Source organism: Salinisphaera sp. SWV1 (genome assembly GCF_052044155.1).
Classification (GTDB): domain Bacteria; phylum Pseudomonadota; class Gammaproteobacteria; order Nevskiales; family Salinisphaeraceae; genus Salinisphaera.
In genome coordinates this window covers 55794-111285 of the sequence record NZ_JBQDYE010000008.1, presented here as the reverse complement: position 1 = coordinate 111285, position 55492 = coordinate 55794, and the positions used below count along the sequence as shown (strand labels likewise).

Here is a 55492-nt window from a genome sequence, read left to right as displayed (position 1 = left end):
CTGGCCTTATGGAGCTGGTGGGCGGTATGGCGTGACCTGGCGCCGCTGGATCGTCACGCGGCGCATACCGGGCAGGCCGCGCCGGCGCCGGGGCTGACGTTGTCGCTGGTGATCGCCGCGTACGCGCTGGATGCGGCCGGATTCGTGCCGCACACCCTGTTCTGGGTCGATTACATCGCCCATGAACTCGGGCGCGGGATCGCCGTCGGCGGACGCTACTGGATCGTGTTCGGTGCGGGCGCGATCTGCGGGCCGTTCGTGGCCGGCGCGCTGGCGCGCCGGCTCGGATTCCGTACCGCGCTGGCGGCCATACTTGGCGTCAAGACAGCGGCCGTAGCGCTACCGCTGGCCTCCAGCGCGCCGGTGGCGCTTGGCGTGTCGTCGTTCGTGGTCGGCATGCTGGTGCCGGCCAGTGTCACGTTGACCTCCGGTTCGTTGGCCGAGCTCGCGCCGCCGCAGCGCCAGCAGCAGGTCTGGGGCTGGGCGACGCTCGCCTTTGCCGTGCTGCAGGCGGTGGCGGCCTACGGCATGTCCTGGGTGTACGACGATTGGGGCAGCTATCGGCCGTTGTTCGCGCTGGCGGCGGCGGCGCTCGCCGCGGGCACGATATCGGCCGCGCTGGCGGCGGCTCGGCGCGACGGCTGAACGGCCTCAGCGATCTTTTGGCTGCCGGATGGCGGGCCGGAAGCCCGCCGGTTTGTCGGCGATCCAGGCCACGAACTGGGCGATCCCGGGATGGGCCAGCAGATCGGCTCGGGTGTTGTACACCTCGGCGAGTGCCTTTTCGTCCAGCACGGCGTGGATGTGGCTGTGGCAGGGGCGGCAGAGGTGCAGGATGCGGCCGAGACGATCGTCGCGATCGAAGCGTTTGCGGATGCGTTTGAGTCGATGCGTGCGGCGCGGAATCAGATGGTGTCTGGTGGTGCGCACGCCGTGTCGCCCGCACAGCCGGCATGCGCCGGTCATGCCGGCGTCTCGCCCGGGCGCGGGCGGGCGTTCACGAGGTCGCGGGCAGGCCGGCCGTCTGTTCCAGTTCGTCGAGCGCGTCGTCGAGATATTTCAATAGATTCTGGATTGACGGCAGCGCGCGCCGACAGGCCATCAGGCCGAACTCGAGCATGTCGCGATAACTGACGAGGCTGATGTTGAGCGCCTGGCCATCGAGGACGATCGACATGGGATACATGCCGAGCATCTCGGCGTCGCCGAAATACAGCGTGTTCTCCGGCCCCGGCACATTGGAGATGACCACGTTGAACGACTGACGGCTCGGGGCGAGGCCGGATAACAGGTTCAGCCCGGCCGGCGCGGTCATCGCGGCGACCACGGCCATGATCTGCTCGGCCGACATGCGTTTGTAGCGGCGTTTCCAGTAATCCACGCTGCGCTTGATCGCGGCCAGCCGGTCGGCCGGGTCGGCGATGTCGGTCGCCAGGTTGGCATAGATCAGGGCGATCCGGTTGCCGGTGGCGTCCTCGGCGTCATGCAGCGAGATCGGCAGCATGGCGATCAGCGGCGCCCGGGGCAGGGCGTCCTGGTCGATCAGGTAACGCCGTAGTGCGCTCGAGCACAGGGCGAGTACCACATCGTTGACGGTGGCGCCGAAGGCGTCGGCGACGCCGCGGATCCGCGTCATCGAGTACCCCTGCGCCGCGAACCGGCGCGAGCCGCTGACCGGCCGGTTGAGAATGCAGGCCGGGGCCTCGGCCGGTCCGGTGAAGTCCGGGTCGTGGCGTGCGTCGTACCAGGCGTCGTACAGCGCCCGCGCGGCGGCGGGCAGGGCCGCGGCTTGCCGATAGCTGCTCTGTAGCATGGCTACGCCCGCGGACCAGGGGCGCGGGCGTGTTTTCGCCTGTGGCGGGAGCTGCCAGGGCACGCGGAAATGCTCGCGGCCGGAGTCGATCGACAGAAAACGCCGCAGCACGCGCATGGCCGAAATGCCGTCCATCATCGAATGATGAAACTTGGTGTAGATGGCGAAGCGATTGTCGGTCACGCCTTCGATGACATAGACCTCCCACAGCGGGCGTGCCCGATCGAGCAGGGCGCCGTGCAGCATGGAGACCAGTGCCAGCAGGTCGCGGATCGCGCCCGGCTCCGGCAGCGCCAGATGCCGCACGTGATATTCCATGTCGAAATCGTGATCGGCGCGCCAGAAAGGCTGGCCGAGGCGATACTTCAGTCGCTTGTCGAACGGCGGCTGGATCGCGTTCTGCGCGCGGGCGCGGTCGACCAGTTGATGTACGTAGTCGGCGGGCGCGTTGTCGGGAATGGAGAACAGCTGCAGGCCGCCGACGTGCATCGGCTGGTTGCGGCGCTCGAGGCGCAGAAAGATCTGGCTTATCGGATCGACAATCGACATGGATCGCCTGCGAGCAAAAGCGTTGCCGTCAGCCTAGCGTGCATCGAGAGCGTCTGCGAGCAAGACGGGCTACGACAGATCGATGGCATGCGCCTTGAGAGCCGCCAGCGGCACGATCTCGAGTGCCGCTTCATGCGTGGCGGTCAGCGCCACGCGCGGCGGCACACCGGCCGCGAAGGCCTCGGCCCAGCGCGCGGCGCACAGGCACCAGCGATCACCCGCACCCAGCCCCGGGAAATCGAATGCGGGCCGTGGCGAGGCCAGATCGTTGCCACGTGTCGCCGAGAAGGCCAGAAAATCGTCGGTCATCACGGCACAGACCACGTGGCGGCCGGCGTCCTCCGGTCCGGTATGACAGAAGCCGTCGCGGTAGAAGCCGGTGACCGGCGCATCGCAGCACCCGCTCAACGGCTCGCCGAGTACATTACGGGCGGTGGAGACGGGGGCACGCGTGCTCATTGCTGTTGCTGCATTTTCTGCTGCTGCATCGGCAGCTGATCGAGGGCATCGAGCAGGCCCTGGCTATTGAGTCGGCCCGGCTGGCTGGCTGGGAGCGTGCCGTCCCTGCCGATCCGCACGTCCCGGAAGCCGTCCACGGTATGCCGTTTCTGCAGCCTGGACCGATCGGGCAGGTTGTCGATGTGCGAGAGATTACGCATGCGATGCCTCTCGGACCTGGATGGCCGGCCGGCGCGCCGAGCGGGTGCCTGCCACCGGCGCGTTGTCGCGGCCGAAATAACTGGTGACCACGGCGATCTTGCGTTCCGGGCCGGCATTGGCGCCCGCGGCATGGAACAACCCGGCATGAAAGAACAGGACATCGCCCGGCGCCAGCTCGGCGTATTCGGCGGTGGCGATCAGCTCGGCATTGGCCGGCAGATCCTCGCGCAGGAATTGGGCGTCGTCGAGCCGGTCCGCACCGATTTCCATGCGGTGCGAGCCGGGCAGTAGACGCATGCAGCCGTTTTCCGGCGTTTCGTCGCCCAGCGCCAGCCAGGCATTGACCAGATGGGGTCGTGCGAACGACCAGTAGCGCAGATCGCGATGCCATGCCGTCGCCGAGGAATAGGCCGGGGCCTTGGTCATCACGCAATTGTGGTGGTTGGGCGTCAACCAGACCGTGGTGGAGTCCAGCAACTGGGCGACGATGGCCGTCAGCCGGTCGTCGGCCGCCCAATCGGCGAACCAGTGATCGCGATCAAAGGCGTCGAGCAACCGGCGAACGGTGTCGCCGCCCTCGGCCAGCCGCGAAGCCGGCGCGCCGGGATAGGCCACATCGGCCTCGTATTCAAGCGGTTCGACCGCGCGTTCCAGGTGATCCAGCGCAATGCTGCGCATCGCGGCAATGCGCTCGGCATTGGCCAGCTGCCGCATGACGAGGAAGCCGTCGCGCGCGAACACTTCATTCTGCGCCGGCGTCAGACGCGGTTGCAGGGCGGTTTCGCTGGGCGTGGTCATGCACTGATTCTAGGGCCTGTTGCCGTTTCGTGCGAGTCCGCGCCAAGCGCTGTGTTGCGGCAAGACGAGGCGTAGTGCGCGCCGTGCAGTCACTCTGCACAAGCGTGCTACAACACTGGATTGCCGCAACACAGCGCTTGTCCCGAAGGGTTGGGCCGCCCATAAAAAATTTACTAGGGGCGCCCGGCGGCGTTGCAAGTCTTGATCGTGGCACGCCACGACCGGCGACTCGCGCCTTGCCGGACACGATTTGTGGTCTCCAACGCGGCGCTCGCACGAAACGGCAACAGGCCCTAAAGTCGAAACCTGTGCTTGCCTACGTCCGCAAGCCGATTGTGGTTGCGGCATACGCCCCGGGGCGGCGAATCGCCGGGCTCCGGGGCGCGGCCGCGGTGTCGCGATCAGCTTCCCGATTGCGGCGCGGCGCCGACCGGGTGATGCAACAGATTCTGGTGCACATGCTCGGCCCTGGGGTCGATACGGTGCCAGGTCTGGGTCTTGCCGAACAGACTGACGCCGATGTAACCGCGTGCGTCGAGCGTGTCCGGTCCCTTGAGCGTGGCCTTCGCCTTATAGGTCTTGCCGCTGTTCGGATCGTAGATGTGGCCGCCGTCGTATTCCCCGTGGCCCTGGTATTTCAGTCCGTGCAGGATCACGATGCCGAGCAGGCGGCGCCCGCGCTTGTCGGGATCGGGGTTTTTTGTGTCATAGCGGGGTTTGCCGCTGGCTGACCCGACGATCCGGCCCGCATAACGGCCGCCGTTGTTGTAGACCTGTACGTAGCCTCCGGTCTTGGTCTGCCAGACGCCGGTGATGTCGTCGGACTTGTCATTGGCCGCCGCGGCGGGCAGGGCGGCCATGAGCAGGCATAGAACGGCACTCAGAATGGTTAGGCGCATGGGGTTCTCCTCCCGTTGATTGTTTGTAGTGAAGGTGGCGCCGTGTGTCCGTACGGAAAATGAACGGCATCTTTTCAGATGCTATCCCGAGTGCACCGGCGTCGGCCACAGTTCGTTGCCAGGCTGTTGCGTGCTCCGGCGTATGGTGCGGTGGGTGCGAACGGGCATAAAAAAACCGGCGCCGCGAACGACGCCGGTTTCGATGACGGGCCAAAGGCCGTCTTACTTGCTGTTGTTCGACATGCTGTTGTTCGACATGTCGTTGTTGCTCATCGAATTGCCGGACATGGTATTGCCGGACATGGTGTTACCAGCCGTCGATCCTCCCGACATGCTGTTCGAACTCATGCTGTTACTCGACATCGAGTTCGACGACATGCCGTTGTCGGAGGCGGTATTGCCGCTGTTGTTGTTACCGCAGGCCGCCAGGCCGGTCGACAGCAGAGCGGCAGCGGTAACCAGAATAACTTTCTTCATTTTCGATGCCTTCCTGAGGGGATTTGAGTTGAATGTCCGCGCTATCCAGCTTGCGCGTCAATTCTGGATACGATTGTAGAAGCCGAGACCGACCGATCGCTGAACAGTGCGTGATAATGCGCTTGCATCCAGCGTGCCAACGCGCGATTGTCAGGCTTGCGCAAAAGAACAGCCAGCGCATCGATATCCTCGCCGCCACCGGCAGCGGCCTGGCGTGCCAGTTGCCGGCGCTGCGATCGCACGAACGCGTCGGCATCGGCGTAGCGGGGCACATCCGGCCGGGTCACGGAGGCATGGCTGGTGGCCCGGCTTACATGCGCCATGCCCTTGAGCGTGGTCACGGAAGCCTGGCCGGCCCGCCGCGTCGTGCTTGAAAGCGCGGTGCAGCCGGCCAGCAGCAACAACGCGCCCATCAGGCCGATGACAACGACCGGCCGCCGAAGCCGGGATTGGATCATTAAATGGAGCATAAACCCGACGCCAGCGCCTGTTGTGTGTGAGTTCGCGTCATCAATTTCGCCTGTATTTCCATGCTTGGCAATGAGGCGGAAAAGTGCCGAAACCGCACGCTCGATTCGCGGCAACAGACCCTAGCGTGTTGTCTTGATACGCTCAAGCGCGGATCGGGACCGCCGACCGCTGCCGGAGGCAGGTTTTGCGCATGAGACCGAATCGATCGTCGAGCGATTCAGCGACGTGTCTGCGCACGCCCGCCGACCGCTTCGAAGCCCTGCCGGATTTCGACTATCCGGCCGCTTGTACGGATGTCGGCGGCGGCGTGCAGATGGCGCACGTCGAGGTCGGCCCGCGCCGTCGCCGGCCGATCGTCCTGATGCACGGCGAGCCGACATGGGGCTTTGTTTATCGGTCCATGATCCGGCCGCTCGCCGCCGCGGGGTATCGGGTGTTGGTGCCGGACCTGATCGGTTTCGGCCGCTCGGACAAGCCGGTGGCGATCGTCGCGCACAGTTATCGCTCCCATGTGGGCTGGGTACGCGCCTGGTTGGATGCGCTGGGTCTGTCCGACATCACACTCTTTGCCCAGGATTGGGGCGCTCTGATCGGTTTGCGTCTGGTGGCTGAACGGCCCGCGCGTTTTGCCCGGGTTTTCGTGGGCAACGGCTTTCTGCTGACCGGCGATGAGCCCCGTCGGCCACTGATGTCCGCCTGGCGGGCTTTCGCCCGATATTCCCCGGTTTTCCCGGTCGGCGCGATGTTGCAGGCCGGGACCCGGCGCTGGTTGTCACGTGCGGAAAGGGCTGCCTATGCCGCGCCGTTTCCCGACGCCCGCTACATGGCCGGGCCGCGGGCACTGCCGCGCCTGCTGCCCCTGTCGCCGCACGATCCCGAGCAGGCCGCCAACCGCGCGGCGTGGGCATCGCTCGAACGCTTCGCGCGTCCCTTTCATACCTGTTTTTCCGATGGCGACCCGGTCACGCGCGGTGGCGATCGTGTCTTTCGCGAACGCGTTGCCGGCGCGGGCGCGGCGCGCCACTGCACCGTCTCCCGGGCCGGTCATTTCCTGCAGGAGGACGCCGGCGACACGATCGCGCGATTCATGCTCGCGCAGCTGCGTCGGCCGGATGATCGCTAGCCTTGCCGCGTACGCCGCCTGCCCGCAAGCGGCTCGAATACCACCGGTTCGACACGCCACGCGCCTGCTTCGGCGATGAGCTCGATATAGCCCGGCCCGCCGTAGGCCCGGCTCTTGCCGGCCGCGCCGGGGTTGAGTAGCCAGGGGGTGTCCCCGGTTTCCAGCATGCGACGATGACTGTGGCCGCAGACCACCGCGCGCGCTTCGGGAAATTCGGCACGCAGCCGGCGATGGCGTGTCCGCGCCGGCCATTGGTGGCCGTGCATCATCGCCAATCGTCCACCCGGCAGCTCGCGGCTCACCGCCTCGGGCCAGGGGGCGTCCGCCGGGTCGTTGTTGCCGGAGACGATGATCGTCTCGTCGGCGAGCGCCGCAAGTGCGGCGGCGATGCCGTCGCCGACGTCGCCAGCGTGCCAGATCAGCGCCGCGCCCGCCGCGCACTCGGCGATACGCGGGTCGAGAAAGCCGTGGGTATCGGCCAGGATGACGATTCGCATCGGGGCAATATAGCAAGGGCTGGCTCGCTGCCACGCATGCACGCGCGATGCGTTTGTCGTAACCTTGGGCGCATGAAAACCTGGGCGCTGTACAGTCTGAAAGGTGGTGTCGGCAAGACGGCCGCCGCGGTCAACCTCGCCTACGAGGCGGCTGCGGCCGGCCGCCATGTGCTGCTCTGGGATCTCGACCCGCAGGGCGCGGCGAGCTGGTATTTCGGCATCGACGAACCGGCCGGCATCTCGGCCAAGAAGATCGTGGCCGGCAGTGTGCCGCTGGGCCGCTACGTAAAGCCCACGGCCTACGAGCGGCTGTCGGTATTGCCGGGCGATCGGGGTTATCGCCAATGGGACGCCGAGATCCATGCGGCCAAGAGCCCGCGCAAGGTGCTGGAGCGGCTGATTGAACCGTTTTCGGAGACCTACTCCCTGCTGATTCTCGACTGCCCGCCGGGCATCGGCGCGCTGGCGACGGCGATCCTGCGGGCCGCGGATCGTGTGCTCGTGCCGGTCGTCCCCACGCCGCTGTCGCTGCGGGCGCTGGACGAGGTGCTGGAGCACATCGCGGAAAAAAAAGTCGGCAAGACCGGAGTGCGGCCGTTCTTTGCCATGGCGGATCGCCGCCGCCGCCTGCACCGACAGCTGATCGAACAGCCGCCGGAGAGCATGGCCCAGGCGCCCGAGGTATTCATCGACTACAGCAGCCATGTCGAACAGATGGGCACCCATCGCGCGCCCGTGCGCGCATTCGCGCCCCGCAGCCGCGCCGCCGCCCAGTTCACCGCGCTGTACCGCGCGCTGGACTAGCGTCCCGTAGCGTCAATTCACTGCCCTGTTTCGGCGCTTTTTCGCGCCGCAAGCGTTATTAACCCGGCACGAAAATAGATGATTTTTCGGGTTAATAGCGCGAGTATGCGACCGCATGCTCGCCGCGGCCATTGGCCGCGAAGCCTTTGAAAATAAAAGACGGACAAGCGCCGGCTTTTATTTTTGAAGGCGTTGAAAACAGCTGATGAAGTCAGCTGTTTTGTTGCCGGATTAATCACAGGCCCGCCGGCGCGGTGCCGTGTGAAACGGCAATAACCCTTAGAAATCCCGCCACTGGCCGGGCCTGAGGTCGCCGAGGCGCCAGCCGCCGATGGCGATGCGTACCAGGCGCAGCGTGGGCAGGTCGACCGCCGCGGTCATGCGTCGGACCTGGCGGTTGCGGCCCTCGGTGATGGTGATCGCCAGCCATTGCGTCGGCACGGTCTTGCGATAGCGCACCGGTGGCTGGCGGGGCCAGAGCGTGGGCTCGTCGATGCAGACGACATCGGCCGGCGCGGTCGGGCCGTCCTTGATCGTCGGACCGGCGCGCAGGGCGGCGAGCTGGTGCGCGTCCGGCGTGCCTTCCACCTGCGCCCAATAGGTCTTGGGCATCCCGCGTTGCGGCTGGGTGATCTTGGCGTTGAGCTTGCCGTTATTGGTCAGCAGCAACAGCCCCTCGCTGTCGCGATCCAGCCGGCCGGCCGGGTAGACGCCCGGCACATCGACATAATCTGCCAGCGTCGCGCGGCCGGCGTCGTCGGTGAACTGCGATAGCACGTCGAACGGCTTGTTGAGCCCGATCAGGCGCGTGGGCGCCGACGGGCGCGGGCGTTTTCGCCGCGGGGCGGTTGCGGACCGGGCCGGCATGAGCCGCTCAGTGCCCGATGATATGGCGGTAGCCGCCGGCCACCAGGGCGGCGAGATCGAGCTGTAGCGCGGACAGGCCGGCCTCCGGCGGGTAAGCCAGATACATCGATTGCCAGACCGGGTGCCATTTTTCCTTGAATGCGCGCAGCCCCTTGTAGTTGTAGAAGCGGTTGCCGTGCTCGAAGGCAAGGCGGGCGAGTTGTTCGGCGGTGCTGGCCCACGGCGTGTCACCCACGCCCGCCAGCGGTGCCATGCCGAGATTGAACCAGTGGTAGCCCATGGCCTGTGCCTCCTGCATCAGGCGCACGAACAGGAAATCCATGGTGCCGCCGGGCGCGCGCTCGAGATGACGCATCAGGTCGATCGAGAATTCCTCGCGATGCCCGTAGCTTGGCAGAATGCTGGCGAAGGCGAGCAACGTACCCTCGCCGTCGCGGACCAGGGCCACAGGGGCGCGCTGGATATAGTTGGCGTCGAAGCGCCCGAGCGAGAATGACTTCTCGGTCGGTTTCTCGCCGAGCCAGTCGTCGGAGACCACCCGCAGTTCGCCCATGAGTGTGGTGTCGAAGGGCGGCTCGCGCCGTTCGAAGGTCAGCCCCAGGCGGTTGCCGCGATTGATCGCGCCGCGTTTGTCTTCGTTGCGTCGGCCCGTCATCGTGAAATCGCTCAGGTCGACACGCCCGATTTCGCCCAGCTTGAACAGGGCGAAGCCGTGGTCGAGATAGTCCGAAAGATAATCGGGCCCGACCTGGTAGAACACCGGTGTGCAATGCGCGGCTTCGGCGAAACGCCGGAAATCGGCGATCGCCGCGCGGCGCGCCTCGCTGTCGCCGACGGGATCGCCGAGGGCGACCAGGCGGTTGCGAATGGCGGCAAAGCCGATCATCGCCCGGTCGTCGGCGCTGTAGCGCAGCGTCTTGTCGCCCAGCAGCATGAGGTGGGAATAGCCGTTGGAGCCATGTCTGCCGAGCCACTCGACCAGCCCATCCAGGTCGCTCGCCGTCGGCGGTGCCAGCTCGGGACGCGGCCAGCGGGGCCAGCTCCAGGCCATGAGCACGATCACGCTGATCAGCGCGATCATCAGTCCGCGCAGGAAACGCGGTCCGTGCGCGCCGAAATTGAAGTGAAAGACGCTGGCGCCGTGCGCCGGGTAAAACGCCTCGCCGATGATGAAATAGACGGCGAGCGCAGCCGCGAGCGTGGCGAGCCACTGCCATTCGCCGAGTTGGCGGGCCAGGCTGCCGCGGCGGTCGAACGAGGCGCGATTGAGCCAGAGTACGCCGGCCACCGCCACCAGCATCAGGCTCGTACCCCAGTCCAGGCCGCGCATCAGGCCGAAGGCCGCACCCGCGACGAGCAGGCCGAGCGCCAGCCAGAGCGCGCGCGTCAACCGCAGCGACAGGCCGCGGGCCGCAAACACCAGTGTCAGGCCCACCGCCACGCTCGCCATGTGGCTGGCCTCGACCGCGCCCAGCGGCAGCCAGGCGTGCAGCAGGCGCGTGTGAGCGATCAGGTTGGGAAAAGCCGCGCCGGCCAGCAGCACCACGCCGCAGGCGGCGGTCAGCCAGGCCAGCACGCGAATCCCCAGATCGACCACACGCCCGACCGGCCAGGCCATGAGCTGGATCGCCGGATGCGTGCGTACGGTTTCGGCCAGCCGGGTCGCGCGCAGCTCGTTGGCCCCCAGTGCCAGCGCCAAGATGAGCGGTACCAGATAATAAGCCACACGGTAGAGCACGAGCGCGGCCACCGCGGTGGCCGCATTGACGTCGTGCGCGGCCAGAAGCGCCACCAGCGTGACGTCGAACACGCCGAGCCCGCCGGGCAGGAAACTGAGCATGCCGAGCGTGGCCGCCAGCGCGAAGGCGGCAATCACCGCGGCCGGCGACACGTCGGCGCCGAGTACCGCCAGACAGCCCCACAGCAACGCGCCGGCGATCGCCCAGTCGATCACCGAGGCCGCCATGAAAACGGCGGCCTGCCAGGGGCGGATGCGTTCGATGGCCTGCAGCGGGCCGATGTGCAGCAGCGATGTCGTAGCGAGCACGAAATACGCCGGCAGGTAGAGTGCGATGACGCCGAGCGCGATCAGGACCAGCAGCTCCGGGACCGGTGTGGCCGCCAGAATCGCCGGACGCATGATCAGAGTCACCCAGGCCAGCGCCGACAATCCCAACGGCGAAGCGCTGGCCACCAGCGTCGCGTAGCGCACGGCGGCCGCGGTGGCCGCGCCGTCACGCGTGAGCAGCAACACCCGCAGCCCGGAACCGGTGATGCCCGACAGGCTCGCGATGTTGTTGATGCCGTTGGCCAGCATGCCCAGGCGCAGACTGGTGGCCGCGCGTCGGTCGAGGCCGATGAAGCGGGCCGCCAGCACGTCATAGCTCGACATGACCGCAATCGCGAGCAGCCCGCCGAGGCCCAGCACCCCGAGCAGGATCGTTGGCACGCTGGCCAGCGCATGCTGGATCGCGGCCAGGTTCACATGTCTCGATTCGACCAGCAGCAGCGCGGCAACGACCGCGATCAGCAGCAGTGGTGCGAACCGGCGCAGGCGTGCCGTGGTGGCACGGTGGTCGACTGAGGTATCGGACATGACGTCTTCCCGGGGGAACCGTGGCCAGGCGCAAGGGCCCAGCGTGTGCGCGCATCGTACATGCCCCGGTGGTCGCTTGATGCCGGCGGCCGTTTCACCTGAACGCGGGTACGGCGCGTGCCCTGCAAAATTTTTGTAAAGCAAAAGGCGACGCGATCAGCACGCCTGTTCAGCCAGGGCTCGGCGAGCGCGAGCAGGGACGCAGTGGGCGGCGACATGTCCCCGTGAAACCGCCCCGCGGTATCGCGCACCGGTACGCCGCGGTTGATCCGGATCAATCGTGCGTCGCCGCCGAACGCCGACACTGGGGACTCGCTTCCGCCCACCGATCGAGGTGCTCATCATGCCGCAAACGATACTCGTACCACTGGATCTCCACCAACCCGCGGTATTCGACAGCGTGTTCGAAGCCGTCGGTCGCCAGGTTCGCATCGAGCCGGCCACGGTGGTATTGCTCAACGTGGAGCTCGGGCATTACGCCACCGCCTATCCGTACATGGATTCCGATTACGTGGCGCGCTATACCCGGCATGCCCGCAAGGAGCTCACCCGGATCGGCGAGGAACGGCTGGACGATCGCTGCGACTGGCGCATCGAAGTCGAGCTCGGGCCGGTCGCCCGGACGATCGTGCGAGCCGCCGACCGGCTCGAGGCCGATCTGATCATCCTGGCCTCGCACAACCCCGTGGTCTGGGACGTGTTCCTGGGCAGCACCGCCGCCCAGGTGGTCAAGCACGCACGGCACTCGGTGCTGGTGGTGCGGCAAGCCAATGATGTCGAAGAGGATGCGTCGAAGGGCGCGAAAACCGAGCGCGATACCGCCGGCTCGTCGGCCGGCTGAGGCGTCCGGCGCCCGGGCCGCGTGCGCCGGATGCCACGCTCGATTTTTGCCGCCGTACCCGGCCCGCCGTTCGGCACCGGCGTGTCCGCGGGAGGCGGCGGCCGTATCGGTTACGGCGGCTGGCGGGTGACCTGCCAGCCGCCGCCGCTTTCCCGCTGATAGACCTGGCGATAGCGCGCCCGGTCCCAGCCCGCGCTCCAGAATTCGACGCGTTCGGGCAGCAGGCGATAGCCCTGCCACTGATCGGGCCGTGGCGGGTGTTCGAAGCTGTAGCGCTGCCGGGTGCTGGCGAGCCGCTCGGCCAGATTCTCGTCGTCGGTCGGGTCCGGCGTCGCGTCCAGGGCCTTGGCCACGAGCGCGCTCTCGCGCGGGCGTTTGCGCCACAGCAGGTCGGCAGTCGGTTCATCGAGCACTTCGCAGCGCCCCTCGACGACGGTCTGTTGCTCGATCTTGCGCCAGTAGAAACACAGCGCGGCGTACGGGTTCCAGAGCAGTTGCCGGCCCTTGCCGCTGAACGTGTTGACGAAGAACGCGACGCCGTCGGGCAGCAGGTGAACGTAGACCGTGCGCGCCGATGGGCGGTTCAGTGCGGAATCCACCGTCGCCAGCGTGGCGGCCAACGGTTCGATCTCGCCGGCCTGGTAGGCGTGCTCGATGACGCGAGCGATATCCGCCAGCGGATCGAGGCTGTCGTCGGTATGCATGATGAATCTGCCGCCGTGTCCCGTGATGGCATCATGGCCCGGCGCCGGTGCGGCAGTCTTGATCCGGATCAAGCCTGGGCCCGCCGCGCGCGGTGACGATGGACGCAGGGCCATCAGCGGGTGCGATCATGGCGCACAAGATTCTGCTACCGATCGATCTGGAACAAACGCACGACCTGGACGATGTTTTCGCGGCCGCGCTCGAACAGGCGGCCATGCACGACAGTACGTTCATCGTTCTGAGTGTGCTGCCGCGGCTGTCGCTGGGCTATTTTCCCTCGATCGAGCGCCGTTACATGCACAAGATCACGGGCGAGGCCCAGCGTCATCTGGACCGTATGGCTCAGGAGCGACTGGGCACCCGATTCGCCTGGAGCGCCCATGTGCTGACTGGCTCGGCGGGCCGCATGATCGTGCATGCCGCCGACGATCATGAGGTCAACCTGATCGTGATGGCCTCGCACAACCCGTGCCGTAGCGATGTGCTGCTGGGCAGCGTCGCCAGCTGGGTGGTCCGGCATGCGAGGCACTCGGTTCTGGTCGTGCGGCCGGCGGCTTAGCGCCGGTTCCAACCGACGCTTGGCGTTGCCCGCGGCAGCGGCCGCGGACCACCGACGCAGGCCGGGGGCGGGTCGTGGCGTGAAGGCGGCACGAACCCGGCAGGTCCTAACCCGACACCGACACCCGCTGTAGAAAGTCGCGGGTGCGCTCGATGCGTGGCTGGCCGAGCACTTGTGCGGGGGCACCCTGTTCGACGATGCGCCCGGCATCCATGAACACCACCCGGTCGGCGACTTCGCGCGCGAAGCCCATCTCGTGGGTGACCACGATCATTGTCGTGCCGGCATCGGCGAGCCGCCGCATGACCGTCAGCACATCGCCGACCAGCTCGGGGTCGAGCGCCGATGTCGGTTCGTCGAACAGCATCAGCGCCGGGTCCATCGCCAGGGCCCGGGCGATCGCCACGCGCTGTTGCTGGCCGCCCGACAATTCGCTGGGATAGGCCGTGGCGCGATCGGCCAGACCGACCCATTCGAGCTGTTGCCGGGCCTTGCGCTCGGCATCCGCGCGCTTGAGGCCGAGCACCGTGCGCAGGGCCAGCGCGCAGTTGTCGAGCACGTTGCGATGGGCGAACAGATTGAACTGCTGAAACACCATGCCGATCTGGCGTCGGGCGGCGTCGATATCGCAGTCCGGATCGGTGAGATCGACACCGGCGACGACGACGCGCCCGGCGTCCGGCGTTTCCAGCCGGTTCACGCAGCGCAGCAGGGTCGACTTGCCCGAGCCCGACGGCCCGATCACGCACACCACTTCGCCGCGCGCGACTTTCAGATCGATATCGTCGAGCACGCGTCTGCCGGCAAAGGTCTTGGCCACGCCGGCCAGTTCCACCAGGGCGGCGCTCATGCCGGGCGCCCGGCCGCGGCGCGGGCTTCCATGCGTCGCACCAGTAGCGACAGCGGCAGCGTGATGATCAGATAGCCGAGGCCGGCCACCACCAGCGGCGTGATGTTGACGTGGTTGTTCGCGGCGGCACGGCCGAACTTGGTCAGATCGAAATCGGCCGCCGACAGGCCGACGATGAACACCAGCGAGGAATCCTTGATCAGCATGATCAGTTCGTTGGTCAGTGGCGGAATCATCAGGCGGAACGCCTGTGGCAGGGTGATCTGGCGCAGGGTCTGCGCCGGTGTCAGGCCCAGCGAGCGGGCGGCCTCGATCTGGCCGCGAGGCACGGCCAGAATACCGGCGCGGATGGTCTCGGCCATATAAGCGCTGCCGACGATGCCAAGCGCCGCCCAGACCGTGCCGTAGGGCGAAAACGGGATGGCCAGCCCCTGGAACGCCAGCGGCAGCAGCGACAGCGCGATGAATACGATCAGCGCCGGCAGCCCGCGGAAGAACTCGATATAGAGCGTCGCCAGCCAGCGATAGGGCGCGACCTCGGACAAGCGCATCAGCGCCAGCAGGGTGCCGGCCGCCAGGCCGATCACGAAACCGCCGGCGCTGTAGACGAGCGTGTTCCACAACGCCCGCCACAGACCGTGGACGGCAGTGTTCACGATCAGCGCCGGATCGAAGAAGGTATGCCCGATCGTCGGCCAGTCGGCCATGTACGCGGCGAGCGCGAGTATGAGCGCGAGGACGATGTACTGGAGCGCGCGGCGTCGACGCGCGCGCTGGCGCGGGCTGCGGCCGGTGTTTGCGGGCTGTGGGTCGGTCGCGGCCATGCCTTCGATCAGGGCGCGCTGGATGTCGGTGCGTGGCCGAACCAGTGGCGGTACCGGGCCGCGTAGGTGCCATTCTTGCGGGCCTTGGCGAGCACATCGTTCAATCGGCCGATCAGTTTGTCGGCGTTGTCGTTGTCCTTGGCCGCCATGAAGCCGTAACGTTCGCCGGTATCGAATGTCTGCGCGACCCGCGTGTCGGGGTTGCGGGCGGCGTAGTAAGCCATCGGGCCATTGTCGCCGATCGCGGCTGCCACCTTGCCCGCGCTCACGGCCGTGGTCATCAGCGCGAGATCGTCGAACACCACGGGTGTGTAGTGGTATTGCTCGGCGTGTTTTTTCGCATACACCGCGCCGGTGGTGTCGGTCTGCATGCCGAGCCGCTTGTGGGCCAGATCGGCCAGACTCGACACGCCGGCCTTTCTGGAGACCAGCAGGGCCTGCGTCGCCTTGAAGTAAGGCGCGGAGAACTGGACGGCCTTCTTGCGGGCGGCGGTGATGGTCGCACCGCCCATCGCCAGATCGCATTTATGGGCCGCGAAGGCGGCGCCGCTGGTGATCTGGCTCCAGTCCATGCTCACCACATCGAGTTTGACGCCGAGATTGTTCGCGAGCAGCCGCATGAGATCGACGTCGAAGCCGACCACCTTGCCGGCGTCGTTGGTGAACTCGAACGGCTTGTAGGGCAGGTGCGTGCACACCGTCAATTGCTGCCGATCGACCAGATGAATGCCGTCGACCGTTCCGCCCGACTGCCGGGAACAGGCGCCGAGCCCGAGCGTGAGCAGCAGCAGGGCCATGATCGGGAGAAGGCGGCGAAGCCGGCGGAATCGGATGGCGCGCACGGGGTGTCCGGATTCGGTAAGGGAGTTGATGGCCTATCAGTTTGCCATAGACTGAGCATAAAGCCCGGCGTCATGATGTCGTAGCCGTTGCACTCGCGCCGCCCGGCATCGCCAGCCCGGACCGGGCCGGGTGAACGGCAAGCGAGCCGGGAAAACAACACTTGGGACGGCGCCGCAAATAACACAGTATGTGGACTGCCTATGCACTTCGCGTGGTCGCCCGTTGGGGGCTGGCCGCTTTCGACCACAGAGCCCGATAGCGTCATAGCCGGCGCCGGCGGCCGGCCATGATCGCGCCAACGCCGCTACGCGATAACCGGGCGCCGCAGCCGGCCCCGTGCCGCGTATTCCGTCCGCCCGACTCACCGATCGTATGCATTCCAACGATATCTCTTTCGTCCCGTTGCTGGTGGTCATCGCGCTGAGCTTCGCGGTGCCCGTGGCGCTGTCGCCGGTACGGCGTCTGGGCATCCCGGTGGTGGTCGGCGAGATCGCCGCCGGTATTCTGGTCGGCGACAGCGGCCTGCATCTGGTATCGCAGGATTTCGTGCTCAAGGTGTTGTCGGTGTTCGGCTTCGCCTACCTGATGTTCCTGTCCGGCCTGGAGATCGATTTCTCCGGCCTCGAGCCGCGCCGGGGCCTGCGCGCGAGCAACACCGGCGCCCGGCTCAAGCGCAATCCGTTCGTGATCGGCGGAGCGGCGTTCGCGCTCACCGCGCTGTGTTCGCTGGCCGCGGGGTTCTATCTGGCCGGTATCGGCCTGGTCGCACAGCCGTGGCTGATGGCGCTCATCCTGTCGACCACGTCGCTTGGCGTGGTGGCGCCGGTTCTCAAGGAACGCGGGCTGCTCGAAACCACTTACGGCCAGACCCTGCTGGTGGCGGCGCTGATCGCCGATTTTGTCACCATTCTGCTGGTCAGCGGCTATGCCATGCTGCGTGTGGGCGCGACCGTGGATCTGCTGCTGATTCTGGTGCTGCTGCTCGCCTTCGTCGCCGCCTGGCGCCTGGCCGAGCGGGCGCGCTCGCACCTGCCGGCACAACGCCTCATGCATGCCTTGTCCACCGCCACTTCGCAGATCCGCGTACGCGGCTCGATGGCGTTGGCGCTGGTCTTCATCGCGCTGGCCGAGAGCCTCGGCATCGAGAACATCCTGGGGGCGTTTCTGGCCGGTGTGATCGTATCCATGCTGTCGGGCAGCGAGAGTTCGGTGCTGCGCGAGAAGCTCGATGCGATCGGCTACGGTTTCTTCATCCCGATCTTCTTCATCATGGTCGGGGTCAAGTTCGACCTGCCGGCGCTGCTGTCCTCCGAGTCGCCCTGGGAGACGATCGGCGTGCTGGTGGTCGCGGCCTTCGGCGTCAAGCTGGTGGGCTCGCTGGTGTTCCGGCTGGCCTTCGGCTGGCGCGAGACCTTCGCCGCCAGCACCCTGCTCTCGGCGCGACTGTCGCTGATCATCGCGGTGGCCGCGATCGGGGTGGAGATCGGCGTGATCTCGCCGGCGCTGGATGCCGCCATCATTCTGGTCGCCATCATCAGCTGCCTGATCTCGCCGATCGCCTTCAGCCGCCTGGCGCCGCGGCGCTATCAGTCGGCGCAGCAGACGCTGGTGATCGGCGATGATCGCGACAGCCGCGCCCTGGCCGCCCGGCTCGAACAGATGGGCCGCAACGTACGCACCGTGACCGAGCTGCCGGCCGGCGAGAACGGCAACCCACCATCACGGGCGCGTTTGTCGGAGTGCCTGCGTACGGCCGGCATCGAACAGGCGCAGACCGTGATCGCCATGGCCGACACCGACGAAGACAATCTGCAGATATGCCGCGTGGCGCGCGAGGTGCACGCCGTGCGCAAATTGCTGGCCTGGGTGCGTGATCCGGCTTACAACGCGCGGTTCCGGTCTGCCGATGTGCGCATCGTCAATCCGGCCTATGCCAAGCTGCTGCTGCTGGAGAGCATGGCGCTGGACGCCGGCCAGATCGATGGCCGCGTGCACGAGGACGACAGCCACGAGATCCGTATCGCCAAGCTGCAGAACAGTTGGCTCGCGGATCGCGAGCTGCGGCATCTGAACCTGCCGGAAGGCACGCGGGTGCTGCGCATCGAGCGCCGCGGCGCAGTGCTGGAGGCCGAGCCTGCCACCCTGCTGCGGGTCAACGATACGCTGACCGTGGTCGGTGCCCGCGACGATGTCGACGCCGTGACGCGCCGGCTGGCGCGCCGCTGGTAGGACGAAGGCGCCCGGCCGCCAAGCCGGCCGGGCGCCGCAGAATCTTACCCGTTGCTGCTATTACCGGCGTTGGCGCCCTGACCGTTCTGGCCCTTGACCGCCATACTGGCGTTGTATTTCGACGCTGGTGCGAACCGGCTCAGTGCGTTCGTGAACGCATTGATCGTCTGCGGGATCTGTGTCGGCTGGAACGGCTTGCCGTGCGCCTTCTTGGCGCCGTAGATCGCCTTGTCGATATCCTGGTTGCGCGACAGCGTGGCGCCCTTGATCGCCGCACCGGCAAAGCCGCCGGAACTGCTCAGGCGATAAGTGATGATCTGCGCTGGCGCGGTGTGCACGCTGGCATGGGCACCGGCCGGCCCGGCGGTGGCCGAAGCCTTCGCCCCGATCTTGATGTTGCCGTTGCTGAGATCCTGTATCGCGTTGTTACCCATGAACAACACGATCACTTTCGTGATCTTGGCGCCCGCCTGAAAGCCGACGCTGCCGCCGGACAGGCTGTAGAAGGTCGGCGCGGTGTGGTCCCAGTTGCCGGATTTGTCGCGGCAGGCCACCACGCCATCGCCGTTCTTGCCGGCCACCAGGAAGCCTTCCTTGAATACGCTCGGGAACACGCCGATGCAGTGGGCGCCGTTGATCAGCGACTGTGGGATGCGTTCCTGGGCGGGTTTTTGCATCTGGCCGCGCAGTACGCCGGCTGCACTGTAGGCGAGCTGGGCGGGTGTGCCGGCGTTAACGCTGGCGCCAGCGTTGGCGTGCGAGCCGCCCTGGTTGTGATCGTTGTGGTTGTTCTGGGCCAGGGCCGGGGCACAGGTGAATGCCAGGGCTGCTACCGAAACGGCCGCGGCTGAAAGATGCGGTTTGCGAATCATAACGATGCTCCACTGTGTAGAAACGATGACAATCCCTCGCTCCATCTGCGTGGCATGCGCGTTTTCGCCATCGGCAGGCAGGATTGCCGGCACGTCGTCGACCGGCGGCAATGCGGGTCGAGCGACCGATTCACCGTAGCGGCGCTGGCCGGTAACGTTAATCCGTGCGGCTGACTAACGGTACTAAGGAGATTCCTCTATGCGCCCTGCCGCCCGCGCACGCATTGCCTGGGGTGGCGGCGCGAGCTAATCTCGCCAAGTACGCCGACCGAGGGTGATGCCATGCCGGGTTTACACGAGTTTCTGCTCTTTGTCGGCGCCGGGCTGCTGCTCAATATCACGCCGGGTGCCGACATGCTCTTTGTGGTCAGCAACGCCGGACGGCATGGGCTGGCCCGCGGCATCGTGGCCGCCTGGGGCGTGTTTGCCGGCACGCTGGTGCATATCACCCTCGCCGTGGTCGGGCTGTCGGCGCTGCTGGCGGCGTCAGCCACGGCCTTCGCGCTGGTGAAGTATGTGGGTGCGGGTTATCTGGTCTATCTGGGCCTGCGGCTGTTGCTGGCGCGTCGCCATGCGCCCGGACCGGCCAAGGCGCCGCGCGATCGCCTGCCGGCGCCCCGGCTGGCTGCGGTCTTCCGGCGCGGGCTGCTCATCAACGTGCTCAATCCCAAGATCGCGTTGTTTTTCCTGGCGTTCCTGCCGCAGTTCATCGATCCTGCGGCCGGCGATCGCACGCTGGCCTTCGCCGTGCTCGGGCTGACCTTCAACAGCACGGGAACGACCGTGAACTGCCTGGCCGCACTGGCTGCGGTCGGCGTGGGTCAGCTGCCCGCGGTGCGCGCGATCGGCCGTGTGGCGGAGCGGCTCGTGGGCGCGTTGTTCGTCGGGCTCGGGGTTCGGTTGGCCGCGGGCCACGTGGACTGACGCGACCAACCGTCGACCGACCCCGGGGCTTACTCGCCGACTGTCGTTGTCAGCCGGTCGTTGCCGTGTCGCCGGCCACGCGATCAAGCTCGGCGAGATCGTCCGCGGTCAATTCCAGGGCGGTCGCTGCCAGGTTCTCGCGCAGGTGCTGCGGCGACGAGGTGCCCGGTATCAGCAGGATGTTGGGCGAGCGCTGCAGCAGCCAGGCCAGCGCGATCTGCATCGGCGTCGCGTTCCGGCGGGCGGCGACCGCGTCGAGAATCCCCGACTGCAGCGGATTGAAGCCGCCAAGCGGGAAGAACGGCACGTAGGCGATGTCTTGGCCGGCCAGGTCGTCGATCAGGGCATCGTCGTCGCGATGGGCGAGATTGTAGAAGTTCTGCACGCAGACGATATCCACGATCGCCCGGGCCTCGGCGACCTGGGTCGGGGTAACGTTGCTGAGGCCGATATGCCGCAGCAGCCCTTCGCGCTGCAGCTCGGCCAGTACGTCCAGCGCTTCGGCGAGCGAGCCTTCGGCCGGCCCGTGGGCCGAGAACATCGCCCGCAGGTTCACGACATCGAGCGTCTCCAGCCCAAGGTGTTGGAGGTTGTCATGCACGGCGCGCCGCAGTTCGTCCGGCGCGAATGCCGGGTTCCAGGAGCCGTCCTCGCCGCGTTTGGCGCCGATCTTGGTTACCAGCGTCAGATCGTCGGGATAGGGATGCAGAGCCTCGCGTATCAGGTGGTTGGTGACGTGCGGGCCATAGAAATCCGAAGTATCGATATGATCGACGCCGTGTTCGATCGCATCGCGCAATACCGCTCGGGCGGTCTCGGGCTCGCGGGGCGGGCCGAACACGCCCGGCCCGGCGAGCTGCATGGCGCCGTAGCCCATGCGTTTGACGCGGCGATCGCGGAGTGTGTAAGTGCCGGCCTGGTCGATGTTCATGCGGGCGCATCTGGGGTGTGGAATGCGAGTGAGGTTAGACGGTGTGACCGCGTCCGACAATATTGCCGAGGGTCGGAACAAGCCCTGGCCGGCGGAAATTGTGGGAGACTTGCGACGATGAAGACCGAGCCGGGCGTGTGCCATCGGATCAATCGCCGCATCCGGCCCACCGAAGCCGTGCGCCGATTCGCGGCCAGGGTGAGCTGAGCCGATGGTGCCGGGCGAACATGCCGCGGGCCCGGGCCGGGCGATTGGCCTCTGGGGCGCGGTGGCGATCGGCGTGGGCGGCATGGTGGGCGGCGGCATCTTCGCCGTGCTCGGCGAGGCAATGGCGCTGTCGCATGGTGCGACGCCGGTGGCGTTTCTCGTCGGCGGTGTGATCGCGCTGGTCACGGCGGTGGCTTATGCGAAGCTGTCGGTGGCCTATCCCAGCCGTGGCGGAACGGTGGCTTTCATCGACGCGGCCTTCGGCAACAATCTGTTGTCCGGTAGTGTCAATCTGATGCTGTGGCTGAGTTATCTGGTCACCATCGCCCTGTATGCCACCGCGTTTGCCTCCTATGCCGGCACTTTTTTCGGCTCCGGCCACGGCGTGCTGCTCGAGCACGCCCTGATCAGTCTGGCGATCGTGCTGCCGACCGTGATCAATCTCGTCAGCGCGTCGCTGGTAAGCCGGTCCGAAACCGCGGTGGTGGCGCTCAAGATCGCGTTGCTGGCGATCGTGATCGTGTTCAGCGCGTCGCATGTGGATGCTTCCCGGCTCGCCCCCGCGCATTGGGGGTCGATGTTGTCGATCGTCTCGGCCGGCATGATCATCTTCGTGGCCTACGAAGGCTTCGAGCTCATCGCGAACTCGGCCGAGGATATCCGTCAGCCGGACCGGAACCTGCCGCGTGCTTTTTTGATTGCCGTGAGCTCGGTGGTCGCACTTTACGTGCTGATCGCGCTGATTGCCGTGGGCACGGTGCCCGAGGCCCAGGTGCTGGCGGTGCGCGACTACGTGCTCGCGGTGGCTGCCGAACCGGCGCTCGGCCGGGCCGGTTTCGTGCTGGTGGCGCTCGCCGCCGTGCTCGCCACGTTGTCCGCGATCAACGCTACGCTCTATGGCAACGCGCGCTTGGGTTATGTACTCGCCCGCGATGGCGTGCTGCCCCGCCGTTTCGATGCCGAACGCCACGGCCTGCCGATGACCGGCGTGCTGGCCACGGCCGTGCTCAGCCTCGTTCTGGCCAATGTCATCGACCTGACCGACATCGCCATCATCGGCAGTGCGAGCTTTCTGCTGGTGTTTGCCCTGGTCAACGCCGCGGCCTGGCGGCTGGCCCCGCAAATTCACGGATTGCGCACGCTGCACGGGTTGGGGGTGCTGTTATGCGCGGTGGCGCTGGTTGTGCTGATCGGCCATACCTGGCGCAGCAATCCGGCCGGCGTGGCCGTTTTCGCCGGCTTCATTGTCGTGTCCGGGCTGTTCGAATTCGTCTACGGGCGCGGCGTGCGCGGTCATTTCCTGCACCGCCACTACCACTGAACAGGTTCACCACCGGGCGCACGCGCCGGGTCGTCAGCCCTTCGCGCCGTCGTTCACGAACGCCTTGAAGGCATCGGCGTAATCCGGATGCCAGCGCGACAACGGCGGGCGGTTCTCGACGATGTCGCCGATCGCCCACTGCATGCGTTTTTCGTCGAGCCAGCGCGGGACGTCGTTGTCCGGGCAGAGGATGTAGAAATCGCCGGCATCCAGACGATCGAACATGAAGTCGGCGGTCTGTTCCGGGGTCCAGGCCGATTCCGGTTTTTCGGTCTCGCCCGGGCGGGTGAGCTGGGTGAACACAAAGCCCGGGATCAGCAGATGCGCGGTCAGCTCGCAGCCGTCGGTGTTGCGCAGTTCGTGCGCCAGCGCTTCGGTGAAGGCTTTCAGACCGGCCTTGGCGGTGTTGTAGGCCGGATCGCCCGGCGGGGTGGTAATGCCCTGCTTGGAGCCGGTGTTGATGACCAGGCCGGGCCCGCCGCGCTCGAGCATCTTCGGTACGAACGTCTGGGTGCCGTGGATCGCGCCCCAGAGGTTGATGCCGATCACCTGGCGCCAGTTCTCGGCCGGGCCGAGGATGTGGCTGCCGGGCTGGACGCCGGCGTTGTTCATGAGCACATCGGTGCCGCCGAAGCGCGAACGGACGACCGACTCGAGCGTGATGACCTGCTGCACGTCGGCCACATCCACGGCGTGGGTCATCACGTCGGCGTCGTGATCCGCGCCGGCCGCCCGCACCGCGGCTTCGGCCTCGGCGAGGCGCTCCATGTCGCGGTCGGCGATGCAGACATGCAGGCCACGCTTGGCGAAACCCTCGGCCGCGGCGCGGCCGATGCCGGCCGCGCCACCGATCACCACGGCCACCTGGCCCGGTACCAGAGCAGGATGCGTCATATCGATTGTCTCGTTTTTCGGAGTGTATCCACAGTTATGAGGGTCGGCCCGGCCGGGGACAAGCAAGCCGGCTCACGACGAATCCGGAACGCCGGCCGGGTACGCGGACGGTCGCGACGCGCGCATCAGGCGGGCCATCTCGTCCAGGGTCTGCGCGTGCAAAGCGTCGGCCGGTTGGCCCGCGAGCACGGTGCCCCACGCCAGCTGCGGGTGGGCGCCGTGCGGCGGTGCGCTCAGGACTTGCAACGCGGCGGCGACGGCGTCCCGGTCGTGGGCGTTGGCGGCCCGGCGAGCCAGCCAGTGGCCGCGATAGCGCGCTGCGATGACATGGCTCATGGCCACCGGTTGCACCCTCAGTTCCGGCACACGACGCGCGAGGTAGCTGGCGCTGGGCGACCAGCATTCGAGTGCGGCCAGAGCGTCGTTCAGATCCGATGCCGGGTCGGGCTCGATGCGCCCGGCGGGGTAAGTCAGCAGCGTGCCGCCGGCGCGCAGATGCCGGGTGGCGGCACGCACCGCGAGGGCCCGAGCGCCTCCGGCCGTGGCCACCATGATCAGGTGCTGCCGAAGGGCCGGCAGGGCATGGAACAAGGGGCGTTCGGCGACCAGCAGGCGGACGTCGTGTTCAGCCAGTCGCGACAACAGCGCTATCGCGTCCACCAGCCCGGGGTGATTCGATACCAGCAGCAGCGGTGAGCCGGGCGCCGCCGGCTGGCCGTGTTGTGACACCGGGCCGGCCCACTGGCTGAGCCCCCAGCCGCAGGCGGCGGCCAGCCCGTCGCCGGCGATGCGGTCATCGAACTCGATCAGCTGCCGGGCGAACCCATCGATACGGCGCGCCACCAGGCGCAGCAAAAGGCGGCGAGGCAGCTGCGCCAGCCAAGGCGAAGCCCAAAGCGCATCGAGCGCGTCCCGGCGGCAGATCGCGGCGACCCGGGCCATGCGGGCCGGGCCGCCACCGGGCGCGCTCGGCGGACGTATGCAGGCGTCGCGGCGCAGATTGTCTCCCTGTTCATGCGCGAGATGTGTGCTCGGGTCACCCGGCGCCGGCATGTGTCGGGGCGTGGCGCACGAGTGTGGTTCGATGATGTCTTATTGCAGCGGCCGCGGCCCGCGCTGTCCAGTGTCGAAAGGTCTTGCATCCGTGACGCGGGCGGGCGGTTTGCCGCGCGCATGCGGCTACTCGATGGTTTCGTCGGCGCGGCGCAGCGCGCTCAGGCTGGGCATGGGACGGTTGCGCCACCGCAAATCGGCCGCATCGAGATCATAGACTCGTCCCGTCTCGGCCAGTTCGACGCCCGCGATCGCCCGATCGGTCACCGGCCCGGTGGCGGCGCGAGCCCGGAGCGTGGCAGCCAGCCCGTTGCGCATCTCGGCATCGCCGTGGTTGAGGTACACCGTGGCGGCGCGTGTCGCCGTGGCATCGCGATTTCGCTCGAAGACAAAGCGGGCGAGCGCCTCCACGTCGCCATGGCCGGAATAATAGTCGCCGAAGTCGACGATACGCGCGCGGACGCGTTCGGGCTCGATGCGGGCGTTGCCCAGCGCCAGGGGCCTGTCGGCCGGCCATTCGTCGGCGGCGAGCTGGCGCAGGCGGCCGGCGCCGGTGTCGGGCGGGGCATAGCCGCAGAGCACGACGGTCGCGGCCGGATTGCCGATCTGGTCGACGATGAAATCGACGATGCGCCCGCCCTGGCACATGCCGCTGCCGGCCAGTGCGATCAGGCGATTGAGCGCCGGATCGCGCATGGCGCGCAGCGTACCGCCGGGCGCGCGGTTGTGCTGCACGCGCTGCCAGAGCGCGGCCAGATGGGCGTCCACTTCGGCTTCCTGGCTCAGGCCGAGGCGCTCGGCCAGCAGGGGATTGCGGTAGGACCGCGCGGCGGTGCCGCCGCCGCTGCCATCCGCGAGTGCGGCGCCAAAGACATCGGTCATGCGCACGGCCAGCGGTGCATCCAGCGACAGCCAGCGGGGCCGGCCGCGGGCATCCGGGCGGCCGATTTCCGTTGTGCGTAGCACGTAATCCAGATCGAACAGCAGTTCCTGGGCGCGATGGATGGCGAAACAGGGCGCGATCACCGGCCCGCCGCCACGGGCGTCGCTGTCGGCAAACAGCTCGGACCACGCGAGCATGCGCGCGGCGAACGATTTGTAGTGCGCCGCGCGCGCCGGTTCGGCGCCGCGCGTGGATTCCACCACCATGTAATCGGCCGGGCCCGGCAGGGTCTGGCCGGCCAGCAGCGATTGAAACGGGTTGTCGGGCGTATTGCCGCCGATGTCGCCGCTGAACACGATCGAGCGTTCCATGCCCACACGGCTGCGCCAGGTCACGGTCACCGCCACCGCGCCGAGAATATGCGCGCTGCGATGAAAGGTCAGCCACAGGCCGTGCAGGCGCAGGGCTCGATCGAAGGCGAAGTCCGGGCGCTGATCGAGCGGCTGGAAATCGATCCGTTCGACATCCGCCGCGTCGTATTCGTCGCTGAACTTGGCGGCGTCGAGCAGCGCCAGCTCGGTCAGCCCGGCGGTGGCCTCGGTGCAGTACACCGGGCCGCGGAATCCGGCACGGTGCAGTTGCGGCAGCCGGCCGGTGTGGTCGCGATGGGCATGGGTGAGCACCACGAAATCCAATTGCCGGGCATGGAAGCCGAGTCCGGGCGCGCCGTCCGAGAATCCGGCGCCGCGCTCGGCGTGGGCGCCGCAGTCGATGAGAAAACGAACGCCGAGGCGCGCGTCGACCAGCAGGCTGGCCGAGCCGGTCACGCTCTCGGCGCCGCCGAGGAAGCTGAGTTGCATGGACACAGATGAAGCGTCGGTCCCGCCGGCGCAGGCGGCGGGAAAAGTCGATCTCTGCATCCTACCCGTGAACGCGCCGCCTGGATGCAGGCTTCGTCCCGCTCTCAGCCGTGGCCGTACTGGCTCAGATGCTCGGCGTTGACGCAGTTGCGCAGGCCCTCGCCGCGCAGGTAGCGCATCAGCGTTTCGGTCGACAGCCGGCGTGCATCGGCGCGGCTCGCCGGGCTGTACCAGGCGGCGTGCGGGGTGAGGATCAGCCGGTCCCGCAGGCGTTCGTCGCCGCGTTCGATGGCGGCGAACAGCGGCCGGTTCATGTCCGGCGGCTCCTCGGGCAGTACGTCCAGCGCGGCACCGGCGATCCGGCCTTCGACCAGCGCGTCGTGGAGCGCGTCGATATCGATGACGGCGCCGCGGGCGGTGTTGATCAGCACCGCGTGTTTCGGCATGAGCGCCAGCGCTTCGGCATCGATCAGGTGATGGGTGGCCTCGTTGAGCGGCGTATGCAGGCTGACGGCATCACAGCTTTGCAGCAGTTCGGCGAGGCTGTCGACCCGCGACACGCCAACCGCGATTTCCTGGCCGCGCGGCAGTTCCGGATCGTAGGCGACCACTTCGATGCCGAAGGCCTTGGCGCGCAGGGCCGTGGCGGTGCCGATACGCCCGAGCCCGACGATGCCGAGCCGGCTGCCGCGCACGCGCTCGACCTGCGGCGCGCCGGGCTTGAAGGCATCCACCGGCGCGCGTTGCAGGCGCTGGTCGTGAAACACCAGGCCGCGCCGGAAGGCCAGCAACATGCCGATGGCATGATCGGCGACTTCGCTGGTGCCGTAGTCCGGCGTGTTGCAGACCGGGATGCCGGCCGCCGCGGCCGCGTCCAGATCGATATGATCGAAGCCGACCCCGGCGCGCACGATCACGCGGCAGTTGTCGAGTTTCGCGATCAGTTCGCGGTCGATGAAGACTTCGTGCCAGACCAGCAGCGCATCGGCCGCTCGCCAGTACTTCTCGTCGATGCGCGCGGCCTCGCGCTCGCGAAAGATATCGAAGGCGAACGCCGGCCCGGCGGTCTTGCGTTCGAGTTCGGCATCGTCGTCGTACTGGGCATCGGGCGTCAGAATACGAAAGGCGCGGCTCATTGGCGGTCCGTCGGATCGGGTGGGCGGGAGCCGGGTTTGCGCTTTACTGGTACCACAGCACAAGCCCGGGGAAGAGAATGAACAGGAACAGCAGAGCAAACAGCACGCCGTAGTAGGGCAGCAGGCTGCGTGAGAGTTTCTCCATGCTGACGCCACCCACGCCACAACCGACATAGAGCACGGTGCCCACGGGCGGGGTGATCAGGCCGATGCCGAGTGCGAACGACATCAGTACGCCGAAATAGACCGGGTCGATGCCGAGCTTGGTGACCACCGGCGTCATCAACGGCGCGAGGATGACCATGGCCGGCGTCAGGTCCATGAAGAAGCCAACCAGCAACAGCACCACCATGATGATCGCCAGCATCGGCAGACGTTGGTCGGTGAGGCTGGTCAATGCGGTCACGATCTCCTGCGGCACCATGTTGGCCGTGAGCAGCCAGGCGAGCACGTTGGCGAAGGCCAGCAGCAGCAACACCATGCCGGTGAGCTCGCCGGTCTGCATGCAGAGTTTGAAGAACTTCAGCGGCGTCAGGCTGCGATAGACAAACATCGAGAGGACGATGGCATACAGCAGCGCGATGGCCGAGCTTTCGGTCGGCGTGAAGATACCGCCGAGAATGCCGCCGACGATGATCAGCGGCAGCATCAGTGCGGGCAGGGCGCCGAAGAACGAGTCGATGACCTCGCGTACCGAAAACGCCTGGGCGCGGCCGCTCTTGCGAGAAGTCAGGTAGGTCGTCGCCATCAGGCCGGCGGTGATCAACAGGCCCGGCACGATGCCGGCCAGGAACAGCTTGGAGATCGATGTATTGGTGACCACACCGAACAGAATCATCGGGATCGATGGCGGCACGATGATACCCACCACCGACGCCGCGACCACGATCGCGGTGGCGGCCGCGCCGGAATAGCCATGATCTTTCATCGGCTTGATCAGCATGCCGCCGATCGCCGAGGCGTCGGCCACGGCCGAGCCGCTGATGCCGCCGAAAAACATCGAAGTCACCACGGCGATCTGGCCGAGCCCGCCGGCCATGAACCCCACCAGCGCACTGGCGAAACGCACCAGACGGTTGGCGATGCCGCCATGGCTCATCACCTCGCCGACCAGAATGAACAGCGGGATCGCCAGCAGGGGAAAGGAATCCAGCCCGTTGACCGATTGCTGGATGATGGGCGACAAGGCATAGCCATAGTGAAACATCAGATAAATGCTCACGCTGGCCAGGCCGATGGCAACCGGAACGCCGATGGCCAGCAGGACCAGCAGCCCGAACAACAGACCCAGCATCAGCATGTCAGGCGCTCCTCATCACGCGCGCCAGCAGGCGCAGCAGGTCGGCGGTGTTGGCCAGGAACATAAAGGCCGCAAACACCACCATCGCAATGTACAGATACGTCATGGGGATACCCAGCAACGGCGTCGAACTCACATAGCCGGATATCAATTGCAGATAGGCGAAGACGATGATCACGCAGATCATGTATACGATCGCGATCTTGATGAGTTCGAACACCGCCGCCACCCCGCCCGGCACGGCGTCCTTGAGAATGGCCACGGCGATATTCTGGCGACGCAGACAGGCGACGCCGGCGCCCAGCAGAACCGCCCAGATGAAGAAAAAGCGCGACATCTCGGCCGCCCAGTCGTAGGAGCTGTCGAGCACATAGCGTCCGAAGACATTGGCCGATACGCAGAAGAACACGGCGAGAACCAGACAGCCGACCACAATGGCCAACCCTGTCCGCAGATAGCCGATCCCGCTTTCGAAAATACATACGAACCGTTCAATCATGGGCGTGTCCTGATTCGTCCCGGTGACGCCATCCCGGCCGCTCCGATGAAAACGAGCCGGGCGGATACCCGGCTCGTCGCACAAGCAGCGATGGCGAAGGCCGTGCTACTGGCTGTTGCCGGCAATAGCCTGCGTATGGCCGGTGGCCTTCATGACGTTGTCGAACAGCGGCTCGCCGATCTGGCCCTTGAAGTCCTGGTAGACCGGCATCGCCTTCTTGCGGAAGGCCGCGCGCTGTGCCTTGGTCAGTTCCGTGATCTTCAGGCCTTTCTTTTCCAGGTCCTGTTTCGCCTGATGGGCGATGTTCACCGCAGCCCGACGCTCGTAGTGGCCGGCCTGGACGGCGGCGGTCTTGACCAGCTTCTGGTATGGCTTCGGCAGCCGCTGGTAGAAGCGCTGCGACATCAGCGTAATGAACGGCGTGTAAACGTGACGCGTATCGGTTGCGTTGGACTGTACTTCATAGAACTTCGACGTCAGGATCGTGATCCAGGGGTTCTCCTGAGCGTCCACCGTGCCCTGGTCCAGGGCCGTGAACAGTTCGGCGAACGACATCGGTGTCGGATTGGCGCCCAGCGTCTTCCAGATATCGAGCTGCACCGGGCTCTGCATCGTCCGGATCTTGAGCCCCTTGAGCTGGGATGGCTTGGAGATCGCGCCCTTGCTGTCGGTCAACTGTCGGAAGCCGTTCTGGGCCCAGGCGAGCGCGACCAGCCCATTGTTCTGGTTGCTGAGCTGCTTGAGCAGCTTCTGGCCGACCGGCCCGTCGAGCACTTGATGGGCCTGTTTGGCCGAGGAGAAAAGAAACGGCAGATCGAACACCGCCAGCTTCGGCTGCATCTTGATCAGCGGCGAGGTCGAGGGCTGCGTCATTTCGAGGGTGCCGGACTGCAGCGCACTGGTCATCTGGAGATCGCCGCCGAGCTGGGCGCTCGGGAAGATGTTGACCTTGATATGGCCGCCGCTACGCTGCTCCACGATTTTCTTGAAATACTCCACGCCCTGGTACTGCGCGCTTTCCTTGGCCAGGCCGATGCCGAACTTGATCGTGAACTGTTGATTGCTTTTGATCTTGACCGGGCTGCCGGTGACTTTCGGTATCGGCAGGAAATGCAGCGAATCGCTGCTGCTGTTGGAGGCAGCGCTGGCAGCACCGGCGGCGAGCACACCACCTATCAGGCCAGCGTATACGGCGGCATGCCGGGCGAACGTTATGATTTTCATGGCTCTCCTTCAGTGGTCTGGGATTCGCGATGAGCGAATCGTCACGTCGCATCTGGACATCCGCTACCGGGTAGCGTGTAGATCGGCGATTGGATGATCGGTTTTTTATTGCGCTGCATGTTGACCATAGATGCACCCAAGCATGTCGACAATGCGCTTGCGACCAAAGTCTCGTCCCTGGTCTTGACGGGTGGGTCCGGCTTGCCACGCGGCAAATGGGAACGGTTTCAAGGCCTGCGGCCGAATCGGCGTTCGGATTCGGCCGTGCCCGGCGGTCGTTATCGCTAGCCGATCGACCGGGGCGAGTCAGGCGTCTTTGCGCCCGAGTTGTGCGGGCGCGGCGCCGCGACGGCCGCGAATGTGCGGTCGGGGGGAAGCGCTCACCGGCGGCTCAGGCCAGAGCGTGCGGGCCCGCATGCGCATCGGATAAGCGACTCATGACGCCATCCGGCGTGCGTATTCGCCTGCGCTGGCTGTTCGAAGAGGCCTGTCGGCGGCCTGGACCGCCGACCTGACTCGAGAAGCGCACGATCTGCGCTATGCCGCCGCGCCCTGGCGTGCGGGCAGCGCGTGCGCTGCGGGCATGGGCGCGCTGTCTCCTCGCGCATCTTTCGGTCTCGCGCCGTCGCTGTGCTCGTGTTCGTCGAGCGCGCGTGGATGCAGTTCGAAGAACGCCACGCGTTGCTTGAGTGCACGCGCCTGTTCTTCGAGCGAACGGCCGGCGGCCGCGGATTGTTCCACCAGGGCCGCGTTCTGTTGCGTGACACCGTCCATCTGTGAAATCGCCAGATTCACCTGTTCGACGCCGGAGGATTGCTCCTGGCTGGCCGCGGCGATCTCGGAGACGAGATCGCTGACCTTGTGCACGCTCACCACGATTTCATCCAGCATCTTGCCGGAGCGTGCGACCTGTTCGGAGCCGTCGGCGACCTTGCTGGCGCTGTCGGCCACGAGCTTCTTGATATCGTCGGCCGCCGATGCGCTGCGGCTGGCCAGGCTGCGGACTTCGGTGGCGACCACCGCGAAGCCGCGGCCCTGCTCGCCGGCCCGGGCGGCTTCCACCGATGCATTCAGCGCCAGCAGGTTGGTTTGAAACGCGATTTCGTCGATCAGGCCGACGATCTCGTTGATCTGACTGCTGGATTGTTCGATCGCCTGCATCGAGGCCACGGCACGCGAGGCCACTTCGCTGCCCTCGCTGGCCTGGGTTCGCACGCTCTGGGCCACCTGATTGGCCTGCGCCGCGTTGTCGGCGTTCTGCTTGACCGTGGAGGTCATCTGTTCCATCGAGGCCGCGGTCTGTTGCAGGCTCGCGGCCTGCTCCTGGGTGCGATTGCTGAGCTCGTCATTGCCGGCCGCGATTTCGTCGGCGCCGGCGGTCACTGAATCCGCCCGGTTGTCGACGTCGCTGACCACGTCATACAGACGGGCGCGCATCGATTCGATGCCGTCGATCATGCCGCCGAATTCGTCGCGATAGGGGTTATCGACACGATCTTGCAGTCGACCCTCCGTGATCGCGGCGACGAACCCGCGGGCCGCGGCCAGCGGGCGCATGATGCCGGCCATCAGCCACAGCATCACGAGCAACGCCAGTACGAACACGGCTGCCCCGGCGGCGATGATGGTGATCTCGGACTGGTGCGCCGAAGCCCGGGTATCTGCATAGGCATTGGCGGCGGCGCCACGCTGCATTTTCCAGAGCTGGTGCAGTTGCTGGGCCAGCGTGTCGATGGGCGCGTGCAGCGATATGCCGTAGATATTGGTGGCATCGAGCATGTCGGCTTGCTTGAGATTGGACACGAAATCGCCAAGCGAAGCCTCGATCGTCTTGAGATTCTTCCGGGCCTGGTCGGCCAGCTTTCGTTCCTTCGGGCTCGTGATCAGCGCGGGGTAGTAGGCTTTCCAGCCCTGATTCACATTCTTTTCGATCGTGCCGATCCGGTTCGCCGCGCGTTGCATGGCCGAGGCGTCGGCCTGCGACGTCAGCAGCGTGCTGACCGTTGAGCGCAGATCATTGACCTGCCGATTGAGGCTGGAAAGCGTCTCGATGCCGGTGAGATTCTGGTTGTAGATCGCGGCCGTATTATCCGCGGCACGGCGAATCGACCAGACCGAAAGCGCGCTGAGCAGGGAAATGAACACCAGCGCCGCCCCAAAGCCGATCGCGAGCTTTGCGCGCACACTCTTTCTCGGATTCAACATCGAATATCTCCTCAGCGATTGGTTTTATCGTTTTTTTGGTTTTGCGATGCGGCGCCGTGACGGCATCACAAGGCGCGATAGCCCTATGTCCTACAATCGGCCGCCGGAGTACAGACTTGAGTGTGCCGGGGCGGAGGTCATGGTTTCGGACCCCGCCGGGAGCCGATTGAAATGGGCTGTCCGTGCCGTCGCAGAGGCGGGCTCCGTCCGCGCGCCTCCAAGCGCACGCCGGCCTGGCGGATTGGTTAATCTGGCGGGCGAATCCGCGAACGACAGGCCGGCCGTGCCCACACTTTCCGCCTTGTACCGCTACCCGATCAAATCCGCCGCCGGCGAGGCACTGGACCGCGCGACGGTGACCGAGGAAGGCTTGCTGCGTGACCGCCGCTTCATGCTCGCCCGGCCTGATGGCAGCTTCGTCACGGCCCGCCGGTACGCCGGCCTGCAGCGCGTGGTCGCCCGCTTCGATGGCGAGCAGCTGTTCGTGATGCACGATAACCATCCGGCTGTCAGCGAGTCGCGCCATGCCTTCGCGCGCCAGCCGTTCCAGACCCGGGTCTGGGGCGATGAATTCCCGGCGCTGACCACAACCCTGCGTCTTGATGCGTGGTTCAGCCGCATCGTCGGCGAGCCGGTGCATCTGCTGTGGCTCGGTGATCGATCGCATCGCCACCGCGACTCGATCGGTGTCCGTGTGAGCTTTGCCGACGGTTATCCGCTGCTGCTGACCGCCGAGGCATCGCTGGCCGATGTCAACGCGCGTACCGACGGTAGCCACGTCATGGCGCAGTTCCGGCCCAATGTTGTCGTCGCCGATAGCGCGGCCTTCGCTGAGGACGGCTGGCAACGCATTCGTATCGGCGATGTCGTGTTCCGGGTGGACAAGCCTTGCGGGCGTTGCGTAATGATCACGGTCGATCCCGCCACCGGCGAGCGCCGGCCCGACGGCGAACCACTGCGCACCCTCGGCACGTATCGCAGGCAGGGCAAGGAGGTCTGTTTCGGCCAGAATCTCGTCGCCGAGAACAGTGGTGAGCTGCGGGTCGGACAGGGGGTCGAGATTCTCGAGTGAGCGAGCGCCGGTCGGCATTCTCGTGCGGCCCGGCCCATGCCGCCCGGCGTGCTGGCGAGCCGGCCGATCATCCTTGAAACGAAAGTTCGATCCGACCCGGGGGCGCTCTGCTAGCGTTCGTCAGCCGTCGCCGCGGAGAGCGACGGCGCTCGTCTTGCCCTGAACCCGCGGGATCGAATATGCCCCATGCCCCTGAAAGCGCCGTATCGCCAGCCCGGAATGCTCTGGTCAAGGTGCCGGAGATCACGATCTTCTTCTGGATCGTCAAGTTGCTGACCACGGCCATGGGCGAATCGACCTCGGATTTTCTGGTCTATCACATCAATCCGTATGTCGCGGTGGTGCTGGGCACGCTGGGCTTCGTTGTGTCGCTGGCGCTTCAGTTCGTCGTCACCCGCTACATTCCCTGGGTTTATTGGCTCGTGATCGTGATGATCGGGATCTTCGGCACCATGGTCGCGGACGTGGCCCATATCGTGCTCGGGGTGCCGTATTTCGTGTCGACGGCGGCGTTTGCGGTGTCGCTTGTCGTCATATTCGCGCTCTGGGCGCGAGTCGAGGGCACGCTGTCGATCCACAGCATCCATACCACGCGCCGCGAAATATTCTATTGGGCGGCGATCATCGCGACGTTCGCCCTGGGGACGGCGGCCGGCGACATGACCGCGACCACCTTCGATCTGGGCTATTTCGACTCGACGCTTGTCTTTACCGGCGTATTCATCCTGGCCGGCGTGGCCTGTGCACTGACAAGCCCGGGTGTGGCCCGGATCCTGCTGTTCTGGCTTGTCTACGTATTGACGCGGCCCGTGGGCGCGTCCTGCGCGGACTGGCTCGGCAAATCGCATCAGTTCGGCGGCATGGGATACGGCGACGGGGTCGTGAGCGTCGCGCTGGGGGGGCTGATCGTCGTCTTCGTTGCCTACCTGACCGTGTCCGGAAAAGACCGGCGCGAAGAAGCTGCCGGATTCCGGGGCGTGGCGCCAGCGGGTGGATAATACCGACCGCCGAGGGGCGGCCGTCTCGCCGCCGCCGCCATGGCAGCTGGCAGGCATGAAAAAACCCCGGGCGACGCATGCCGTCCGGGGTTTGCCCAGCTGTGCAGCCTTCAGCTCAGCGCGGGGCGTCCGCGACGCGGCAGGCGCCATTTGAAGACCCCGATCAACGCGAGGCCGACGGCCAGTAGCCCGAGGCCGCTCGGCTCGGGCACCGGCCGTGCGCCGCCGACCGATGCGACGGTCAGGCGCAGGGCTCGATCCTGGCTGTTAGCCAAACCGACATCCGCGATGTCGAATTGCCAGCCGGAGCCGAAATCAAGCCCCTGCAGACCCAGGTTCGAGAGGTTCTCGAAACTTTGGGCCAGCATCACGTCGAGCGTGTCCCCGACTTGCAGGTTGTTGTCGGCCAGCAGGTTCAGGCCCAGCATGCTGCCGCTGCCGAAGTCGGCGATGCCGTCCACATTGACCTGGTCGGACGACTGGTTGCCGGCGATATCGAGATACAGCGAACCGTTCAGAGCCAATGGCCCCTGCACGCCGAGCGTGCCGACATCGCCATTGCCGTTGCCCGGCATCAATATGCCGCCGCTGGCAACGGTGGTGGCGCCGACCGCGCCGTGTCCGGCCAGCTTGGCCCCGTCGTTGACGGTGACATTGCCGGCGAGGCTGGCCCCGTTGCCGGCGTGATTGCCCACGATCAGCTCGCCGCTGCGCACCTGGGTGCGGCCGATATTCGTGTTGTTACCGTTGAGCACCGTGGTACCGGCGCCGACATTGACTTGCTGGAAGTGGGCGGCATTGCCCGCGTACGCGAACTGCTGGCCGGCGCCCGGGGTGATGTTCAGCGTGCTGTTGCCGCTACCGCCCGAGATGTCGCCCTGGACATGGGCCTGGCCACCGACGATGCCGAGGGTCGAATCGCCGCTGCCGAGATCGACGGCCTTGCCACTGCCGTCGGCCATGATTGTGCCGCTATTGGTCACCGTGGCATTGTTGCCGCCGGTGAAAATGGCCGCCTCGCTGCCGCCGCCCTCGATGGTGCCGCCCGCGAGATTGTCGATGGTCACCGTATGCTTGTTGGCCGCGCCCGTGACCGCGATGCCGGCCCCGGTCTGGCCCTGAATCAGGCCGCTGTTGGTCACCGATGAATCGGCAAAGATGCCTTGAATGGGAATCGGTTTGCCGGTATCGGGGCTCTTGTCGAGGCCGGCGAGCGTAATGCCGTGGCTCAGGCCCGCGTTGCTCTTGCCCACGATCGTACCGCTGTTGACGATCTTGCCGCCACCGACCGTGACGCCCTCGCTGGTCTCGCCGGCGGCGGCATTGAGCGACTGAATGGTGCCGGTATTGTTGATATCCACCAGCCCGTCGACATCGACCCCGTCGCCATCGCGATTGACGCCGTCGCCGCTGATCAGGCCGTGGTTGACCACCGTCACCTTTTCATTCGCGTTGAAACCATCGATATTGACGCCGGAGCCGTCGTCGCCCTGGATCGTGCCGCCCGCGTTATTGGTGACGTGCATGACGAAGTCGCCTTTGGTCGACGTATCCGTATTGCCGCCGGTGATGCCGTGTCGCGCCCCCTCGATGAGGCTGGTCGCGGCCGTGGCGTCCGGGTGGTTAACCACGGTCACGCCGCTGTTGTCCTGGGCATCGACGCCGTCGGTGCCGTCCATGCTATTTACCGGATTCGTGGACTTGATGGTCCCTTCATTGTTCACCACGCCATCCACGCCCGGGCGTATGCCATCGGCATCGAAAGCGGTGATCACGCCGCCGGCATAGTTGTCGACGGTGTTGCTGCCTTTGGTGATGTGATTGAAGTCGATCGCCTGTGCGCCGCCCTGGGAAATGTTCTTCGAATTGACCGTGCCGTAGTTCTCGAAGGTGACGTTGTTGCCCTTGTGCAACTGGATCGCATCGGCGTCCTTGCTTTGCAGCAGGGCGCCCGCTTCATTGATGACGGTCAGCGTGAGATTGCTGTTGTCATTGCGAATGGCGCGCCCGCTGCCCTGCTGGTCGATCGTGCCGGCATTGTCGATCGTGGTTTTGCCGGATACCGTGATTCCGATGCTGTCACTGCTGGACGGAATGACGAGGCTGCCACCCGCCTTGATCGTGCCGCTCTGGCCGCCGGTCAGCGTCTGTGGGCTCGTCAGCGTCTGGCCCGGGTCGATGGTGAATGAAGCGGCCAGCACGGCCGGGCTTTCCAGCGCGAGGCCGGCGGCGGCACAGATCAAGGCCGCCACCATCGGAGACATGCGATTGTTCATTGATTTTTAAGATATGGATATGGGCGCGAACCGCAAAGCAATATGCATGCCTTTTTTATTTTATATTTAACTTGCTGTTTTATTATATAAATAATTTATTCATCTCTACCCGAGTGTCAGGTTGTTCGACTCCAATAATTCATAAATTGCAATGTATTATTAATACAATTGTCTTAAAAGTTTAATATAACAAGAATTTTCGGGCTGTAGCTCCGGGCGGGCCGTAGCCGGTCGCGATCGGCGCAGCCGGAAACATTTTTCTCATGCGGCGATTCGGTGTAATAGAAATCGACACCCTTCGGGGCTGGCCGGCGGCGTAACCAAGCATTCGCAAATATTTTTCTCGGGACCACGACGGCCGCCATCCTGGGTTCGCGCTCAAGGGGCGGTGTCGGTCACCTACGGCGTCCACGCGCTGCTGGCCGCGCAGTGGGGTTTCAGGCGGTCCGCGGCTGTCCTGTTGCGGCGAGTTGCGATCGCGACGCCAAGCTCTTGGCGTCCTCGCCACGGCGCGACGACGTCTCTGCCCACCACCCGCACAACGCCGACTGGGCCAATCACTCGATTATCAACCGTATCGGGGCCCTTTTTTTCGGCTACCCAGGAAAGTCGGGCCACCAGAATAGCGGCCCGGCCGAATAGCATTTCAGCCGGTTTCATTGACGGCGGGGGTAAGCCAGCGCATGCGGTGTCGCCTCCCGGCCGACTTTTTCGGGGACGCAAGGAGAGGGGCATGAGGATTTCCTATCATTTTCACCAGGGCGTGATCGCTGCCGTCATTCTGGCCGCGGGCACCGCCGCTGCGCAGGCGGGCGCCACGCATGGCGCGCCGTCGGCGAATCTCGACGTCTATCGGCTCGGCTATACCGCGACGCACTTTTATCACCAAGAGCATAGTTTCGATAGCCAGAAGGGCTGGATCAACGGAATTGACCTCCAGAAGCTCTATATCGGCAACCATTTTTATTACGACAGCGATCTCGGTTACAGCGCCGGTAGCGCCCACTACGACGGCGGCGTTCAATATGTGAACCCGAATACCGGCCAGGTCGGCTCGCAGCCGTATTCGACCTCGATCGATGAAAAGCTGCTGACCAGCCACGTCGACATGGGCCCGGTGTTTCGCCTGGCAGGTGGTCGGGATGCGATCGTGCCGTTTATCGGTATCGGTGTGCGCTACCACTACGATCACACGAGTACCGGGCGCGTGACTGCGCCGGGCTTCGGCTCGGCTCCGGTAGCGGCCAGCCGTGACGATCGGCTACAAGCACAGGCGCGTTTCGGCGCGATGGACCGTTTCGCGATCACCCGCAGACTCGGCCTGGAACTGAAGGGACTGGCCACCTACAACTTTTACGGCCGGCTCTCCAACACGCAGTATTCCGGAAACTACAAGGGCCACGACTGGGGCTATGTTGGCTCGGCCACCGCCGATTATCAGCTTACCCGCGTGCTGGGCATCTATGCGCGTGCCAGTTACACCAGGGTGCATACCTCGCGCATCCAGCTGTCGCAGACATTCTACGAGCCCTCGGCCAGCAGTGGCGTCACTCGCCTGACGGTAGGCGCCCAGGCGCACTTCTAGACCACAGTTCGCGTCATGGATTTCGATCGATTTCTCGTGCCAGGCAAGGCGCGGTGATGAGCCCTATCGGGTTCATTGGGCTGGACCCCATCGATATCCGTAGGCGCGCCATCCCGGGCAGTAGGGCTCGACCGCAGATGACTGCGGCCGGGCCCTGCGTCTTTTCTGGCTCGAATTGGAGCCTGACATGCGCCATTGCGTGGAACGACAGCAGGCTCGCAGCCACGGGCATGACCGAGGCGCCAACACGGCCATTCAAAATCCGGTTTCAAGACCGCTCTGTTGTTGTTGGGGGTTGCATTCGCCGAGCAAACGTCCCCGTAGCCGGATGGCGGCTATCCCCTGGCCCGAATCACGGCCGAGACGCCGGCCAGAACGGTCATCGTCCCGATGATCTGCGGCAGCGAAATGCTTTCATGGAGGAACAAATAACCGAATGCCAACACCGCAATCGGCAGCGCGTTCAAACTCAAGGCGGCTGCTGTCGGGCCGATTGTTCTGAGCGCACGGTTATAGAGAATAAACGCCACGAACGAGGGGCCGAGGCCGAGGTAAAGTGCCGATCCGACAGCGGCTGGCGACAGAGAGCCTGAGCCTCCCAGAACGAGCTGTTCGATGACCGCAAGCGGGAGCAATGTCACCACAGCAGCCGCAGATAACGGCACCATGGCGGCCAGCGGCGGTAGTCCCGACAGGCCGTGAGTGGCGACCATCGCATAGACGATCCAGGCGCCGATTGCGAGCAGCATGACGAATACACCCGGAGACACCGTTCGCAAAAAGCCCATCGGCGCACCGTTTGTTACCACGATCACGGCGCCAGTGACCGATACAAACACGCCGGCCCAGCCCAGATACCCCAGACGCTCCTGAAACCGCAGCCATGCGACGATTGCGGTGAAGATCGGGATCGATGCCTCGAGCACGGCGACCGACGTCGTGCTGGCGGTATGCAGGGCCGCATAAAGCAACGCATTGAAAAGTCCGATGCCCGAGGCGCCGATGATAAACAGCCGGCCTTTGTGCTGTCGAAACAGGTTAATCGAGCGCCAGGCCGGGCCGCCAAAGCACACCACCGATGCCGTAAAAGCGATGATCGAACGCAACAGAGCGAGGGTGAACGGCGGTATTGCCGGCACCGCCGCCTTGCCGACCAGGATATTACCGGCAAATAACAGCACGACGACGCTGATCGGCGCCAGTTCACGTATCGAATGGTTCCATTTCATGGATCCAAAAGTACCGGATCGGAGAACGGCCCGTCATCAAAGAAATCTGCATCTCGATACAGCGTATTTGGAGAAAAGATTGGGTCAGGCCGTGCTCCGTGTGAGCAATATGAGGCCTGACCCTATGGCAAACACTGCCAGGGGGGCAGGTCTGCGCCCGACGCCTGTCGGCGCTAATCGATCTCCGATATGGCGGCGCCCGGATAGCGCTTTTCGAACTCGTGGACCAGTCGACGCTTTTCCTTGATTATGGCCACGGCCAATTTCGGCAACAGGTCGCGGGTGATGGCCCGGAGTGCGTCCGAGGCAAGGTCGGTATCCGCCGGGTCTTGCTCGCCAGGCCAGTGACGCCACTGTTGATAGTCGTCCGCTATACCGCCGGCCCCGGAATCTGCAACTTGCGTGCGCCGGTCGGCGAGCTGTTCCGTAAAGCATTTGCCAGCACGATTGTAAATGCACACCTGACGGGAAATATAGCCTCGGTATTGCCAGTCATTGTCGATGCAGGCGGCCTCGAGTCCGGTGGCGTAGGCGATCTGATAACACTCCGTGGCGCCGTCGCTGAAACGCAGGAGAAAATTGAAGGTTTCCGTGCGTATCGGCATCAAGAAGTCTTCGCCGGCATCACTTTGTCGGCGTGCGCGAAAAAAAGGTGAGCGAGGATTGTTGCAGCCCGTGGCCCGCGGTCGTTTTTCGCGGCTCTGATTCGCCCTGGGTATCGGGTAATAACCTGAGCCCCGACCGGTGTCGGTAGGGGAATCTCGTCGTGCACAGTTCATGTGTGCCCCCTGGGATTGGTTTGGTCGCTGGCCTGCCACGTTGACAGGATTTTATTGGAATCATCAACGGCCTTGTTTCGAAATTAATCGCTACACGGATTGAAAGCAAGTTTTAGTGGAAACTAAACAAAATCCGATCGGGGTACGTACGTCAACGCGATGCGTGCCTTGTGCTCATTTCATGTTTTCGATTCGTCTTGCTGGAAAGCGAGACGTAACTGCGGTATCCACGTCGTTAAATGAGAAGTCGAAAAAACGCCCGCAACAAGGCGGGCGTTGACAGGCGCGAATTGACGACGCTCGGTTAATCAATAGACGCGGTCAGCTCCTTGAGCAAAAACGCAAAGATCAGCCCGGTTTCCTCCAGTGCGGCAAATCGCCCCGGCAGGCCGCCGTGGCCGGCCGCCATATGCGTTCTGAGCAACAGGCTGTGGTTGTCGGTTTTGGTCGCGCGTAGTCTGGCGACCCATTTGGCGGGTTCCCAGTAGGTCACGCGCGGGTCGGAGACACCGGCGATGGTCAGTACGGCCGGGTAATCCTGGGCGGTGACGTTCTGGTAGGGGCAATAGCTGCGGATCGTTTCGAATGCTTGCGCGTCGTCGCGCGGGTTGCCCCATTCGGGCCACTCGGGCGGGGTGAGCGGCAGAGTGTCGTCCAGCATGGTGTTGAGCACGTCCACGAACGGGACGTCGGCGATCGCCGCCCCGAACAGTTCGGGACGCTGGTTGACGACCGCGCCGACCAGCATGCCGCCGGCGCTGCCGCCGTGGGCGGCGATCTTGCCGGGGGCGGTGTAGCCGGTTTCGCAGAGATGCTCAGCCACGCGAATGAAGTCGGCGAAGGTGTTGGGTTTTTTCTCGAGCTTGCCGTCGGCGTACCAGCGATAGCCGCGTTCCTTGCCGCCGCGGATGTGGGCGATGGCGTGCACGAAGCCACGGTCGATGAGCGAGAAACGGGTGGACGAGAAGGCGGCCGGCTCGGAGATGCCGTAGGCGCCGTAGCCGTGCAGCAGGCAGGGCGCGCTGCCGTCGATCGGGGTGTTTTTGTGGTGGGTGAGGGTGATCGGCACGTGCTGGCCGTCCGCGGTGGCGGCGGTCAGCCGACGCACGATGTATTGCGCCGGGTCGAAGCCGCTCGGCACCTGGCGTTGCTTGCGCAGGATGCGTTCGCGGCTGCGCATGTCGTAGTCGAAGGTTTCGTCCGGCGTGTGCGGGGCGCTGTAGAGAAAGCGCAGCGTGGTGGTGTCGTATTCGTAGCCGGCGGCCATGCCCAGGCTGTAGGCCTCGTCCGCGAAGGCGATGGCGTGGTCTTCGCCGCTGTGCTTGTCGGTAATGACGATACGCGGCAGGGCGTCGGCGCGCTCCATGCGCACGCGATGATGCGCGAACTCGACGTGGTCGAGGATGAGCCGACCCGGCACGTGCGGCACGAGCTCTTCCCAGTGGTCGAAGTCCGGCGTGGCGACTGGTGCGCGCATGAGGCGAAAATCCTCGGCGTCGCCGGCGTTGGTGAGGAGGACGAAATACTCGCCGTTGTCGTCGTCCACGCTGTATTCGCGGCCCGGCACACGTTCGGCGATCAGGCGCGGTGTGGCTTCGGGGTTGGCGGCCGGGATGAAGCGCGTTTCGCTGGTGGCGTGGTCGTGGGCGTGGATGAGCAGGTAGCGCGCGCTCTGGGTTTCGCCGAGGCCGACGAAAAAACCGGGGTCGGATTCTTCGTAGATCAGCGTGGCATTGGCCGGCGGCGCGCCGAGCGGCAGGCGCCAGACGCGGCAGGGCCGGTGATTCTCGTCGAGGGTGACGTAGAACAGCGTATTGCCGTCGGCCGACCAGGCGACGTTGCCGGTGGTGTTGTCGATCGGCGGCTGGATTTCGTCGCCGCGCGCGCCGTGTGGGTCGATGGCGCGAACGTGAATGGTGTAGGCCTCGGAGCCGCGGTCGTCGAGGGCGAAGGCGAGTTTGGCGTGGTCCGGGCTGTGGTCGACCGCACCGAGCGAGAAGTACGCGCGGCCTTCGGCCTCGGCGTCGCCGTCTAGCAGGATCTGTTCGCCGGCCAGCGGCTCGCCGGGTGCGGCGCCGCCATCCGACGCGCGCGGCGCCCGACAGAAGATCGGGTGCTGGCCGCCTTCGCGAAAACGCAGGTAATAGACATAGTCGCCGTCCGGCGTGGGTACGCTGGCGTCTACTTCGGCTATGCGACCGCGCATTTCGGCGACGAGTTTGGCCTGCAGCGCGGTGGTGTCGGCCATCGCGGCGTCGGTATAGGCGTTTTCGGCCTCGAGATAAGCGCGGATGTCGGCGTCGAGTTTGTCCGGATCGAGCATCGCCTCGCGCCAGTTCGGGTCGCGCAGCCAGGCGTAGTCGTCGTGCAGGGTCACGCCGTGGATGGTGGTCTGGCTGGGCTTGCGGGCCGCGGTCGGCGGTTCGGCGGCGATGGTGTCGAGCTGTTCGGACATGGATCTCATCGATGGTAGAAGCGACGGCCGCGGGGCGGCCTGCGGGATAAATGCGGGCTGGCCGCTGTGCTTCAAGGTGCGCGGCGACCCGCGGGATGGCTGACACAATACGTCAATCGCATGTTTGGCATTGTGGGCCGCAGGGCGCGATGATGAACGGCAAAGACTTGCAGACCACGGTGCGACGCCATGCAGCGACAAATCGGCGAACTCGTCATCGAATGTGTTCGGGGCGATATCACCCGGCAGGACGATATCGATGTCATCGTCAACGCCGCCAACAAGCAATTGCAGGGCGGTGGCGGTGTGGACGGCGCGATCCATCGCGCGGCGGGTCCGGAGCTGGTCAAGGCGAGCAAGGCGCTGGCGCCGATCGAAGCCGGCGAAGCCGTGATTACCGAGGCCTTCGATCTGCCCAACGATTGGGTGGTGCACTGCGCCGGGCCGGTGTATTCGCATAACACCGAGGTGCCGAAACAACTGGCAGCCTGCTATCGCAACGCGCTGGCGCTGGCGGAAGACAAGCAGGCGGCATCGATCGCCTTTCCCGCGATTTCGGCCGGTATCTACGGGTATCCGCTGGACGAAGCCGGTGCGATCGCCGTGCAGGCGGTGAGCGACCATGCACGCGCGTCGCTATCGCTCCAGCGCGTGCGCTTCGTGTTGTTTTCCGAGGAGGTGTACGCGGCGTTCTCCCAGGCGTTGTCGGAACGGAACTGATGCCGCTCGGGGCGGTGCAGGTTGCCGGGTTGCACGTGGAACCGTTGCGCCCAAAGGCGAACGCCGCCGGGCAGCCGGCGGGTCGGCTCAGCCGGCCGCGGTAGCGATCCGAGCCACCGGCGCGGCCATGACATAGTCATCCATCACGAAACCATGGCCGATGTCCTTCACATCTTCGTATTCGGTTCCGAAGCCGATGCGTCGATAGGCGGTAATGGATTCGGCGTTGTGCCGGTTTACCCGAAGACGCAGCATCGCGGCGCCGAACTCGCGGGCCTGGTCCGCCGCGCGCTGGACCAGCCGGCGACCCACGCCGAGATTGCGTGCCTCGATATGCACGTAGAGCTTGTCGAGCCAGGCGGTGTCCGGGTCGTCCGCATCGGGCGAGACGGCGACGAAGGCCACATAGCGTTCACCTCGGCGCGCCAGGGTGAAGCGTGTGCCGGCCGCCATTTGTTCGTTGAGGGCGTGTTCGCTGTAACCGCCGTCGAGCATGTACTCGACCTGCTCCCGGCCGATGATTGGCGTGTAGTGCTGGTGCCAGATAACGTGGGCCAGCGCCGAAAGCTCAAGCAGCAGGGCCGGGTTGTCGGCGGCGACGAGTTCGATATGATCCATCAGCACTCGGTGTCGGTGTGGTGGGCAGCAGCGAGGCGTTCGCGGATGCGATCGCCGTAGCCCGGTTCGCGCAGCAGGGCCCGGCCGCGGGGCGACTGCGCCAGCCGCAGTTCGATCCAGCGGGCGCGGCGGGTCAGTTCGCGGGCAGCGTCGGATTCGGGCAGTGTGCGCGCCAGGAGATCCTCGACCTCGCGCAGTTCGCGCCGGACCTCGATCTCGGGTGGCACGTAGCCAGCGTTTTTCAGAAGCCGGTAGCCCGCGCGCAGATGCTCGGGCACGTTCGCGGCCTCGTCGGCCAGCAAGGGCTTGCCCGCGCCGGGCAGGTCATCGAGTTCGCCGCGTTCGGCCGCCGCTTCGATGTGGGCGTCGGCCAGTCGGTCCAGTAGGCTCATGAAGCCGCACTATACGCGGTCGCCGCGCCTGCGGCCTTAACGAGTAACGCGCCCGGACTTGCGGGCCGGCCGTCTGCGGTTTGCGATACGACCGGTCGGGCCCGGGGTGCACCGGGCAATCGATGATCGGCCGCAATGCCGGGCCACAGGTCGCTGACACCGGCTGACTACGCTATGCTCGCCCTGCTTCGCCCGGCCGCGAAACAGCCCCGGGCACGGTCACCTACGAAATGGCAACAGGCTCAAGTGATGGCGGAGTATCTTGCCCCGGCGCTGCACGGCGCCGACATCGTGGACACGGTCCAGGCCAACGGCCTGGAGCTGGCCTACGAACAGTTCGGACGCGACGACGATCCGGCGCTGGTGATGATCATGGGGCTCGGCACCCAGCTCACCGCCTGGCCGGATGCGTTCTGTCGCGCCCTGGCCGACACCGGACTGCGGGTGATCCGCTTCGACAATCGCGACATCGGCCTGTCGAGCAAGATACGGGACACGCGCCGTTACGACTCGGTACGCCGGGCGTTTTTCAAGTCGTTGCTGGGCCGGGAAATCGAGACCCCGTATACCCTGGAAGACATGGCGGAGGACACGGTGGGGCTGCTGGTGGCGCTCGGTATTCGGCACGCGCATCTGGTGGGTGCCTCCATGGGCGGGATGATCGCCCAGATCGTGGCCGCCAAGCGCCCCGCGCGGGTGGCGTCGTTGACTTCGATCATGTCCAGCTCGGGCGCGCGCAAGCTGCCGCGCGGGCGCTGGAAGGTGATGATGCGGTTGGCCAAGGCGCCGAAAAGCCGCGACCCGGACGCGATCGTTGCCCATCTCGCCAGGACCATGAGTCTGATCAGCAGCCCGAAGATGGGGCGCAGTTATCACGACTGGGAGGCGGAAATTCGGCGCGCGGTCGAGCGCAGTTATTATCCGGCCGGCACCGCACGCCAGACGCTGGCCGTGCTCGCCGCCCCGCCGCGCGACGATCTGCTGGGGGCGGTGCGCTGCCCGGCGCTGGTGATCCACGGCAGGGCCGACCCGTTGCTGCCGGTCAAGCATGGGCGTTCCACCGCCGAATGCCTGCCCAACGCGCGTTACGAGGAAATCCCCGGCATGGGCCACGATCTGCCGCCGCGCATGCTGCCGCGATTCGTGGACTGGATCAGCGAACTGGTGCATGAAGCCGAAGATCGTGCCGCAAAGTCACGACAAGAAAGACAGGCCTGATGAACGCAAAACCATGCGAATGAAAATTGGCAAGGCGGCGAATGGTCGGGCGTCGGCCATGGGCGAGACAGAATGAATCTGCGCTGGGCTGCGATGGTGGAAAACGCTTGGTCAAGCGAGCGGCGACGAGCCCGGGTCATGGTCTCGGCGCCGATTCGGCCCGAATCCACAGGTCTTTAGATTGGCGCCGGCCGCGCTCATTTGCAGACGGTGTGGCCAACAACCGCCCTTTGAAACGTTGCAAAGCCGGGGCCGGGCTCAGCCGAAATCGAACCCGATCTGGTCGCCGGCGGCGGGCGGTACACGGAACGCGGCGGTATCCAGGGTGAAGCGCTTCCCGTTGATACCCGTCCGCTTGCAGGCCAGCGCGAAACGCCTGGCGATCAGGTCGGCATAGGTGCCGGTGCCGGTCATGCGCGTGCCCCAGCTGGCATCGTAGTCGGCGCCGCCGCGCATCTGCTGGATCAGGCTCATCACGTGTCGGGCGCGATCCGGATAGTGCTGGTCCAGCCATTCACGGAACAGGTGCTTGATCGCGTGCGGCAGGCGCAGCAGGACGTAACCGGCGCGCGTTGCTCCGGCCTCGGCGGCGGCAGCAATTAAACTTTCCATCTCGGCATCGGTGATCATCGGGATCACGGGGGCGATGAGCGCGCCGGTGGGCACATCGGCCTCGGCGAGCGCGGCGATGGTGCGCAGCCGCTGGGCCGGGGAGGCCGCGCGGGGCTCGAGATGCCGCTTGAGTTCGTTGTCGAGGCTGGTGAGACTGACGAACACACTGGCCAGGTTGCGTGCCGCCATGTCGCCGATCAGGTCGAGATCGCGGGTGACGTGCGCGCCCTTGGTCACGATCGAGATCGGCTGGTTGAAGCGGTGGGCGACTTCCAGGATGGCGCGCGTGATGCCCAGATGCCGATCGTCCGGCTGGTACGGATCGGTGTTCGCGCCCAGCGTGATCGCCTCGCAGCGATAGCGCGAGTGCCGGAGCTCGGCTTCGAACAGGGCCGCGGCTTCGGGCTTGTAGTAGATCTCGCTTTCGAAATCCAGGCCCGGGGAATGATCGAGATATTCATGTGTGGGCCGGGCGAAGCAATAAATGCAGCCATGCGCGCAGCCCTTGTAGGGGTTGATCGACGCGGAGAACGGCACGTCCGGCGATTCGTTGCGCGAGATCACGCGGCGCGTCGGATCGCGGTGCAGGTGCGTGGCCGGCGCGGTGTCGTCTTCGTCGGCCTGGTCGATCGTGTCCCAGCCGTCGTCGAAGTCCTCGCCGGCGGTGGCCGCGAACCGTGAGACCGGGTTGGTCAATGCCCCGCGGCCCTTGTGATGCGTTGCTCGGTGCGCCATATCCGTACTGTATGAATAAACAGTTGTTATGGCAAGCCGATGCCGCGATCACCGCATCGCGTGCCGAATCACTCGGTCCGGCGTCCGTCGACCAGCGGGTGCCGGCCGGGCAGTTTGAAGCGGTTCTTGCGCAGCTCGATCAGCTTGTCGACTTCCGCCGCGCTGAACTCGTGCGCGCCGCCGTACTGCGAGGCCAGATAGACCACCTTGGCGTAGTAGTCCAGCGCCTCCATCTTGAAGTGCGCGTTGTCGAGGTCGGCGCCGTACGACAGGGCGCCGTGATTTTCCAGCAACAACGCGTCGTGGGTCTGGAGGTAGTCGGTGATGGCGTTCGGCAGGTCCATGGTCGAGGGCGTGCCATAGGGCGTGAGCGGTACCTCGCCGAGCAGGATGGTCGATTCGGGCATGATCTGCTGGGTGAGCGGCTTGCCGCAGATGGCGTGCACGGTGGCGTAGAGCGGGTGGGCATGCACCACGGCATTCACGTCCGGCCGGTGCTGGTAGACATGCAGGTGCATGCGGATTTCGGACGACGGTTTGCGGCCGTTGTCGCCGATCGCCTGGCCGTCACGGTCGATCGTGCAGATCATGTCCGGCGTCATGAAGCCCTTGGACACGCCGGTCGGTGAGCAGAGGATGCGCTCGTCATCCAGCTTGACCGAAATGTTGCCGTCGTTGGCCGCCCCCATTTCGCGCTGATACAGACGCTGGCCGATCGCGCAGATGTGTTCGCGCAGCGCGTGTTCGGTGGTCGATGCAGACATCAGGGATCCTGTGTGGAGCCGGCGGCGCCGGGTTGGTTTTAATTGGCCAATATGACTAATAAGCAAAAAATAACAACACGAATAAAGGTTGTTCTTTTGTTTGTTTTGTTATGGGCCTGAATGGCGCATAGTATTATCAATCATCGGTCCGCCCGGGTAGTGTATGTCGCACGCCGCGTGTTCGCAGGCCGGGCCCGGGCCGCCCGGTCCCGTTCATTGCCTGGCCTTCGATTTCGGGGCCGGCAGTGGCCGCGCCATGCTCGGCCGGCTGGATACGTGCGGGCTGGCGCTCGAGGAAGTCCATCGTTTCGATACCGCCACCGTCATCGACGATGGTCAACTCTGCTGGGATCCGGAAGCGCTTTACGGCGGACTGGAAACCGGCTTGCGCGCCGCGCAGTCGCTCGGCCCGGTCCATGCCATCGGCATCGATGCCTGGGGCGTGGACTTCGGCCTGGTCGACGCCGACGGCCGTCTGCTGGGGCCGCCGTTGCATCATCGCAATGGCCACGGCAGCCGCGGGGTCGTGCGCGGTGTGTTGTCGCTGGACGACATGCATCGCCGAACCGGCGCCCAGAAGCTGGAACTGAATACGGTTTTTCAGCTCATCGATTTGCACGCCCGCCGGCCCGAGCGCATCGCCGCGGCCGACCGCCTGTTGCTGATGGCCGATTTGTTCTCGGCGCATCTGACCGGCCGGCAAACCAACGAATACACCCTCGCGACCACGACTGGCCTGTTCGATACGGTCCGCGGCCAATGGGCGTATGCGTTGATCGACGAACTCGGGCTGCCGCGACGGCTGTTCCGGCCGGTCGTCGTCCCCGGCGAGCTCTGCGGTGTATTGCGCCCGGCGCTGCGGGCGGCCGACGGCGCGGCCACGCCGGTGGTGGCCGTCGGCGCCCACGATACCGCCAGCGCGGTGGCCGGGCTGGATCTCGCGGCGGATGAGGCGTTTCTCATCCTGGGTTCGTGGTCGCTGTTGGGGGTGGAGACCGGCGCGCGGACCCGCGATGCCCGTACGCTTGCCCATGGTTTCGGCAACGAAGGCGGGGTCTGCGGCACCCATCGCCTGATCACCAACATCAATGGGCTGTATCTGATTCAGATGCTGCGCCAGGCCTGGCGTGTCCGGCACGATGAGCGCCCGGAGTTCTCCGAGATCACGGCGGCGGCGCGCGCCGCGCGATCCCTCGGTTTGCCCGCGTCCATGCGTATTGACCCAACTGATCGCCGTTTTTTCTCGCCCGACGACATCATGATGGCGATCGACGATTTCCTGGACGCCGGAGGGCACAGCCGACCGGCCGGACTCGGTGAATACGCGCTCGCTATCTATCGCGGGCTCGCCGACCAGATCGCGGGCGGCGTCGCCACGCTGGAACAGGAATTCGGGCGCCGGATCGGTGCGATCCATGTCTGCGGCGGCGGCAGCCAGGATGCGCTGTTGTGCGAATGTATCGTCGAGGCCGCCGGCAAACCGATACGCCACGGCGCGGTGGAGGCCTCGGCCTATGGCAACGTGCTGATGCAACTCGTCGGACTAGGCGCGGTGGACGATTTGCGCGCGGCGCGCGCCTTGCTCGGCGGGTCGTCGCGACGCGAGCAGGCTTGAGCGGTGCCGTTGGCTATACTTACAACATGCCGGCGGCGTTGGCCGTCGTCGGTTTGATGCTGATGTGTGGGGATGATGCTGCCCGCGGAACGAAAACAGAAAACCCTCGATGTGTTGCGGGCCGACGGCAAGGTCGGTGTGGCCGATCTGGCGGCGCGCTTTCGGGTCACCCGTGAAACGATACGCCGGGATCTGGAAAAGCTCGAGGCCGAAGGCGTGCTCGAGCGCACCCACGGCGGCGCGGTCGCCATCGTGGAGCGCAACCCGGATATGCCCTATCTCACGCGCGAAGCGGTCAATCGTGCAGCGAAGCAGCGCATCGCGCACAAGGCGGCGTCGCTCATTGCCGATGGCGATGCCGTCATGCTCGATTCCAGTTCCACCGTCTGCGAGATGCTGGGCGCGCTGGCCGGACGGCGCGATCTGCAATTGATCAGCAATTCCCTGCGCCTGGCTGCGGCGGGGGCAGACAGCGAACATGCGCTGATCACGGTGGGCGGCGAGCTGTGCAAGAAGTCGTTGGCGTTCGTGGGTGGGCTGGCCGAAGAATCGCTGGCCCGTTTCAACGTGCATTGGGCGCTGGTCGGTTGCAAGACGCTGCATGCCGAGGCCGGCGTGCTCGCATCCAATCTCGGTGAAGCCCAGATCAAGCGGGTCATGCTGGCGCATGCGCGGCGAACCGCGTTGCTCGTCGATCACAGCAAGTTCGATCGCAGTGCGCTGGTCCAGATCTGTGCGTTGCCCGAAATCGACGTGGTCGTGACCGATCAGGCGCCGAGCCCCGCCTGGATCGAGCGCCTGGCGGGGCTCGACGTACGCCTGATCTATTGAGCCGATGGCCTGCGGATGCGGCCCGGTGGTGGCGGCACGTTCGAGTCTACGCCCGCGGGGTGATCAGCGACCCGCTCAAGCGCGTTCGTCCTTTGGCGAGCCCATGACGATATAGGTCGTGATCGCACTGACATGCGGGTGTGTCCCGAGTATCTCGGTATGAAAACGCTTGTAGCTGGCGAGGTCCGGGCATTCGATTCGCAGCAGATATTCGAAGGCACCGGCGATGTTATGGCATTCGGCGACTTCGTCGGCATCGCACATCGCCCGTTCGAAGTTCTGCAGCGCTGTCTTCGTATGCGATGAAAGCCCCACGCTGACATATGCCGCGAAACCGCGCGCCGTGCGTTGGGGGTCGGTCACCACGCGGTAGCCTCGAATGACGCCCGTTCGCTCGAGCTCCTGAATACGGCGAAGGCATGTGGAGGGCGAGAGGTTTACGCGCTTGGCGAGCTCGACGTTACTGAGTCGCCCATCCTGTTTGAGCTCGTGCAATATTCGACGATTCGTCGCGTCCATCCCTGTCATTTTATTGCAACTTCATGCATCAATTGCAGTGAATTAGATCATAAATTGCTCGGTTTTCGGCGTAAAATTTCGCACAACACGACTGCAGCACATCCAGGCACCATGAGTTTTCCCGTAGTCGCCGCGCTTTTCGGCTTCGCATTCGTCACCACCGTGACGCCGGGCCCCAACAATCTGATGCTGATGGCGTCCGGCGCCAATTTCGGCTTTCGGCGCACGGTGCCGCACATGATCGGTATCGTGACGGGTCTGGCGTTGCTCACCCTGCTCGCCGGTGCCGGGCTGATGGCGTTGTTTGACGCCTTTCCCATCGTACGCACGGCGCTGAAGACTGTTTCGGTCGCCTATCTGCTGTGGCTGGCGTGGAAGGTGGCGACCGCCGCGCCGCCCGGCGAGACCGCGGCCAAGGGGCGGCCCATGACGTTTTTGCAGGCCGCGGCGTTTCAGTGGGTCAATCCCAAGGCGTGGGCGATCGGCCTGTCGGCGATCACGATCTATGCGCCCGATCGCTCCCTGCTATCCGTGACCCTGGTGGCGGCTGCTTTCGCGGTGGTGTGTTTCCCGGCGATTTCAGTTTGGGCCTGGTTGGGCACGGTCGTACGCCAGTGGCTGTCGAGCGCCCGGCGGCGCCAGGTGTTCAATGCGGCCATGGCCGCGCTGCTGGTCGTGTCGCTGTACCCGGTTCTGGGCTTGCACGGCTGAGGCGCTGGTGGCGGTCAGGCATGTGCATTACGCAAAGCGGGGCCTATGGTCGGTCGCAAAAACCTAACGGTTGCGACCTGTTTTTATTGCGAACGCGGATCGAGTGTTTTTGCTTTGTTCGCTATCGATGCCCTGCGGCCTCAGGCCGCGATGCGTTTGCCGGCCCAGTCGAACAGCAGGCCGGTATCGTCGGGCGTGAGCCCGGCGATGACGCCGAGCAGGTGCTTGGCGGCCTGGTCGGGGCGTTGCAGTTGCCCTTCGGGTAGGCGTTTCTGGAATGGCTTGGACAGGCCGGTGTCCACCGTGCCCGGGTGCAAACCGACGCAGATCAGGTTTTTCGAACGGCGTGCCAGTTCGATCGCGGCAGTGCGGGTGAACTGGTTCTGCGCGGCCTTGGACGCGCGATAGCCGTACCAGCCGCCGGTGCCGTTATCGGAGATCGAGCCGATACGGGCCGAGATGCTGGCGATGACGGCACGGTCGCCGTGCGTCATGAGGTCGTGGAAATGCTTGATCATCAACGCCGGGCCGATGGCATTGACCGCAAAGCTCGTGGCGAGATGGTTCGGGTCCAGGTCCGATAATTTCTTTTCTGGGCGGATGCGGCGGGCTTGGTCGTGCAGCAGTCCGGCGCAGGTGATCATCAGATCGAGGCGCGGGTGGCGCTGGCCCGTCGCGACACGGGCAGCTTCGATGCTCGATTCATCGGTGATGTCGAGCGGCTGCAGCGCGAGCCGGTCGCCGTACCTGTTTTGCAACGCCACCAGATCGGCGCTGGATTCGGGATCGCGGGCCGTGGCGGTGACCACGGTCGCGCGATCGGTAAGCACGCGTCCAACCAGGGCCAGGCCGAGACCGCGGCCTCCGCCCTGGATGAGAATATGTTTTTCGGTCATCGCTGCCGCGTCGGAAGGGACGATGACTTGAGCTTACGATAGACGCCGCTCGGCCGATGCCGGCACGGACTATTGGATCAGCCAGCTCAGGATGGCGATGCCCGGCATGCCGGCGATGGCTGCCGCGACGATCCGGCCCCGGAACAGCGAGCGCAGGCCGGAGATCAACAGGGCCTGGACGGCCGAAGCCGATGCGCGCCGTCCACACGGCCCGTGGCGCGGGCCGTGCGTCGGCCATCAGTGGCTCGGTTGCTGTGCGTCGGCCTTGTCTGACGGAATCTGCTCGGCGCGGGTCGGGATCGGCTTCTGCTGGGCGCGTTGGTTCGTGGTGCCGTTGCCGGTAATGTCGATGTCCACTTCCACCATCATGCCCGGCGCCAGCTTCGGTTTCGGCCCCTGGTCGATTGCAATGCGCACCGGGATGCGCTGGGTGATCTTGGTGAAGTTGCCGGAGGGGTTGGGGTCGGGCAGCAGGGCGAACTGGTTGGTCGCGGCGCCACCGATGACCTGCACGTGGCCCTTGTAGGTGGTGTTCGGCCGGGCATCGACCGAGATGTCGACCGGCTGGCCGACCGCCAGGTCGCTGATCTCGGTTTCCTTGATGTTGGCCTCGATCCAGACATCGCCGGGATCGTGCATCATCAGGATCGGCTGGCCGGCCGAGACATATTCGTTTTGCTCGATGAAGGTCTTGTCGACGATGCCGTGAATCGGGCTCTTCACGGTCAGGTCGTCGATCTTGTTCTGCTCGTGCGCGCGCCGGGCCTTGGCCTGTTTGAGCCGGGTCTGCAGCACGGTGGGGTTGGTGATCCGGCCGCCGGCGAGCAGGCCGGTGCGGGCATTGGCCACCGCCACCTGATCCTGCTGCACCTGGCTCTGGGCTTGCTTGTAGTCGGCCTGGGCGGACTGATAGTCGTAACGATAGATATCGCGCTGTTTCTGCGTGCCGCCGTGGGCCTTGTACAGGTTCTCGGCACGCACATAGTTGTCGTGGGCCTTCTCCATGCGCGACTTCGCGGCATGCATGGCGGCCGTGTCCGCGGCCAGCATGGCCTTGGCCGATTTCACGCCGCCGGCGATCTGCTGGTTGGCCAGCCGCAGTTGCGCCTTGATGTTGGCGATCTGGGCATTGATCTGCTCGAGCTCCAGTTTATCCGGCGTGCTGTAGAGTTGCGCGATCTTGTCACCCTGGGCCAGTTTGTCGCCCTCGATCAGATCGAAGCCGGTCACCCGGCCGGCCAGCCGCGAGGATACCGTGATCTCGTGCGAGGCCACGTGTGCATCATTTTCGCTGACGTGTGTGAAGCGGTGGTACAGCCAGAAGCCCAGCCAGACCACGATCACCACCGCGGCGATAATGATGGCGACGAGCTTGAGCTGGCGCTTGCGCAGGGCCCCGAATCTGGGGTTCTCGCGAACGGACTGTTTGTCTTTGGAGTCGGCCATAACGTGGTTGTGTCGTGTCGGAAACGGTTATTCGGCCCGGGCGGCGGCCCGCTGCTGTCCCCAGCGGGACAGCAGATAGGACGGCACGATCACCGCCGCCAGCGCGACGGCGACCATGAGAAAACAATCCTGATAGGCATAGATGGTCGCCCAGGTGGCATCGACCCGGGACAGCATGTCGCTGGCGGCGGCCTGGCGGTAGACGTCCGATGTGCCGGTGCGATGGGCGATTTCGCCGTACTGGCGCATGGCTTCCATGGCCATCGGGTTGCCCGGTGTGAGGCCCTGATGGGTCAGCTGGGCGCTGTGCAGGGCGGTGCGACGGTCGATCATCGCCACCAGGGCGACGGTGCCGAACGCGCCGCCGAGTTGCAGCGCGAAATTGATGGCACCGGAGCCGTAGCCGATCAGCCGCGGCGGTAGCGAGCCGATCGAGCGCGACAGCGTCGGCGGCGGCACGGTGGCCATGCCGGTGGCAACCAGCGCCATCGACAGGCTCAGATAGAAATACGAGGTGTTCCAGTCGGACTGGGCGAAGCGCCAGGTGGCGAAGGCCGTGATAGTGAGCGCGGGCACGGTGATCCAGTGCGTGGGGATCCGGTCGCTGAACCGCCCCACCAGTGGCACCAGCACGGCCAGCACGAAGGTCGAGGGCACGAACAGCTCGCCCGAAGTGATCGGGCTGTAGCTCAGAATCGCGTCCATGAATTGCGGCAGCAGATACATCACACCATAGAAGGCGCCGCCGAACAGGAACAGCACGATCGAACCGGCCAGGAATTCGCGTGTCTTGAAGATATCCAGATCGAGAATCGGGCGTTCCTGGCGCGGCTCCCACCACACGAAGAACACCGTGCCGACGATCGCGATCGCCTCCAGCCAATGGATCGTGGCATCGCCCCAGCCCCAGCGCTGGCCATTGGCGATGGCGGCCAGTGCGGAGAAGATGGCGATGAACAGTACCGTGGCGCCGATCCAGTCCAGCTTGGGCTTGCGTCCACTCCCTTCGCGATCGGGCAGAAAGATCAACCCCATCAGGATCGCGGCCCCACACACCGGCAGCACGACGAAGAACACATAGCGCCAGTTGAAGTGATCGACCAGATAGCCGCCGACCACGCTGGCCAGCGTCAACGGCAGACCCAGGCTCATGCCGTAGATCGCGGTGGCCAGCCCGCGTTTTTCCGGCGGGTAGACCGCGAACAGGGCTTCCAGCGCGACCGGCCGGATCACGCCGGTCATTGCGCCCTGGATCACGCGGGCGGCGATGATCATGCTCATGCCGGTGGCCCAGCCACCCATGAACG

At 65.5% G+C, this 55492-nt stretch carries 53 protein-coding genes (2 of these 53 only partly in view); 16 read left to right on the top strand and 37 right to left on the bottom strand.

All coding sequences use genetic code 11. The features are described 5' to 3' along the window. Positions 1–645 carry the 3' portion of a YbfB/YjiJ family MFS transporter gene (locus ACS8YF_RS05935; protein WP_440849299.1) on the top strand. The gene continues 522 nt to the left of window position 1, outside the view, so 645 of the gene's 1167 nt are visible here — the last part of the coding sequence; its start codon lies off the left edge, out of view; it ends in the stop codon at positions 643–645. Positions 646–651: 6 nt separating this feature from the next. On the opposite strand, the gene ACS8YF_RS05930 is transcribed toward ACS8YF_RS05935, so the two are convergent. From ACS8YF_RS05930 to ACS8YF_RS05895, 8 genes are all read right to left on the bottom strand, one after another. Then, positions 652–966: a hypothetical protein gene (locus ACS8YF_RS05930; RefSeq protein WP_440849298.1), complete on the bottom strand. Its 315-nt coding sequence runs from the start codon at positions 964–966 to the stop codon at positions 652–654. A 31-nt stretch (positions 967–997) separates the two neighbouring features. Next, positions 998–2362, bottom strand: coding sequence for a WS/DGAT/MGAT family O-acyltransferase (locus ACS8YF_RS05925; protein WP_440849297.1), 1365 nt, complete (start codon positions 2360–2362; stop codon positions 998–1000). Positions 2363–2431: 69 nt separating this feature from the next. After that, entirely contained in the window at positions 2432–2821 is a 390-nt protein-coding gene (locus ACS8YF_RS05920) for a DUF2237 family protein (protein WP_440849296.1), read from the bottom strand. After that, positions 2818–3021 carry a hypothetical protein gene (locus ACS8YF_RS05915; RefSeq protein ID WP_440849295.1) on the bottom strand — a complete coding sequence of 68 codons (204 nt, stop codon included), beginning with the start codon at positions 3019–3021 and terminating at the stop codon, positions 2818–2820. Before ACS8YF_RS05915 ends, ACS8YF_RS05920 begins: the two co-directional genes overlap by 4 nt. After that, complete coding sequence (locus ACS8YF_RS05910) at positions 3014–3820, bottom strand: phytanoyl-CoA dioxygenase family protein (protein WP_440849294.1); 807 nt, start codon at positions 3818–3820, stop codon at positions 3014–3016. Before ACS8YF_RS05910 ends, ACS8YF_RS05915 begins: the two co-directional genes overlap by 8 nt. A 401-nt stretch (positions 3821–4221) precedes the next feature. Next, positions 4222–4719, bottom strand: coding sequence for a DUF2147 domain-containing protein (locus tag ACS8YF_RS05905; protein ID WP_440849293.1), 498 nt, complete (start codon positions 4717–4719; stop codon positions 4222–4224). Between the two features lie 222 nt (positions 4720–4941). Then, a complete protein-coding gene (locus tag ACS8YF_RS05900; RefSeq protein ID WP_440849292.1) occupies positions 4942–5196 on the bottom strand; it encodes a hypothetical protein in 255 nt (84 codons plus the stop codon). Positions 5197–5237: 41 nt separating this feature from the next. Further along, a complete protein-coding gene (locus tag ACS8YF_RS05895) occupies positions 5238–5780 on the bottom strand; it encodes a DUF3015 family protein (RefSeq protein ID WP_440849291.1) in 543 nt (180 codons plus the stop codon). A gap of 77 nt (positions 5781–5857) precedes the next feature. Here ACS8YF_RS05895 and ACS8YF_RS05890 point away from each other — a divergent pair, with 77 nt between their 5' ends. Then, on the top strand, positions 5858–6790 hold the full coding sequence (locus ACS8YF_RS05890; RefSeq protein ID WP_440849290.1) for a haloalkane dehalogenase: 933 nt from the start codon (positions 5858–5860) through the stop codon (positions 6788–6790). Here the strand turns inward: ACS8YF_RS05890 and ACS8YF_RS05885 are convergent. Beyond that, complete coding sequence (locus ACS8YF_RS05885) at positions 6787–7287, bottom strand: metallophosphoesterase family protein (RefSeq protein WP_440849289.1); 501 nt, start codon at positions 7285–7287, stop codon at positions 6787–6789. The two genes, ACS8YF_RS05890 and ACS8YF_RS05885, sit on opposite strands and share 4 nt — an antisense overlap. A gap of 72 nt (positions 7288–7359) precedes the next feature. Here ACS8YF_RS05885 and ACS8YF_RS05880 point away from each other — a divergent pair, with 72 nt between their 5' ends. Next, positions 7360–8091, top strand: a complete 732-nt coding sequence (locus ACS8YF_RS05880; RefSeq protein WP_440849288.1) for a ParA family protein — start codon at positions 7360–7362, stop codon at positions 8089–8091. A 279-nt stretch (positions 8092–8370) separates the two neighbouring features. Here the strand turns inward: ACS8YF_RS05880 and ACS8YF_RS05875 are convergent, their stop codons facing one another. Beyond that, a complete protein-coding gene (locus tag ACS8YF_RS05875; protein ID WP_440849287.1) occupies positions 8371–8958 on the bottom strand; it encodes a pseudouridine synthase in 588 nt (195 codons plus the stop codon). 7 nt (positions 8959–8965) lie between these two features. Further along, positions 8966–11554 (bottom strand): bifunctional lysylphosphatidylglycerol flippase/synthetase MprF, encoded by a 2589-nt coding sequence (gene mprF, locus ACS8YF_RS05870; protein ID WP_440849286.1) that lies wholly within the window; start codon positions 11552–11554, stop codon positions 8966–8968. Between the two features lie 343 nt (positions 11555–11897). On the opposite strand from mprF, the gene ACS8YF_RS05865 reads away from it, so the two are divergent. Then, positions 11898–12395 carry a universal stress protein gene (locus ACS8YF_RS05865; RefSeq protein WP_440849285.1) on the top strand — a complete coding sequence of 166 codons (498 nt, stop codon included), beginning with the start codon at positions 11898–11900 and terminating at the stop codon, positions 12393–12395. A 110-nt stretch (positions 12396–12505) separates the two neighbouring features. On the opposite strand, the gene ACS8YF_RS05860 is transcribed toward ACS8YF_RS05865, so the two are convergent. Next, a complete protein-coding gene (locus tag ACS8YF_RS05860; RefSeq protein ID WP_440849284.1) occupies positions 12506–13099 on the bottom strand; it encodes a pyridoxine/pyridoxamine 5'-phosphate oxidase in 594 nt (197 codons plus the stop codon). A gap of 128 nt (positions 13100–13227) precedes the next feature. Between ACS8YF_RS05860 and ACS8YF_RS05855 the strand changes: the two genes are divergently transcribed. Next, on the top strand, positions 13228–13659 hold the full coding sequence (locus ACS8YF_RS05855; RefSeq protein ID WP_440849283.1) for a universal stress protein: 432 nt from the start codon (positions 13228–13230) through the stop codon (positions 13657–13659). A 106-nt stretch (positions 13660–13765) separates the two neighbouring features. Here ACS8YF_RS05855 and ACS8YF_RS05850 read toward each other — a convergent pair whose 3' ends face one another. Genes ACS8YF_RS05850 through ACS8YF_RS05840 form a run of 3 tightly spaced genes read right to left on the bottom strand, consistent with a single transcriptional unit; the run spans position 13766 to position 16130 of the window. Beyond that, positions 13766–14509: an amino acid ABC transporter ATP-binding protein gene (locus ACS8YF_RS05850; protein ID WP_440849282.1), complete on the bottom strand. Its 744-nt coding sequence runs from the start codon at positions 14507–14509 to the stop codon at positions 13766–13768. Further along, positions 14506–15333 carry an amino acid ABC transporter permease gene (locus tag ACS8YF_RS05845; RefSeq protein ID WP_440849281.1) on the bottom strand — a complete coding sequence of 276 codons (828 nt, stop codon included), beginning with the start codon at positions 15331–15333 and terminating at the stop codon, positions 14506–14508. Before ACS8YF_RS05845 ends, ACS8YF_RS05850 begins: the two co-directional genes overlap by 4 nt. 8 nt (positions 15334–15341) lie before the next feature. Continuing rightward, positions 15342–16130, bottom strand: coding sequence for an ABC transporter substrate-binding protein (locus tag ACS8YF_RS05840; RefSeq protein ID WP_440849280.1), 789 nt, complete (start codon positions 16128–16130; stop codon positions 15342–15344). 418 nt (positions 16131–16548) lie between these two features. Between ACS8YF_RS05840 and ACS8YF_RS05835 the strand changes: the two genes are divergently transcribed. Further along, complete coding sequence (locus ACS8YF_RS05835; RefSeq protein ID WP_440849279.1) at positions 16549–18405, top strand: monovalent cation:proton antiporter family protein; 1857 nt, start codon at positions 16549–16551, stop codon at positions 18403–18405. 44 nt (positions 18406–18449) lie between these two features. Here ACS8YF_RS05835 and ACS8YF_RS05830 read toward each other — a convergent pair whose 3' ends face one another. Then, complete coding sequence (locus ACS8YF_RS05830) at positions 18450–19277, bottom strand: lipid-binding SYLF domain-containing protein (protein WP_440849278.1); 828 nt, start codon at positions 19275–19277, stop codon at positions 18450–18452. A gap of 282 nt (positions 19278–19559) precedes the next feature. Here ACS8YF_RS05830 and ACS8YF_RS05825 point away from each other — a divergent pair, with 282 nt between their 5' ends. Beyond that, positions 19560–20201: a LysE family translocator gene (locus ACS8YF_RS05825; protein ID WP_440849277.1), complete on the top strand. Its 642-nt coding sequence runs from the start codon at positions 19560–19562 to the stop codon at positions 20199–20201. Positions 20202–20250: 49 nt separating this feature from the next. Here the strand turns inward: ACS8YF_RS05825 and ACS8YF_RS05820 are convergent, their stop codons facing one another. Next, positions 20251–21132, bottom strand: coding sequence for an aldo/keto reductase family oxidoreductase (locus tag ACS8YF_RS05820; protein WP_440849276.1), 882 nt, complete (start codon positions 21130–21132; stop codon positions 20251–20253). 211 nt (positions 21133–21343) lie between these two features. On the opposite strand from ACS8YF_RS05820, the gene ACS8YF_RS05815 reads away from it, so the two are divergent. Next, positions 21344–22660 (top strand): APC family permease, encoded by a 1317-nt coding sequence (locus ACS8YF_RS05815; RefSeq protein ID WP_440849275.1) that lies wholly within the window; start codon positions 21344–21346, stop codon positions 22658–22660. A gap of 33 nt (positions 22661–22693) precedes the next feature. On the opposite strand, the gene ACS8YF_RS05810 is transcribed toward ACS8YF_RS05815, so the two are convergent. The 8 genes from ACS8YF_RS05810 to ACS8YF_RS05775 form a co-directional block, all read right to left on the bottom strand. Next, positions 22694–23554 carry an SDR family NAD(P)-dependent oxidoreductase gene (locus ACS8YF_RS05810; RefSeq protein ID WP_440849274.1) on the bottom strand — a complete coding sequence of 287 codons (861 nt, stop codon included), beginning with the start codon at positions 23552–23554 and terminating at the stop codon, positions 22694–22696. Between the two features lie 72 nt (positions 23555–23626). Continuing rightward, positions 23627–24607, bottom strand: coding sequence for a hypothetical protein (locus tag ACS8YF_RS05805; RefSeq protein WP_440849273.1), 981 nt, complete (start codon positions 24605–24607; stop codon positions 23627–23629). 126 nt (positions 24608–24733) lie between these two features. Then, a complete protein-coding gene (locus tag ACS8YF_RS05800) occupies positions 24734–26350 on the bottom strand; it encodes an MBL fold metallo-hydrolase (protein WP_440849272.1) in 1617 nt (538 codons plus the stop codon). Between the two features lie 104 nt (positions 26351–26454). Continuing rightward, complete coding sequence (locus ACS8YF_RS05795; protein WP_440849271.1) at positions 26455–27486, bottom strand: C-terminal binding protein; 1032 nt, start codon at positions 27484–27486, stop codon at positions 26455–26457. 43 nt (positions 27487–27529) lie between these two features. Then, positions 27530–28786, bottom strand: a complete 1257-nt coding sequence (locus ACS8YF_RS05790; RefSeq protein ID WP_440849270.1) for a TRAP transporter large permease — start codon at positions 28784–28786, stop codon at positions 27530–27532. Position 28787: 1 nt separating this feature from the next. Continuing rightward, complete coding sequence (locus ACS8YF_RS05785) at positions 28788–29285, bottom strand: TRAP transporter small permease (protein WP_440849269.1); 498 nt, start codon at positions 29283–29285, stop codon at positions 28788–28790. Positions 29286–29390: 105 nt separating this feature from the next. Further along, the gene (locus ACS8YF_RS05780; protein ID WP_440849268.1) at positions 29391–30509 is read right to left on the bottom strand and encodes a TRAP transporter substrate-binding protein; all 1119 of its coding nucleotides are present in this window, start codon (positions 30507–30509) and stop codon (positions 29391–29393) included. 537 nt (positions 30510–31046) lie between these two features. Continuing rightward, positions 31047–32714, bottom strand: a complete 1668-nt coding sequence (locus ACS8YF_RS05775; protein WP_440849267.1) for a methyl-accepting chemotaxis protein — start codon at positions 32712–32714, stop codon at positions 31047–31049. Positions 32715–32997: 283 nt separating this feature from the next. Here ACS8YF_RS05775 and ACS8YF_RS05770 point away from each other — a divergent pair, with 283 nt between their 5' ends. After that, a complete protein-coding gene (locus ACS8YF_RS05770) occupies positions 32998–33786 on the top strand; it encodes an MOSC domain-containing protein (protein ID WP_440849266.1) in 789 nt (262 codons plus the stop codon). A gap of 179 nt (positions 33787–33965) precedes the next feature. Continuing rightward, the gene (locus ACS8YF_RS05765; protein WP_440849265.1) at positions 33966–34784 is read left to right on the top strand and encodes a COG4705 family protein; all 819 of its coding nucleotides are present in this window, start codon (positions 33966–33968) and stop codon (positions 34782–34784) included. Positions 34785–34894: 110 nt separating this feature from the next. Here the strand turns inward: ACS8YF_RS05765 and ACS8YF_RS05760 are convergent, their stop codons facing one another. Further along, positions 34895–37048 (bottom strand): beta strand repeat-containing protein, encoded by a 2154-nt coding sequence (locus ACS8YF_RS05760; RefSeq protein ID WP_440849264.1) that lies wholly within the window; start codon positions 37046–37048, stop codon positions 34895–34897. A gap of 745 nt (positions 37049–37793) precedes the next feature. Between ACS8YF_RS05760 and ACS8YF_RS05755 the strand changes: the two genes are divergently transcribed. After that, positions 37794–38645, top strand: coding sequence for a hypothetical protein (locus ACS8YF_RS05755; RefSeq protein ID WP_440849263.1), 852 nt, complete (start codon positions 37794–37796; stop codon positions 38643–38645). 335 nt (positions 38646–38980) lie between these two features. Here the strand turns inward: ACS8YF_RS05755 and ACS8YF_RS05750 are convergent, their stop codons facing one another. The 3 genes from ACS8YF_RS05750 to ACS8YF_RS05740 all read right to left on the bottom strand — a co-directional run bounded on the left by ACS8YF_RS05750 (position 38981) and on the right by ACS8YF_RS05740 (position 43108). Beyond that, a complete protein-coding gene (locus ACS8YF_RS05750) occupies positions 38981–39874 on the bottom strand; it encodes a DMT family transporter (RefSeq protein WP_440849262.1) in 894 nt (297 codons plus the stop codon). Positions 39875–40047: 173 nt separating this feature from the next. Further along, positions 40048–40482 (bottom strand): hypothetical protein, encoded by a 435-nt coding sequence (locus ACS8YF_RS05745; protein WP_440849261.1) that lies wholly within the window; start codon positions 40480–40482, stop codon positions 40048–40050. Positions 40483–40957: 475 nt separating this feature from the next. After that, on the bottom strand, positions 40958–43108 hold the full coding sequence (locus ACS8YF_RS05740) for a S9 family peptidase (protein WP_440849260.1): 2151 nt from the start codon (positions 43106–43108) through the stop codon (positions 40958–40960). 189 nt (positions 43109–43297) lie between these two features. Here ACS8YF_RS05740 and ACS8YF_RS05735 point away from each other — a divergent pair, with 189 nt between their 5' ends. Next, complete coding sequence (locus ACS8YF_RS05735; protein ID WP_440849259.1) at positions 43298–43828, top strand: O-acetyl-ADP-ribose deacetylase; 531 nt, start codon at positions 43298–43300, stop codon at positions 43826–43828. Between the two features lie 87 nt (positions 43829–43915). On the opposite strand, the gene ACS8YF_RS05730 is transcribed toward ACS8YF_RS05735, so the two are convergent. Further along, positions 43916–44446, bottom strand: coding sequence for a GNAT family N-acetyltransferase (locus ACS8YF_RS05730; protein ID WP_440849258.1), 531 nt, complete (start codon positions 44444–44446; stop codon positions 43916–43918). Beyond that, positions 44446–44838, bottom strand: a complete 393-nt coding sequence (locus ACS8YF_RS05725; protein WP_440849257.1) for a DnaJ family domain-containing protein — start codon at positions 44836–44838, stop codon at positions 44446–44448. Before ACS8YF_RS05725 ends, ACS8YF_RS05730 begins: the two co-directional genes overlap by 1 nt. 249 nt (positions 44839–45087) lie before the next feature. On the opposite strand from ACS8YF_RS05725, the gene ACS8YF_RS05720 reads away from it, so the two are divergent. Beyond that, positions 45088–46056 carry an alpha/beta fold hydrolase gene (locus ACS8YF_RS05720; protein ID WP_440849256.1) on the top strand — a complete coding sequence of 323 codons (969 nt, stop codon included), beginning with the start codon at positions 45088–45090 and terminating at the stop codon, positions 46054–46056. 258 nt (positions 46057–46314) lie between these two features. Here the strand turns inward: ACS8YF_RS05720 and ACS8YF_RS05715 are convergent, their stop codons facing one another. Together ACS8YF_RS05715 and ACS8YF_RS05710 are read right to left on the bottom strand one after the other, a co-directional pair. Next, complete coding sequence (locus ACS8YF_RS05715; protein ID WP_440849255.1) at positions 46315–47403, bottom strand: PA0069 family radical SAM protein; 1089 nt, start codon at positions 47401–47403, stop codon at positions 46315–46317. 68 nt (positions 47404–47471) lie between these two features. After that, positions 47472–48167 (bottom strand): class II aldolase/adducin family protein, encoded by a 696-nt coding sequence (locus tag ACS8YF_RS05710; RefSeq protein WP_440849254.1) that lies wholly within the window; start codon positions 48165–48167, stop codon positions 47472–47474. Between the two features lie 163 nt (positions 48168–48330). Between ACS8YF_RS05710 and ACS8YF_RS05705 the strand changes: the two genes are divergently transcribed. Then, positions 48331–49782, top strand: coding sequence for a rhamnulokinase (locus ACS8YF_RS05705; RefSeq protein WP_440849253.1), 1452 nt, complete (start codon positions 48331–48333; stop codon positions 49780–49782). Between the two features lie 72 nt (positions 49783–49854). Continuing rightward, on the top strand, positions 49855–50613 hold the full coding sequence (locus tag ACS8YF_RS05700) for a DeoR/GlpR family DNA-binding transcription regulator (RefSeq protein ID WP_440849252.1): 759 nt from the start codon (positions 49855–49857) through the stop codon (positions 50611–50613). A gap of 75 nt (positions 50614–50688) precedes the next feature. Here the strand turns inward: ACS8YF_RS05700 and ACS8YF_RS05695 are convergent, their stop codons facing one another. Beyond that, positions 50689–51141 carry an Lrp/AsnC family transcriptional regulator gene (locus ACS8YF_RS05695; RefSeq protein WP_440849251.1) on the bottom strand — a complete coding sequence of 151 codons (453 nt, stop codon included), beginning with the start codon at positions 51139–51141 and terminating at the stop codon, positions 50689–50691. Positions 51142–51243: 102 nt separating this feature from the next. Here ACS8YF_RS05695 and ACS8YF_RS05690 point away from each other — a divergent pair, with 102 nt between their 5' ends. Then, positions 51244–51843, top strand: coding sequence for a LysE family translocator (locus ACS8YF_RS05690; protein ID WP_440849250.1), 600 nt, complete (start codon positions 51244–51246; stop codon positions 51841–51843). 140 nt (positions 51844–51983) lie between these two features. On the opposite strand, the gene ACS8YF_RS05685 is transcribed toward ACS8YF_RS05690, so the two are convergent. From ACS8YF_RS05685 to ACS8YF_RS05675, 3 genes are all read right to left on the bottom strand, one after another. Then, on the bottom strand, positions 51984–52739 hold the full coding sequence (locus ACS8YF_RS05685) for an SDR family oxidoreductase (protein ID WP_440849249.1): 756 nt from the start codon (positions 52737–52739) through the stop codon (positions 51984–51986). Positions 52740–52976: 237 nt separating this feature from the next. Further along, entirely contained in the window at positions 52977–54185 is a 1209-nt protein-coding gene (locus ACS8YF_RS05680; protein WP_440849248.1) for an HlyD family secretion protein, read from the bottom strand. A 27-nt stretch (positions 54186–54212) separates the two neighbouring features. Beyond that, a protein-coding gene (locus ACS8YF_RS05675; RefSeq protein WP_440849247.1) for a DHA2 family efflux MFS transporter permease subunit crosses the window boundary here: on the bottom strand, positions 54213–55492 show its 3' portion. The gene runs 289 nt beyond the window's last position; only the last 1280 of its 1569 coding nucleotides appear in the window; the start codon falls outside the window, past its right edge; it ends in the stop codon at positions 54213–54215.

Coding starts and splice junctions, on each gene's coding strand:
- ACS8YF_RS05930 (WP_440849298.1), bottom strand. CDS start 966: ATGACCGGCGCATGCCGGCTGTGCGGGCGACACGGCGTGCGCACCACC.
- ACS8YF_RS05925 (WP_440849297.1), bottom strand. CDS start 2,362: ATGTCGATTGTCGATCCGATAAGCCAGATCTTTCTGCGCCTCGAGCGC.
- ACS8YF_RS05920 (WP_440849296.1), bottom strand. CDS start 2,821: ATGAGCACGCGTGCCCCCGTCTCCACCGCCCGTAATGTACTCGGCGAG.
- ACS8YF_RS05915 (WP_440849295.1), bottom strand. CDS start 3,021: ATGCGTAATCTCTCGCACATCGACAACCTGCCCGATCGGTCCAGGCTG.
- ACS8YF_RS05910 (WP_440849294.1), bottom strand. CDS start 3,820: ATGACCACGCCCAGCGAAACCGCCCTGCAACCGCGTCTGACGCCGGCG.
- ACS8YF_RS05905 (WP_440849293.1), bottom strand. CDS start 4,719: ATGCGCCTAACCATTCTGAGTGCCGTTCTATGCCTGCTCATGGCCGCC.
- ACS8YF_RS05900 (WP_440849292.1), bottom strand. CDS start 5,196: ATGAAGAAAGTTATTCTGGTTACCGCTGCCGCTCTGCTGTCGACCGGC.
- ACS8YF_RS05890 (WP_440849290.1), top strand. CDS start 5,858: ATGAGACCGAATCGATCGTCGAGCGATTCAGCGACGTGTCTGCGCACG.
- ACS8YF_RS05885 (WP_440849289.1), bottom strand. CDS start 7,287: ATGCGAATCGTCATCCTGGCCGATACCCACGGCTTTCTCGACCCGCGT.
- ACS8YF_RS05880 (WP_440849288.1), top strand. CDS start 7,360: ATGAAAACCTGGGCGCTGTACAGTCTGAAAGGTGGTGTCGGCAAGACG.
- ACS8YF_RS05875 (WP_440849287.1), bottom strand. CDS start 8,958: ATGCCGGCCCGGTCCGCAACCGCCCCGCGGCGAAAACGCCCGCGCCCG.
- mprF (WP_440849286.1), bottom strand. CDS start 11,554: ATGTCCGATACCTCAGTCGACCACCGTGCCACCACGGCACGCCTGCGC.
- ACS8YF_RS05865 (WP_440849285.1), top strand. CDS start 11,898: ATGCCGCAAACGATACTCGTACCACTGGATCTCCACCAACCCGCGGTA.
- ACS8YF_RS05860 (WP_440849284.1), bottom strand. CDS start 13,099: ATGCATACCGACGACAGCCTCGATCCGCTGGCGGATATCGCTCGCGTC.
- ACS8YF_RS05855 (WP_440849283.1), top strand. CDS start 13,228: ATGGCGCACAAGATTCTGCTACCGATCGATCTGGAACAAACGCACGAC.
- ACS8YF_RS05850 (WP_440849282.1), bottom strand. CDS start 14,509: ATGAGCGCCGCCCTGGTGGAACTGGCCGGCGTGGCCAAGACCTTTGCC.
- ACS8YF_RS05845 (WP_440849281.1), bottom strand. CDS start 15,333: ATGGCCGCGACCGACCCACAGCCCGCAAACACCGGCCGCAGCCCGCGC.
- ACS8YF_RS05840 (WP_440849280.1), bottom strand. CDS start 16,130: ATGGCCCTGCTGCTGCTCACGCTCGGGCTCGGCGCCTGTTCCCGGCAG.
- ACS8YF_RS05835 (WP_440849279.1), top strand. CDS start 16,549: ATGCATTCCAACGATATCTCTTTCGTCCCGTTGCTGGTGGTCATCGCG.
- ACS8YF_RS05830 (WP_440849278.1), bottom strand. CDS start 19,277: ATGATTCGCAAACCGCATCTTTCAGCCGCGGCCGTTTCGGTAGCAGCC.
- ACS8YF_RS05825 (WP_440849277.1), top strand. CDS start 19,560: ATGCCGGGTTTACACGAGTTTCTGCTCTTTGTCGGCGCCGGGCTGCTG.
- ACS8YF_RS05820 (WP_440849276.1), bottom strand. CDS start 21,132: ATGAACATCGACCAGGCCGGCACTTACACACTCCGCGATCGCCGCGTC.
- ACS8YF_RS05815 (WP_440849275.1), top strand. CDS start 21,344: ATGGTGCCGGGCGAACATGCCGCGGGCCCGGGCCGGGCGATTGGCCTC.
- ACS8YF_RS05810 (WP_440849274.1), bottom strand. CDS start 23,554: ATGACGCATCCTGCTCTGGTACCGGGCCAGGTGGCCGTGGTGATCGGT.
- ACS8YF_RS05805 (WP_440849273.1), bottom strand. CDS start 24,607: ATGCCGGCGCCGGGTGACCCGAGCACACATCTCGCGCATGAACAGGGA.
- ACS8YF_RS05800 (WP_440849272.1), bottom strand. CDS start 26,350: ATGCAACTCAGCTTCCTCGGCGGCGCCGAGAGCGTGACCGGCTCGGCC.
- ACS8YF_RS05795 (WP_440849271.1), bottom strand. CDS start 27,486: ATGAGCCGCGCCTTTCGTATTCTGACGCCCGATGCCCAGTACGACGAC.
- ACS8YF_RS05790 (WP_440849270.1), bottom strand. CDS start 28,786: ATGCTGATGCTGGGTCTGTTGTTCGGGCTGCTGGTCCTGCTGGCCATC.
- ACS8YF_RS05785 (WP_440849269.1), bottom strand. CDS start 29,285: ATGATTGAACGGTTCGTATGTATTTTCGAAAGCGGGATCGGCTATCTG.
- ACS8YF_RS05780 (WP_440849268.1), bottom strand. CDS start 30,509: ATGAAAATCATAACGTTCGCCCGGCATGCCGCCGTATACGCTGGCCTG.
- ACS8YF_RS05775 (WP_440849267.1), bottom strand. CDS start 32,714: ATGTTGAATCCGAGAAAGAGTGTGCGCGCAAAGCTCGCGATCGGCTTT.
- ACS8YF_RS05765 (WP_440849265.1), top strand. CDS start 33,966: ATGCCCCATGCCCCTGAAAGCGCCGTATCGCCAGCCCGGAATGCTCTG.
- ACS8YF_RS05760 (WP_440849264.1), bottom strand. CDS start 37,048: ATGTCTCCGATGGTGGCGGCCTTGATCTGTGCCGCCGCCGGCCTCGCG.
- ACS8YF_RS05755 (WP_440849263.1), top strand. CDS start 37,794: ATGAGGATTTCCTATCATTTTCACCAGGGCGTGATCGCTGCCGTCATT.
- ACS8YF_RS05750 (WP_440849262.1), bottom strand. CDS start 39,874: ATGAAATGGAACCATTCGATACGTGAACTGGCGCCGATCAGCGTCGTC.
- ACS8YF_RS05740 (WP_440849260.1), bottom strand. CDS start 43,108: ATGTCCGAACAGCTCGACACCATCGCCGCCGAACCGCCGACCGCGGCC.
- ACS8YF_RS05735 (WP_440849259.1), top strand. CDS start 43,298: ATGCAGCGACAAATCGGCGAACTCGTCATCGAATGTGTTCGGGGCGAT.
- ACS8YF_RS05730 (WP_440849258.1), bottom strand. CDS start 44,446: ATGGATCATATCGAACTCGTCGCCGCCGACAACCCGGCCCTGCTGCTT.
- ACS8YF_RS05725 (WP_440849257.1), bottom strand. CDS start 44,838: ATGAGCCTACTGGACCGACTGGCCGACGCCCACATCGAAGCGGCGGCC.
- ACS8YF_RS05720 (WP_440849256.1), top strand. CDS start 45,088: ATGGCGGAGTATCTTGCCCCGGCGCTGCACGGCGCCGACATCGTGGAC.
- ACS8YF_RS05715 (WP_440849255.1), bottom strand. CDS start 47,403: ATGGCGCACCGAGCAACGCATCACAAGGGCCGCGGGGCATTGACCAAC.
- ACS8YF_RS05710 (WP_440849254.1), bottom strand. CDS start 48,167: ATGTCTGCATCGACCACCGAACACGCGCTGCGCGAACACATCTGCGCG.
- ACS8YF_RS05705 (WP_440849253.1), top strand. CDS start 48,331: ATGTCGCACGCCGCGTGTTCGCAGGCCGGGCCCGGGCCGCCCGGTCCC.
- ACS8YF_RS05700 (WP_440849252.1), top strand. CDS start 49,855: ATGATGCTGCCCGCGGAACGAAAACAGAAAACCCTCGATGTGTTGCGG.
- ACS8YF_RS05695 (WP_440849251.1), bottom strand. CDS start 51,141: ATGACAGGGATGGACGCGACGAATCGTCGAATATTGCACGAGCTCAAA.
- ACS8YF_RS05690 (WP_440849250.1), top strand. CDS start 51,244: ATGAGTTTTCCCGTAGTCGCCGCGCTTTTCGGCTTCGCATTCGTCACC.
- ACS8YF_RS05685 (WP_440849249.1), bottom strand. CDS start 52,739: ATGACCGAAAAACATATTCTCATCCAGGGCGGAGGCCGCGGTCTCGGC.
- ACS8YF_RS05680 (WP_440849248.1), bottom strand. CDS start 54,185: ATGGCCGACTCCAAAGACAAACAGTCCGTTCGCGAGAACCCCAGATTC.